42 protein-coding genes are annotated in these 47,401 nt (G+C 66.4%); 26 read left to right on the top strand and 16 right to left on the bottom strand.

Going from position 1 to position 47,401, the window contains the following annotated elements; translation table 11 throughout:
* Window positions 1-62: 62 nt before the first annotated feature.
* From Rhe02_RS38250 to Rhe02_RS38240, 3 genes are read right to left on the bottom strand one after another with little or no spacing between them, the layout of a single operon-like run.
* Complete coding sequence (locus Rhe02_RS38250; RefSeq protein ID WP_203913370.1) at window positions 63-326, bottom strand: hypothetical protein; 264 nt, start codon at window positions 324-326, stop codon at window positions 63-65.
* 23 nt (window positions 327-349) lie between these two features.
* Window positions 350-1,297, bottom strand: coding sequence for a helix-turn-helix transcriptional regulator (locus tag Rhe02_RS38245; RefSeq protein ID WP_203913369.1), 948 nt, complete (start codon window positions 1,295-1,297; stop codon window positions 350-352).
* A 4-nt stretch (window positions 1,298-1,301) separates the two neighbouring features.
* Window positions 1,302-2,282, bottom strand: coding sequence for a helix-turn-helix transcriptional regulator (locus Rhe02_RS38240; RefSeq protein ID WP_203913368.1), 981 nt, complete (start codon window positions 2,280-2,282; stop codon window positions 1,302-1,304).
* 67 nt (window positions 2,283-2,349) lie between these two features.
* On the opposite strand from Rhe02_RS38240, the gene Rhe02_RS38235 reads away from it, so the two are divergent.
* Both Rhe02_RS38235 and Rhe02_RS38230 read left to right on the top strand, forming a co-directional pair.
* Window positions 2,350-3,285, top strand: coding sequence for a cation diffusion facilitator family transporter (locus Rhe02_RS38235; protein ID WP_239124325.1), 936 nt, complete (start codon window positions 2,350-2,352; stop codon window positions 3,283-3,285).
* Window positions 3,282-4,352 carry a DUF3866 family protein gene (locus tag Rhe02_RS38230; RefSeq protein WP_203913366.1) on the top strand — a complete coding sequence of 357 codons (1,071 nt, stop codon included), beginning with the start codon at window positions 3,282-3,284 and terminating at the stop codon, window positions 4,350-4,352. Before Rhe02_RS38235 ends, Rhe02_RS38230 begins: the two co-directional genes overlap by 4 nt.
* Here Rhe02_RS38230 and Rhe02_RS38225 read toward each other — a convergent pair.
* Complete coding sequence (locus Rhe02_RS38225) at window positions 4,340-4,528, bottom strand: hypothetical protein (RefSeq protein ID WP_203913365.1); 189 nt, start codon at window positions 4,526-4,528, stop codon at window positions 4,340-4,342. The two genes, Rhe02_RS38230 and Rhe02_RS38225, sit on opposite strands and share 13 nt — an antisense overlap.
* Before the next feature lie 263 nt (window positions 4,529-4,791).
* Here Rhe02_RS38225 and Rhe02_RS38220 point away from each other — a divergent pair, with 263 nt between their 5' ends.
* The 4 genes from Rhe02_RS38220 (at window position 4,792) to Rhe02_RS38205 (ending at window position 9,424) form a co-directional block, all read left to right on the top strand.
* Complete coding sequence (locus Rhe02_RS38220) at window positions 4,792-5,994, top strand: nucleotide sugar dehydrogenase (protein WP_239124324.1); 1,203 nt, start codon at window positions 4,792-4,794, stop codon at window positions 5,992-5,994.
* The gene (locus Rhe02_RS38215) at window positions 5,991-6,782 is read left to right on the top strand and encodes a glycosyltransferase family 2 protein (protein ID WP_203913364.1); all 792 of its coding nucleotides are present in this window, start codon (window positions 5,991-5,993) and stop codon (window positions 6,780-6,782) included. The genes Rhe02_RS38220 and Rhe02_RS38215 overlap by 4 nt, the downstream gene beginning before the upstream one ends.
* Window positions 6,779-7,804 (top strand): NAD-dependent epimerase/dehydratase family protein, encoded by a 1,026-nt coding sequence (locus Rhe02_RS38210; RefSeq protein ID WP_203913363.1) that lies wholly within the window; start codon window positions 6,779-6,781, stop codon window positions 7,802-7,804. Before Rhe02_RS38215 ends, Rhe02_RS38210 begins: the two co-directional genes overlap by 4 nt.
* A gap of 207 nt (window positions 7,805-8,011) precedes the next feature.
* Window positions 8,012-9,424, top strand: a complete 1,413-nt coding sequence (locus tag Rhe02_RS38205; RefSeq protein WP_203913362.1) for a hypothetical protein — start codon at window positions 8,012-8,014, stop codon at window positions 9,422-9,424.
* A gap of 8 nt (window positions 9,425-9,432) precedes the next feature.
* On the opposite strand, the gene pafA is transcribed toward Rhe02_RS38205, so the two are convergent.
* Genes pafA through rfbA form a run of 3 tightly spaced genes read right to left on the bottom strand, consistent with a single transcriptional unit; the run spans window position 9,433 to window position 12,327 of the window.
* Window positions 9,433-10,791: a Pup--protein ligase gene (gene pafA / locus Rhe02_RS38200; protein WP_203913361.1), complete on the bottom strand. Its 1,359-nt coding sequence runs from the start codon at window positions 10,789-10,791 to the stop codon at window positions 9,433-9,435.
* A 31-nt stretch (window positions 10,792-10,822) separates the two neighbouring features.
* A complete protein-coding gene (rfbC, locus tag Rhe02_RS38195) occupies window positions 10,823-11,428 on the bottom strand; it encodes a dTDP-4-dehydrorhamnose 3,5-epimerase (RefSeq protein WP_203913360.1) in 606 nt (201 codons plus the stop codon).
* Entirely contained in the window at window positions 11,425-12,327 is a 903-nt protein-coding gene (gene rfbA / locus Rhe02_RS38190; RefSeq protein ID WP_203913359.1) for a glucose-1-phosphate thymidylyltransferase RfbA, read from the bottom strand. The genes rfbC and rfbA overlap by 4 nt, the downstream gene beginning before the upstream one ends.
* An 83-nt stretch (window positions 12,328-12,410) precedes the next feature.
* On the opposite strand from rfbA, the gene rfbB reads away from it, so the two are divergent.
* Genes rfbB through Rhe02_RS38175 form a run of 3 tightly spaced genes read left to right on the top strand, consistent with a single transcriptional unit; the run spans window position 12,411 to window position 15,561 of the window.
* The gene (rfbB, locus tag Rhe02_RS38185) at window positions 12,411-13,391 is read left to right on the top strand and encodes a dTDP-glucose 4,6-dehydratase (protein ID WP_203913358.1); all 981 of its coding nucleotides are present in this window, start codon (window positions 12,411-12,413) and stop codon (window positions 13,389-13,391) included.
* On the top strand, window positions 13,388-14,269 hold the full coding sequence (rfbD, locus tag Rhe02_RS38180; protein WP_203913375.1) for a dTDP-4-dehydrorhamnose reductase: 882 nt from the start codon (window positions 13,388-13,390) through the stop codon (window positions 14,267-14,269). The genes rfbB and rfbD overlap by 4 nt, the downstream gene beginning before the upstream one ends.
* On the top strand, window positions 14,266-15,561 hold the full coding sequence (locus Rhe02_RS38175) for a polysaccharide biosynthesis protein (RefSeq protein ID WP_203913357.1): 1,296 nt from the start codon (window positions 14,266-14,268) through the stop codon (window positions 15,559-15,561). The genes rfbD and Rhe02_RS38175 overlap by 4 nt, the downstream gene beginning before the upstream one ends.
* 37 nt (window positions 15,562-15,598) lie before the next feature.
* Here the strand turns inward: Rhe02_RS38175 and Rhe02_RS38170 are convergent, their stop codons facing one another.
* Window positions 15,599-17,428 carry a hypothetical protein gene (locus Rhe02_RS38170; protein WP_203913356.1) on the bottom strand — a complete coding sequence of 610 codons (1,830 nt, stop codon included), beginning with the start codon at window positions 17,426-17,428 and terminating at the stop codon, window positions 15,599-15,601.
* 128 nt (window positions 17,429-17,556) lie between these two features.
* Here Rhe02_RS38170 and Rhe02_RS38165 point away from each other — a divergent pair, with 128 nt between their 5' ends.
* From Rhe02_RS38165 to Rhe02_RS38150, 4 genes are all read left to right on the top strand, one after another.
* Window positions 17,557-18,987: a hypothetical protein gene (locus Rhe02_RS38165; protein WP_203913355.1), complete on the top strand. Its 1,431-nt coding sequence runs from the start codon at window positions 17,557-17,559 to the stop codon at window positions 18,985-18,987.
* Window positions 18,984-20,378, top strand: coding sequence for a hypothetical protein (locus Rhe02_RS38160; protein WP_203913354.1), 1,395 nt, complete (start codon window positions 18,984-18,986; stop codon window positions 20,376-20,378). Before Rhe02_RS38165 ends, Rhe02_RS38160 begins: the two co-directional genes overlap by 4 nt.
* A 186-nt stretch (window positions 20,379-20,564) precedes the next feature.
* Window positions 20,565-21,617, top strand: a complete 1,053-nt coding sequence (locus Rhe02_RS38155; RefSeq protein WP_239124323.1) for a glycosyltransferase family 2 protein — start codon at window positions 20,565-20,567, stop codon at window positions 21,615-21,617.
* Window positions 21,618-21,706: 89 nt separating this feature from the next.
* Window positions 21,707-22,927, top strand: coding sequence for a glycosyltransferase family 2 protein (locus Rhe02_RS38150; protein ID WP_203913352.1), 1,221 nt, complete (start codon window positions 21,707-21,709; stop codon window positions 22,925-22,927).
* Between the two features lie 69 nt (window positions 22,928-22,996).
* Here the strand turns inward: Rhe02_RS38150 and prcA are convergent, their stop codons facing one another.
* The 5 genes from prcA to arc all read right to left on the bottom strand — a co-directional run bounded on the left by prcA (window position 22,997) and on the right by arc (window position 28,480).
* A complete protein-coding gene (gene prcA / locus Rhe02_RS38145; RefSeq protein ID WP_203913351.1) occupies window positions 22,997-23,830 on the bottom strand; it encodes a proteasome subunit alpha in 834 nt (277 codons plus the stop codon).
* Between the two features lie 15 nt (window positions 23,831-23,845).
* Complete coding sequence (prcB, locus tag Rhe02_RS38140; RefSeq protein WP_373320770.1) at window positions 23,846-24,625, bottom strand: proteasome subunit beta; 780 nt, start codon at window positions 24,623-24,625, stop codon at window positions 23,846-23,848.
* Between the two features lie 221 nt (window positions 24,626-24,846).
* A complete protein-coding gene (locus Rhe02_RS38135; RefSeq protein WP_203913349.1) occupies window positions 24,847-25,059 on the bottom strand; it encodes a ubiquitin-like protein Pup in 213 nt (70 codons plus the stop codon).
* Window positions 25,060-25,130: 71 nt separating this feature from the next.
* On the bottom strand, window positions 25,131-26,645 hold the full coding sequence (gene dop / locus Rhe02_RS38130; protein WP_373320769.1) for a depupylase/deamidase Dop: 1,515 nt from the start codon (window positions 26,643-26,645) through the stop codon (window positions 25,131-25,133).
* A gap of 68 nt (window positions 26,646-26,713) precedes the next feature.
* A complete protein-coding gene (gene arc / locus Rhe02_RS38125) occupies window positions 26,714-28,480 on the bottom strand; it encodes a proteasome ATPase (RefSeq protein WP_203913348.1) in 1,767 nt (588 codons plus the stop codon).
* Window positions 28,481-28,629: 149 nt separating this feature from the next.
* Between arc and Rhe02_RS38120 the strand changes: the two genes are divergently transcribed.
* Window positions 28,630-28,935: a ferredoxin gene (locus Rhe02_RS38120; protein ID WP_203913347.1), complete on the top strand. Its 306-nt coding sequence runs from the start codon at window positions 28,630-28,632 to the stop codon at window positions 28,933-28,935.
* On the opposite strand, the gene Rhe02_RS38115 is transcribed toward Rhe02_RS38120, so the two are convergent.
* Genes Rhe02_RS38115 through Rhe02_RS38105 form a run of 3 tightly spaced genes read right to left on the bottom strand, consistent with a single transcriptional unit; the run spans window position 28,932 to window position 31,513 of the window.
* Window positions 28,932-29,486 carry a hypothetical protein gene (locus Rhe02_RS38115; protein ID WP_203913373.1) on the bottom strand — a complete coding sequence of 185 codons (555 nt, stop codon included), beginning with the start codon at window positions 29,484-29,486 and terminating at the stop codon, window positions 28,932-28,934. The two genes, Rhe02_RS38120 and Rhe02_RS38115, sit on opposite strands and share 4 nt — an antisense overlap.
* Entirely contained in the window at window positions 29,486-30,364 is an 879-nt protein-coding gene (locus tag Rhe02_RS38110; RefSeq protein WP_203913346.1) for a tRNA (adenine-N1)-methyltransferase, read from the bottom strand. The genes Rhe02_RS38115 and Rhe02_RS38110 overlap by 1 nt, the downstream gene beginning before the upstream one ends.
* Window positions 30,365-30,367: 3 nt before the next feature.
* Window positions 30,368-31,513 (bottom strand): M50 family metallopeptidase, encoded by a 1,146-nt coding sequence (locus tag Rhe02_RS38105; protein ID WP_203913345.1) that lies wholly within the window; start codon window positions 31,511-31,513, stop codon window positions 30,368-30,370.
* Window positions 31,514-31,578: 65 nt separating this feature from the next.
* Between Rhe02_RS38105 and Rhe02_RS38100 the strand changes: the two genes are divergently transcribed.
* The 12 genes from Rhe02_RS38100 to Rhe02_RS38045 all read left to right on the top strand — a co-directional run.
* Window positions 31,579-32,490: a RecB family exonuclease gene (locus Rhe02_RS38100; protein WP_203913344.1), complete on the top strand. Its 912-nt coding sequence runs from the start codon at window positions 31,579-31,581 to the stop codon at window positions 32,488-32,490.
* Window positions 32,491-32,635: 145 nt separating this feature from the next.
* Window positions 32,636-33,874 (top strand): sensor histidine kinase, encoded by a 1,239-nt coding sequence (locus Rhe02_RS38095; protein WP_239124322.1) that lies wholly within the window; start codon window positions 32,636-32,638, stop codon window positions 33,872-33,874.
* Window positions 33,871-34,542, top strand: coding sequence for a response regulator (locus Rhe02_RS38090; protein WP_203913343.1), 672 nt, complete (start codon window positions 33,871-33,873; stop codon window positions 34,540-34,542). Before Rhe02_RS38095 ends, Rhe02_RS38090 begins: the two co-directional genes overlap by 4 nt.
* Before the next feature lie 86 nt (window positions 34,543-34,628).
* Window positions 34,629-35,384, top strand: a complete 756-nt coding sequence (locus Rhe02_RS38085) for an ABC transporter ATP-binding protein (RefSeq protein ID WP_203913342.1) — start codon at window positions 34,629-34,631, stop codon at window positions 35,382-35,384.
* Window positions 35,381-37,927, top strand: a complete 2,547-nt coding sequence (locus Rhe02_RS38080; protein ID WP_203913341.1) for an ABC transporter permease — start codon at window positions 35,381-35,383, stop codon at window positions 37,925-37,927. The genes Rhe02_RS38085 and Rhe02_RS38080 overlap by 4 nt, the downstream gene beginning before the upstream one ends.
* 54 nt (window positions 37,928-37,981) lie before the next feature.
* A complete protein-coding gene (locus tag Rhe02_RS38075; protein ID WP_203913340.1) occupies window positions 37,982-38,719 on the top strand; it encodes an ABC transporter ATP-binding protein in 738 nt (245 codons plus the stop codon).
* On the top strand, window positions 38,712-41,261 hold the full coding sequence (locus Rhe02_RS38070) for an ABC transporter permease (RefSeq protein ID WP_203913339.1): 2,550 nt from the start codon (window positions 38,712-38,714) through the stop codon (window positions 41,259-41,261). Before Rhe02_RS38075 ends, Rhe02_RS38070 begins: the two co-directional genes overlap by 8 nt.
* Before the next feature lie 165 nt (window positions 41,262-41,426).
* Complete coding sequence (locus Rhe02_RS38065; protein WP_203913338.1) at window positions 41,427-42,188, top strand: ABC transporter ATP-binding protein; 762 nt, start codon at window positions 41,427-41,429, stop codon at window positions 42,186-42,188.
* Complete coding sequence (locus tag Rhe02_RS38060) at window positions 42,188-44,707, top strand: ABC transporter permease (RefSeq protein ID WP_203913337.1); 2,520 nt, start codon at window positions 42,188-42,190, stop codon at window positions 44,705-44,707. Before Rhe02_RS38065 ends, Rhe02_RS38060 begins: the two co-directional genes overlap by 1 nt.
* Window positions 44,708-44,830: 123 nt before the next feature.
* Window positions 44,831-45,373: an ArsR/SmtB family transcription factor gene (locus tag Rhe02_RS38055; protein WP_239124321.1), complete on the top strand. Its 543-nt coding sequence runs from the start codon at window positions 44,831-44,833 to the stop codon at window positions 45,371-45,373.
* Between the two features lies 1 nt (window position 45,374).
* On the top strand, window positions 45,375-46,700 hold the full coding sequence (locus Rhe02_RS38050) for an MFS transporter (protein ID WP_203913336.1): 1,326 nt from the start codon (window positions 45,375-45,377) through the stop codon (window positions 46,698-46,700).
* A gap of 37 nt (window positions 46,701-46,737) precedes the next feature.
* On the top strand, window positions 46,738-47,401 hold a 664-nt coding region (locus Rhe02_RS38045; protein WP_203913335.1), incomplete at its 3' end, for a DUF222 domain-containing protein.

Here is a 47,401-nt window from a genome sequence, read left to right as displayed (position 1 = left end):
CTTGGGCTTCATGATCGTGAGGGAAGACGCCGGCTTTTTGGGCGGCGCTGCCGCGCGTTGCTTTAGCGCGCGCCAGAGTTTTGGGCTCGGGTTCTTTTTATCTGCTCGATCTGTTCGGCGGCGAGGTCGGCGCGCAGCTTCAGCGAATCGGCGTGGGCTTGCAGACCCTGGGCCACCTCGGCCAGCTGCTGAGCCTTCGCGGCGCCGGCGTTGAGGCGCAGCCCTTCGGCCTGCAAGGCCTTCATCCGCAGGGCGAGGGCGCGCAGCGCGAGCAGCAGGATGACCAGGCCCAGCACCACCACGCCGATGACAATCCAGAGCACCACTTCAGCAGTGTATGCGCCGGCCTTCAGCTGTAGTTGTTCAGCGCGGCTATGGCGCTGGCGCGAACCGCGTCGGCGAGGTGTTCCGGCGAGACCACCGACACCTTGGGGCCAAGGCCGAGCACCAGCCGGCGGGCCCAGTCCAGATCGTTGACGCGCATGGAGACCAGCCACTCGTCACCGGGGACCTCGACCACCGACTCGCACGGGTAGTACTCGGTGATCCACCGGCTGCCGCGGCTGACCCGCAGCGTCATCAGGGTGGCCGAAGGGTCGGGCTGGAAGACTCCGTCGCTCAGATCGGCGCCCACCACGCCCGCGGGCGGGCGGGCCTTCTCGTCCAGCTCGACGAGCGCATCGATGCGGTCCACCCGGAACATCCGCACGCCTTGCGCGGAGCGGCACCAAGCCTCCAAATAGGAGCGACCGGAGACGGCGAGCAGCCGCATCGGGTCGATGACGCGATCGCTGGTGACATCGCGCGCCGCCGAGTAATAGCTGATCTGCAGGGCGTTGCCGCGCTCGAGCATGCCGGTCAGGGTCTGCACCCGATCGTTGTCGCCCGGCATGCGCACGGCCACCGGCGGCGCCTGCTCCAGCACGGCGGCCTTCTCGATTTTCGTCAGCGCCCGGTCGATGGCGTCGCGGTCGGAGACCCCCGGCGTCTCCATCAGCATCCGCAGGGCGACCACCAAAGCTGTTGCCTCGTCAGGGGTCAGCCGCAGCGGACGGCCGATGCCGGCGTCATAGGTGACGGTGACCCGGTCACCGTCGAAAGACATGTCGATCAGGTCGCCGGGGCCGTAGCCGGGAAGGCCGCACACCCACAGCAGCTCCAGGTCCTCCCGCAGCTGCTTCTCCGACACCGCCAGATCGGCGGCCGCCTCCCCGATCTCGATCCCGGGGCGCGCCAGCAGATACGGCACCAAATTCAGCAACCGTGCCAGCCGATCCCCCGCCGAGCCGCTACTCATGTGCTCATACCTTGGCCTCGGCCACTTCGGCGATGTCCTCCAGCCTCGCGATGATGGACTTGCGCACATCGTCGGGCTCCAGCACGGTGACGTCGGCGCCGTAGCCGACGAGCCAGGCGGCGAAGCCGTCGGCGTCGGCGTAGCGCATCTCCAGCACATCACCGTCCACTGTGGACGCTACCTCGGTGGCCCAGCGCCGCACGCCTGCCGCGCGGCCGTGGCGTACCAGGACCCGGGCGGTCTGGGTGCGCTCGACCGGGCCGGACCAGTGGGCAACATAGCCGATCAGGTCGACGTCGGCGGGCGGGGCGAAGGCGCCGACCGGCCCGTAGCCGAGAACCTGCCCGACGATGCGGGAAAGCCGGAAACACCGTGGCGCGTCGCGGTCGATATCGAAACCGACCACGTACCACCGGCCACGCCAGCAGACCACTCCCCACGGTTGCAGGTGGCGGGTTTTGGGGGCGTCGTCCTCCGGTACCCGATATTCGAAGGTCACCTGGCGGCGCGCTCTGGCCGCGGCGGTCAACGGCTCGAAGGAGGCATCCACCGCGATAACCGGCTCCACGCCCAGCGTGGCGTGCGGATCCACCTCGACGCCCCCGGCTCTGAGCTTGGCCAGCCCGGAGGAGGCGGCCGCCGCCATCCCGGCATGCCGCCACAGCCTGGCCGCCACCCCGACCGCGGCCGCCTCGTCGGGGGCCAGCGGAATGGGCGGTAACGCATAGTCACGATGGGCTATGCGGTAGCCGGGCTCGCTGTCGAAGGCGCTCGCCGTGCCGGTCTCCAGCGGCACGCCAAGCGCTCTGAGCTCGGATTTGTCTCGCTCGAACTTGCGCTGAAAGGCGTCGTGTTCCTTGGCATCCTCGGGGTCGTGCTCGTATCCGGGCACGGTCGCGGCGATCTGCGCCGCGGTCAGGTAACGGCGTGTGGAGAGCAGACATATCACCAGATTGACCAGGCGTTCAGTACGGCTGCGCGACACAAGCGCCACGCTAGCAGCGCTAGGTCCAGAAGCGGAAACAGGTAACCGTCCCCCTAAAGTGGACGTAGTGACCGAACGACAACAATCAGTAGCTACGGAGAGTGTGACCACCGTCATCGTCGCCGGTGGGGCCAACCTTGCCATCGCCCTCGCGAAGGTCGTGGCGGGCGTGTTGTCCGGTTCCGCGGCGATGCTGAGCGAGGCCGCGCACTCGTTCGCCGACACCACCACCGAGGTTCTGCTCTACGTGGCGCTGCGTCGCGGCGCCCGGCCCGCGGACGAGAGCCACCCCTTCGGCCACGGCCGCTCAGCCTTCGTCTGGGCCCTATTGGCGGCCCTGTTCACCTTCGTGGCGGGGGGCGGCTTCGCGGTCACCCACGGCGTCAACACCATCCTCAACGGCGAGGCGCCGGGTAATCCCACTGTCTCCTATATCGTGCTTGCTATCGCTTTTGTACTGGAATCGGTCTCGCTGACGCAATCGGTGCGCCAGACCCGCCGCGCGGCGCGGCGCTGGAGGACGCCGTCGCTGCGTTTCCTTCGCCTGACCTCGGACACCACCCTCAAAGCCATCGTGCTGGAGGACGTCGCCGCGCTCATCGGCCTGGTCATCGCCGGTGCCGGGATCGGAGCGAGCCACGCCAGCGGCAACTCGTTCTGGGACGGCCTGGCCTCCGTGCTGATCGGCCTGCTGCTTCTGGTGGTCGCCGTCGTGCTGGCTCGCGCCAACATCTCCCTGCTGATCGGGCAGGCCATGCCGCTGGAGGCGCGCGACGGCGTGCTGGCGATTCTGCGGGCCACGCCGCACGTGAACGCGGTTTATGAGCTGTACACCCAGCAACTTGGGATCGGCAACGTTCTGGTCGCGGCTAGAGTCGGGTTTGTGGACACGGTGACGGCCGGGGACGTACAGCGAGCCTGCGAGCTGGGCGAGCAGAGCCTGCGAGCCGCGTTTCCCACCATCAAGCAAGTGTTCCTAGACCCGACCGGAGCGAGCTCATGATCCGATGGCGTGAAGGAAAGGTCATCCAGCGGCTGCGCGAGTGGCGCGGGGCGGTGGAGCTGACGGTCGAGGTCGACGCTCGCCAGGTCAGGGCGCTGGCCTACCCGGCCGTGGTGGGCGAGCCGGTCATCGGCGATCGCGTGCTGCTCAACACCAACGCGCTCGATCTGGGCTTGGGCACCGGCGGCTACGCCATCGTCGTGGCGATCCCCGACCGGCTCCCGCCCGACCCGGTCTTCGAGGGTCATATCGTCAAGTCGCGCTACAGTCCACTTCAGACGGTCGTGCTCTCGGTGGACGAGGAGAACTCGCCCTGCCGGCCCATCATGGAACGCGCCTCACATCTCGCCGGAATGCCTGTGGTGACAGCGGATTTGCACTCCGCCCTGCCCGCGGTGGTGGCCGGTATCCACGCCGACGCGCCACATGCCCGCATCGCGTATGTGATGACCGACGGGGGCGCGTTGCCGGCCGGCTTCTCCCGCAACCTTGACGCGCTTGCAGACCATTTGGTGGGTACCGTGACGACCGGCCAATCCTGGGGAGGCGACCTGGAAGCGGTGACCGTCCACAGTGGACTTCTCGCGGCAAGGCATGTGCTCGCCGCCGACATCGCGGTGGTGACCCAGGGTCCCGGCAACCTCGGCACCGGTACCACATGGGGATTCTCCGGAATCGCGGTCGGCGAGGCGGTCAACGCGGCAGGCGTCCTCGAAGGCCGGCCGGTGGGATCGCTGCGCATCTCTGAAGCCGATCCCCGCGCCCGGCATCGGGGGCTGTCGCACCACAGCCTGACCGCCTACCAGAAGGTGGCTCTCGTGCCGGCCGAGCTGGCCGTGCCGGAAGGGCTCAAACCCCATGTGCTGGAAGGAATCGCGCCGTTGGCCCAGCGGCACACGCTGGTCACCGTCGCCACCGATGGGCTCGACGACGCGCTGCGCAAGTCACCGGTCACCCACAGCACGATGGGCCGCGGCCTCGACGACGACTACCTCTATTTCCTCGCCGCGGCAGCGGCTGGACGCCATGCCGCCAGCCTGATCGCCGAGAACGGTCAGGAGAAGTAGATCAACGCGCCGAACGCGGCGAGAATCGCGACCAGGATGGCCGTGAGCACCCAGGTGGGCACCTTGTACTCACCGCGCCGATTGGCTTGGATCTCAGCGACGATCTTGTCGCGGCGCCGTTGCATGAAGTTGGCCCGCACATCGTGCGGGGTGACCTCAGGCTGTTCATTGTTCATAGTGGGTCCAGCTTACCGGCATAAGCGAGAACTGGAACATCCGCTCACCCCGACGTTACGGCCGCAGTCACGCCGTAGGTCGGGTATCGGACAGAGCGCACGTTGTCCTGTCTCGGCTGCTAGGCAAGGTAGAGGGCCTAATCGTCACTCCCGATAGCCTGGTAACCTGGCGCGCGCCAACCAAGCAGGAAGTGTAGCCTTCTTGAGCTGGTCGGGGTTGATCGGGAGCAGAACAAAAATCGAGAACGATTGAGGGTGATGTCGTGGCCAACTTTGACGAATGGACCCGCGACGTAGTCATTGTCGGCGGGTGTGGCCGGGTCGGGCTGCCGCTCGGCATCGCCTTGGCCGCCAGGGGTCTTTCGGTCACGCTGTACGACATCAACCAGGCTGCGGTCGATGTCGTCAACAGCGGCACCCTCCCCTTCGACGAGGACGGCGCGGCGGAGCCGCTGCGCGAGGCCGCCACCACAGGGCGGCTCAAGGCCACCACCGATCCGGCCAGTGTCGGGACGGCGGAGAACATCATCGTCATCGTGGGCACGCCGGTCGATGAGCACCTCAATCCCAACATCGGCGCTGTCCCGCAAGCCATCGAGCGCTGTGCCGATCACCTGCGCCACGGTCAGCTCATCATCCTGCGCAGCACGGTCCACCCCGGGGTCACCGCGCTGACCGAGCGCATGCTCTCGCGCCGCGGCCTGCGCATCGATGTGGCCTTCTGCCCCGAGCGCATCGCCGAGGGCAAGGCGATGACCGAGCTGTTCGACCTGCCGCAGATCGTGGCCGCGCGCGACGACACCGCGGCCGATCGGGCCGAGAAGGTCTTCCGCAACCTGACCGGCAGCATCGTGCGCCTGCAGCCGGAGGAGGCGGAGCTCGCCAAGCTGTTCACCAACACCTGGCGGTACATCAAGTTCGCCGCGGCCAACCAGTTCTGGATGATGGCCAACGACGCCGGGCTCGACTTCGAGCGCATCCGCCACGCCATTTCCTTCGACTACCCACGGGCCGCCGACATCCCCGGCCCCGGTTTCGCCGCTGGGCCATGCCTTTTCAAGGACACCATGCAGCTGGCCGCGTTCAACAAGAACAACTTTGTGCTCGGCCACTCGGCGATGCTCATCAACGAGGGCCTGCCGCTGTATCTGGTGTCGCGGCTTGAGAGCGCTTACGACCTGCAGAACCTCACGGTCGGCATCCTGGGCATGTCGTTCAAGGGTGGCAGCGACGACCCGCGGGAAAGCCTCTCCTACAAGCTTCGCAAGATCCTCATGTTGAAGGCCAAGGAAACCCTCTGCAACGACCCTTACATTGCCGACGATCGTTTCCTCCCCCTCGACGAAGTGCTTGAGCGCGCTGACCTTCTGGTGATCGCCACCCCGCACCCCGAGTACCGCGACCTCGCCACCGACAAACAGGTTGCCGACCTTTGGGGCATCACCGGGCGAGGCATGCGCGTATGACGCCCGAGGTCTCGGTGGTCATCCCCGTATACAACGAGGGAGAAGGCATTATCGCGTGCCTTGAGCGCATCCTGCGCGAAGTCACGCTTCCGGCCGAGGTGCTCGTGGTGCATGACACGATGGACGACTCCACGATCCCCTTCGCGGCCAAGGTCGCCGCCACCGATGACCGCGTGCGCACCGTGCACAACACCTACGGTCGCGGGCCGGCCAACGCCATCCGGTTCGGCATCCACGCCGCCCGGGGCAAGGTGGCCGTGGTGACCATGGCTGACGGTTCCGACGACCCGCGCCAGATCGACGAGCTGGCGCGTCTGGTCGACCGCGGGGTGGTGGTGGCCGCCGCCTCGCGCTACATGCCAGGCGGGCAACAGGTTGGCGGGCCTCGGTTCAAGGGCATGCTGTCGCGCTGGGCCGGCCGCTCGCTGCGGATCCTGGCCCGGGTGGGCACCCGCGACGCCACCAACAGCTTCAAGGCCTACTCGACGGAGTTCGCCCGCAACGTGGGCATCGAGAGCCGTACAGGTTTCTCGATCGGCCTCGAGCTCACGGCCAAGGCACACCGGCTTCGGCTGCCCGTGGCCGAGATCCCCACCATCTGGCTCGATCGCACGCTGGGCGAGTCCCGCTTCGATCTCGCGGGCTTCCTGCCCGCTTACCTCAGGTGGTACAGGTTCGCCTTCGGACCTCGTCTCACCATGGAACAACTCAAGAACAGGCGACCCCCAGAGGCAATAGTTCGCCAGCCCGGTTCTAAGGAAAATTTGAAGGAGAAGGTCGGAAAGTGACAAAGGTTCTCATCACTGGCTCGGCGGGTTTCATCGGCGGCTACGTCGTGGAAGACATGCTGAAGCGGGGCTATCAGGTTGTTGGTGTCGACAACTATTCCAAGTACGGCCCCGTCACGAAAAGCTACGACAACCACCCCGACTACCGGTTCATCGAAGGTGATGCCCGCGACGTCGACCTGATCTCCGGCCTGCTCGCCGACTGCGACCACTTCATCGCCGGTGCCGCGATGATCGGTGGCATCTCGTACTTCCACGCCTACGCCTATGACCTGCTCGCCACCAACGAGCGCATCATGGCTTCCTCCTGCGACGCGGCGATCCGTGCCTTCCAGGCCGGCACCCTCAAGAAGATGACCTACGTGTCGTCGTCGATGGTGTTCGAGTCGACCGAGCACTGGCCGAGCAAGGAAGGCGACGAGCGCCGCATCCCGCCGCCGCTGTCGTCCTACGGCTTCCAGAAGCTCGCCGTGGAGTACTACGCGAAGGCCGCGTGGGACCAGTACAAGCTGCCGTACACCATCGTGCGCCCGTTCAACTGCGTCGGCATCGGTGAGGGCCGCGCCCTCGGTGACGCGGAAGTGTTGTCCGGCAACGTCAAGCTGGCCATGTCGCACGTCGTGCCCGACCTGGTCCAGAAGGTCATCAAGGGTCAGGACCCGCTGCACATCCTGGGCGACGGCGAGCAGGTGCGCCACTACACCTACGGCGGCGACCTCGCCCGCGGCATCGTCGACACCCTGGAGCACCCGGCGGCGTTCAACGAGGACTTCAACCTCTCCACCGCCGAGTCGACCACCGTCAAGGCGCTCGCCGAGGTGATCTGGCACAAGATCAAGGGCCCGGACGCGCCTTTGCAGCTCGTGTCCGACACGCCTTTCGAATACGACGTGCAAAAGCGCGTGCCGGACGTCAGTAAGGCCCGTGACGTTCTCGGTTATGAGGCCACCACCTCGCTGACCGAAATGCTCGACGAGGTCATTCCGTGGGTCACCCAAGCGGTGGCGGACGGCCGACTCTAGGCTTTCTATTTCCGCTGTTCATGTGGGGCGTGCCACCGTCGAGTCGACGGTGGCACGCTTCTTTAACCAAGTCTTGCCATTTGGTGTCCGCTGGTCGATGATTGCCCATCACCAGCCCCCGCCAAGAGGTAGAAGATGACCACTTCCGAATTGTCTGCGCCCTCACGGGAGCAGGCTGAAAGTCCGGCTTTACCACGCCTCTTGGTATTGCGGCAGCAACTGTCAAAGCTCTTTCCCGAGACCGAGGCGCGGCCCCGGCCCAAACGGGCGCTGCTGTGGTCGGCGCTGGCCGTCTTCGCCGGCACCATCGTGAGCCTGGCCCGCACCACCGGAGCGGGGCCTTTTCAGACGATCTGGGAGGAGGACGCCCGCGACCTGCTGACCGACGCCCTGATGAGCCCCACCGCTTACAACCTGGTCAAGCCCTACGTGGGCTACTTCCAGGTGGGCCCGCGCATCATGGGCGAGGTGGCCGCGCTCTTCCCCATCTCCTGGGCCGCCGCCATCCTGTCGATCCAGGCCGCAATGTTGTGTGCCGTGCTCGCCCTGGGCGTCTACATCGCCAGCGGCACCCACTTGCGCCACCCCTTGGCCCGGTTCCTTGTCTCTGCCCCGATGTTGTTCTCCCCCACCGCCGAGAACTGGGCTTCCGAGATCTACAACCGTCCAGCCACCATCCAGTTCTTCTTGGTGTACGCGATGTTCTGGTTCGTGCTGTGGGTGCCCGGCGGCCGGGCCGGGCGCATTGTCCAGGTGGCTGCCATTGGCATGTCGGCGATTTCCACGTTCCTGGTGGTCATCCTGATCCCGCTGGCCGTCGTCCGGCTCTGGGTGCGCCGCGACCGCCTCAGCCTGATGATGGCCGGCCTGCTCACCTCCGGTCTGGTCATTCAGATGGCCGGGCTGTACTTCGGGCTGACCGACCGCAACTTCGCCTCGCCGCGGCAAGACCCGTTCTGGGCCCTGCAAAGCTTTGTCCTGTGGGCGATGCCGCACTCCATGCTCGGCTGGAATCAGGCCTGGATGCTCAGCGAGCACCCGGTGAGCCTGGACCACGTGCTGCGGGCGGTGGTGGCGTGGCTGATCGTGCTCGCGGCGGTGGCCGTGGCGTTCTACCGCCTTACCCGGCCCCGCTGGCTGCTGGCCGCGGTGGCCTTCGCCCACGCTGTCGCCTTGGCCTGTATGACGATTATGGCCAACGGCATGATCACTCAACGCTATCTGCTTCCGGTGGAGATGCTCATCTTCACCGCGCTCGCCGCGCTGCTGATCCCGGCCAGCCGTCCGATGGCCGATCGCCGGGCTTTCGCCCTCGCGCATGCCCCACTGGCCGTGCTGACCTGTTTTCTCCTGTTGGTCAGCGCCGTCAACTATCGACACAACGACACCTATCGCCACAAGGGTCCGCTGTGGACGCAGCAGGTGAAGCTGGGCGCGGAGTCGTGCAGTGAGTGGAGCGCAAGGCGCGAGGTGACCCTGCGCTCAGGGCCGGCGCCCTACTACTCGCTGGTGGTCGTGCCGTGTCACGTGTTCCGGACCTACCGCTGGTGCGAATGGCCCTACTGCGTGCAGATCGACGACGGCGTGCCGGACTCGGCGACGCCTCGCAAAGAGGACTGAAGCCTCGGTCACATCGACGCGATAAGCCTTTCCACCCGCTCGTCGTGGGCGCGGAAGGGATCCTTGCACAGCACGGTGCGCTGCGCCTGGTCGTTGAGCTTCAGGTGGACCCAGTCCACGGTGAAGTCACGGCGCTTCTCCTGCGCGTGGCGGATGAACTCGCCGCGAAGGCGCGCCCGCGTGGTCTGGGGCGGCGTTTCCTTGGCCTCAAAGGTGCGTAGGTCGGTGACCACCCGGTCGACCTTGCCGCGCTTTTCCAGCAATGGGTAGAGACCGCGGCCGCGGCGCAGGTCGTGATATGCCAGATCCATCTGCGCGATCCGCGGGCTCGACAGCGGCAGATCGTGCTTCTTCTGGTAGGCCTCGATGAGACGGAGCTTGGTCACCCAGTCGATCTCGCGGCCGACGCTCGCCAGATCTCCGTCCTCCACCGCGGTCAGCACCCTGCCCCAGAGGTCGACCACGCGTTGCGACACCGGGTCGGCGCCGCGGCGGCCCATGAACTCGACCGCCTTCTCGTGGTAGATGCGCTGGATCTCCAGCGCGCTGGCCTCCTTGCCGTTGGCGAGCCTGACCTTGCGCCGTCCGGTGATGTCGTGGGAGACCTCGCGGATGGCTCGAATCGGGTTCTCCAGCGCCAGATCCGGCATGGCGACGCCGGTTTCAATCATGCGCAGCACCAGATCCGCGCTGCCGACCTTGAGCAGCGTGGTGATCTCGTTCATGTTCGAGTCGCCCACGATGACGTGAAGCCGGCGGTAGCGCTCGGCATCGGCATGCGGCTCGTCGCGGGTGTTGATGATCGGCCGGCTGCGGGTGGTGGCGCTCGAAACGCCTTCCCAGATGTGCTCCGCGCGCTGGGACAGGCAGTAAACCGCGCCCCGCGGGGTCTGCAGCACCTTTCCCGCGCCACAGATCAGCTGGCGGGTGACCAGGAACGGGATGAGCACATCGGCGAGCCGGCCGAACTCGCCGTGCCGGCTGACCAGATAGTTCTCGTGACAGCCGTACGAGTTGCCGGCCGAATCGGTGTTGTTCTTGAAAAGGTAGATCTCCCCGGCGATTCCTTCGTCGTGAAGCCTTCGCTCGGCGTCGACGAGCAGCCCCTCCAGGATCCGCTCGCCGGCCCGGTCGTGCGCGACCAGATCGGCCACCGAGTCACACTCGGGCGTGGCGTATTCGGGATGGGAGCCGACGTCGAGATAGAGCCGGGCGCCATTGCGCAGGAAGACGTTGCTCGATCTGCCCCAGGAGACCACCCGCCGGAACAGATACCGGGCGACCTCATCGGGAGAAAGCCGCCGCTGCCCGCGATAGGTGCAAGTAACGCCGTACTCGGTTTCGAGCCCGAAGATTCGCCGATCCATGCTCAGACAGTAGCGGGCAAAGCGCCCAAGGTCACATGCCGCCATGCCTCAAACTTGCCGTGTAGTCACGACAGTCTGAGAATTGCGGCAAAATGCCCTTTTGTTCCGCCTCGGCGAGGGTCGGTGCGGTCTCGTCGCGCGCCGACAGGATCGGCTGAGCCACCGGCCATTCGATCCCGAGCGCCGGATCCAGCGGATGCACCACGAACTCGGCGGCGGGGTTGTACACGGCCGAACACATATAGGCGATCATCGTGTTGTCGGTAAGCGCGCAGAAGCCGTGCCCGAGGCCCTCCGCGAGATAGACCGAGCGCCGATTGGTCTCGTTGAGGCGCACCGCCTCCCACTTGCCGAAGGTTGGCGAGCCGACCCGCAGATCGACGACCACGTCCAGAAGCGCACCCTGCATGCAGGTGATGTACTTCGCCTGGCCGACCGGCACCGACGCGAAATGGATGCCGCGCACCACCCCGGCGGCCGAGATGGAAATGTTGGCCTGTGCCAGTTTCAGCGGATGCCCCACCGCCTCGGCCAGCGCGTCCCACCGGTACCACTCCATGAACTGGCCACGGGAGTCGCCGCGCAGCTCAGGCTCGACCTCGAAGGCGCCCTCGATCCCGAGAGGATGAATTTTCACACCTGACTCCCCGGCGGCGGGCTCTGCGTCGCGCTCGTCGCTTCCAGCAGGCCCAGCAGATAGTTGCCGTAACCACTCTTGAGCAACGGCTCGGCCAGGTCACGCAGCTGGCCGTCGCTGAGGAAACCCGCGCGCCAGGCGACCTCTTCGACACAGCCGATCTTCATGCCCTGCCGCTCCTCGATCACCCGCACATACTCGGCGGCCTGGACCAGGGAGGCGAAGGTGCCGGTGTCCAGCCACGCTGTTCCCCGGTCGAGCACGCTGACCATCAGCTGGCCGCGGCGCAGGTACTCGGCGTTGACCGCCGTGATTTCCAGCTCGCCCCGGGCCGACGGGCGCAGATCGTGGGTGATCTTCGCGACCTGGTTGTCGTAAAAGTAAAGGCCGGGAACGACATAGCGGGAACGGGGCTGCTGCGGCTTTTCCTCGATCGACAAGACCCGGCCCGACTCGTCGAACTCGACGACGCCGTATTCCTGCGGGTTGGCCACCGGGTAGGCGAAGATGCGGCTGCCCTGCAGCGGCGCTCTCCCGCCCAGTTGCCGGCCCAGACCCGTACCGTGAAAAATGTTGTCGCCCAAGATAAGCGCCACATCGTCGTCGCCGATGAACTCCTCGCCGATAAGGAAAGCCTGGGCTATCCCCTCGGGGCGGGCCTGCACCGCGTACTCAAGCCGCACACCCCACTGCGAGCCGTCCGCCAGCAGCCGCTCAAATTGTGGCCGGTCCTGCGGTGTGGTGATGATGAGCACATCGCGAATACCGGCCATGATGAGGGTGGACAGCGGGTAATAAACCATAGGCTTGTCAAAAACCGGCATCAGCTGCTTTGAGACCGCTTTCGTGATCGGCCAAAGCCGCGATCCGGTGCCGCCGGCAAGGAGAATTCCACGCATCCGGCGAGCCTACCGCGCACCGGGCGCGTGCTATCAAGGGCTGGTCACGGCTTTGCGCGGTGGTCGCGTAGACTGCCCGAGCTATGAGGATCCTTGTCACCGGCGGGGCCGGCTTCATCGGCTCGAACTATGTCCGCATGCTTCTGGGCGACAGCATCGGCCACGATGAAGTGCACGTCACCGTGCTGGACAAGCTGACTTACTCCGGGAACATGGCCAATCTGGCGCCTGTGGCCGACCATCCCAATCTGGTGTTCGTGCAAGGCAGCATCTGTGACGAAGATGTTGTCGATGGCGTGATGCAGCGCCAGGATGCCGTCGTTCACTTCGCCGCCGAATCCCACGTCGACCGTTCCATCACCGGGGCGATGGAATTTGTGCGCACCAATGTCGAAGGCACCCAGACCCTGCTGGACGCGGCGCGCCGGCACGCGGTGGGCCGCTTCGTGCATGTCTCCACCGACGAGGTTTACGGCTCGATCGCCGAGGGCTCCTGGACAGAGGAGTGGCCGCTGGCGCCGCGATCGCCCTACGCCGCCTCGAAAGCGGGATCAGATCTGATCGCGCTCGCCTGCCATCGCACGCACGGGCTGGACGTGGTGGTCACCCGATGCTCGAACAACTACGGCCCTTACCAGTTCCCGGAAAAGGTCATCCCGCTGTTTGTGACCAACCTGTTGGACGGCAAGAAGGTGCCGCTCTACGGAGACGGCCTCAACATCCGTGACTGGCTGCACGTCGATGACCACTGCGCGGGAATCCAGCTGGCGTTGACCAAGGGCCGTTCCGGCGAGGTCTACCACATCGGCGGCGGAACCGAGCTGACCAACCGCGAGCTCACCGAGCGGCTGCTGGAAGCGTGTGGCGCCGACTGGTCGATGGTTGTGCCGGTGGAGGACCGCAAGGGCCACGACCGGCGGTACTCGCTGGACATCACGAAGATCCGCAACGAGCTCGGCTACGAGCCAGGAGTCAGCCTGGCCCAGGGCCTGGCCGACACCGTCTCCTGGTACAAGGAGTCGCGCGCGTGGTGGGAGCCGCTGAAGGCAGCGCCGGCTCAATGACCCGGTGGCTGATCACGGGCGCAGGCGGGATGTTGGGGCATGACCTCGCGGAGCTGTTGCGTGCCGATGCCACCCAGGAGATCACCGCGCTGAACCGGGCCGGTCTTGACATCAGCGATCCTCAGCAGGTGCGCGATGCGGTGCTGGGGCACGACGTGGTCGTCAACGCGGCCGCGTGGACCGATGTCGACGGCAGCGAAACACAGGAAGCCGCCGCGACCGCGATCAACGGTGGTGCCGTGCAAGGGCTTGCCGACGCGTGCCGGCAGACCGGAGCCATCCTCATCCACCTGTCCACCGATTACGTCTTCGACGGGCAGGCCACGTCGCCGTACCGGGAGGACGCGCCCACCAAGCCCGTGAACGCTTACGGCCGCAGCAAACTGGCAGGCGAGCAAGCCGTGCTGGCCACCCTGCCCGAGACCGGTTATGTCGTGCGCACCTCCTGGCTTTACGGCGCCAACGGGCGCAACTTCGTGCAGACCATGCTCGATCTGGCGTCGAAACGGGAAACCCTGTCCGTTGTCAACGACCAGCACGGCCAGCCCACCTGGACCAAAGCCTTGGCCGCCCAGATCGCCGAGCTGGCCGCTTCGGCGCGGCAGCGCCAGGCGCCGGCCGGGGTCTACCACGGCACGGCCGGCGGCCAGACCACCTGGTTCGAGCTTGCCGTGCAAGCTTTCCGGCACGCAGGCCTCGACCCGGCCCGGCTCACTCCGGTGTCCAGCAACGAATTTGTGCGTCCCGCTGCCCGGCCCGCCTACAGCGTGCTCGGGCACGATCGCTGGCGTCAGGCCGGATTGGCCGCCCAGCCCGGGTGGGACATTCAGCTCAAGGCGGCCTTCGAAGCAGAGGTGTTCAGAAAGGTGAACCCGTGAAGCGGCTTGCGGCGCTGCTGCCCAAAGGCACCCTGCTGGTCGGCCTCGGGGTCGGCACGCTCGGCGCGGCCGCCTACGCCCAGCTCGCGGTAGCCGGCCACACCCTGCCTGCGCAGGAGATGGCAGCGCTGGCCGTGATGTGGTCGATCGTCGCCGCGGTCGCGCCCGGGCTGTTTTTGCCCCTGGAGCAGGAGGTGACCCGTCTGGTCGCCAGCCGCAGAGCGGTCGGCGACCCGATCGGGCCGGTGCTGTCCAAGGGCCTCATCGCGGTCTGCCTGGCCTGCTGCGTGTTGCTGGTCGGCGCCTGGGCCACCCAGGATTGGGTCGCTTCGCTTTTCTTCCACGGCAACCGGACCATGGTCTGGCTCACCTTCGCCGCTATCGGGGTGACCGCGGCGGCCCACGCGACCCGGGGCGCTCTTGCCGGCTTGGGCCGCTTCGGCTGGTACGGGTCACAGCTGGCCATCGACGGGTCCATCCGCCTCGTCGGCACGGCCGTGGTCGCGAGCAGTGCCATGTCCGGCAACGTTTCCGCCTACGCGATGCTGATCGCGCTCGCCCCGCTGGTCTCCGTGCTCTGCACGCTGCCCCCGATCGTGCGCTCCAACACCGCGGGTGTGGCGCTGCCGTGGGCCGATCTGTCTGGCAAGCTCGGTCAGCTCACCGCCTCAGCATTCCTCAACCAGCTCATGATCAACGTGGCGGTCATCAACGCGCAGCTGCTGGCCGGCCCAGACGACGGCCCCGAGCTGGCCACGGCACTGCTCGCCGCGATGATCCTGGTGCGGATTCCGGTCTTCCTGTTCGGCGCCATGCACGGGGCGTTGCTGGCCGGCGCCACCACCGCGGTCGCCGAGTCGGACAGGGAAGGATTGCGGCGTCTCATCCGCCGCGCTCTGATCGCGGTCACCGCGATGGCAGGCGCCGCGGCCGTGGTGCTGGTGCCGTTGGGGTCGTTCCTGGCCGCCCGCCTCTTCAACGCACCCAGCGTGCTGACCTGGCTCGATTTTCTGCTGCTGTGCCTTGGCGTGGTGGCCTATCTGTGGGCTTTCGTCTTCGGCCAGACCTCGGTGGCGCTCGAGCAGCACGGCCGGCAGGCGCTGTGCTGGATGGCGGGAACGGTCGTGCTTTTCGCCGTATGCCTTCTCCCGCTTCAGGTTTCGCTGCGGGTCGAGCTGGGCCTGGTGCTCGGGGCGTTCACGACGGCCGCACTGCTGGGCATGGGCCTGCGCCGCAGCATTCAGTCGGCCCCCACGCTCACCGTCTTGGTTCCCGAGGCCGCCGCCAGATAGCGACGGCCTCGGGTCTAGCGCGGGTCTAGCTCAGCTTTCAGCGCGCCTGGGTCGCTTTCACATCCGCGCGGCTGGACATCGGGGTGACCCCGGTGCGCCGCCACAACGCCCACTGGCGGTCTTTGTTCTCGTAGGTGTAGACCCGGGTCCAGCCCAGCGCGGTGCCGTCCCAGTGCACCGAGTGGCAGTCCTTGGTTTCCTCTTCCTCACAGACCTCGTTGGCCTTCTCCGGGTACCAGGGCGCGATGACCACGGTCGCGGAGGGGCCTGGCTGCCCCGTCAGAGCGTCGAACTCTGTGACCGGTGACCAGGTGACCTCACGCTGGTGGTTGAGGCGGGAGCCGAGGTCCACCTGGACCGCGGACTGCACCACGTCGTCGCTGGTGACCCCGAGGTCGTGGACGAGCCGGGATCCGGGCACATATTCCAGGGCCACCATCGGCTGGATCGAGTTCACGTTCACCGACACCATCGCCACTGTCCAGACGATGGCTGCCACGCCCATCGGAATGAACCAGCGCCGCAGCAGCCACAGGGCCAGCATCGCCATCGCCAGCAGCGCCGCCTTGAACGGGCGGAACGCCTCCCAGGCGTTGGCCAGGAACGACACCTCCGGGGTGTCGAAGGGAGAGAACCACTCGCCCACCGCCATGCGCGCCAGGACCACGAACATGGTGACCGCCAGAACCACGCCGGCGTCGCGCATCAGCCTGAGCTTGGCCCGCTGCTCCGCCCCCACCAGGGCCGCGATGCCGACCATGAGCCAGATCGGGGCCAGCCAGGCAATGTAACGGAAGTAGACGTGGTTGCTGACCCGGCCGTCGGGCGGCAGGGCGGCCGCGCTGGCCAGCGCGATCAGGACGGTGCTGGCCAGGGCCGTGCCGAAGACCGCCCGGCGGGCGAAGTCGCCCGGCTCGCGCATGGCCCGGTAGCCGACGACGACGCCGACCAGCGCCAGGCCACCGGTGGCCACACCGAGGTACCAGATCTGCCCGGTGGCATCGGTGACCATGCGCACGAATCCCAGCGCGTCGGTGACCGCCTCCAGCATCTTGCTGTCAGGCTCCACCCCGCCATGCTCCAGGCTGCTGCCGACGACCGTCTTGAGCAGCCAGTCCAGCCGGGTGACAAGCAGCGCCGTTACCGCGGAGGCGATGCCTAAGGCGTACCTACTGCGCTTGGACAACAGGACGACCGCCACTAGGCCAAGATGAATAGCCAGCATGATGATGCCGCGCACATGAACGACGTAGGCATAGCCGACCACGATGCCGGCGAAGACCGCTGCGGTGACCCGGCCAACGTTGGTGCGCCCGCCCAGCCATCCGTGAATCAGCAACAGCCAGGCCAAGCCGAGCGGCGCGAACAGAACATCGGTAAGTGTGAATTCGCTGTAGTAAACAACCGCAGGCAACGCTGCGCCGACGAAGGCCATCGCCAGCGACAGGGCACGGCCGGTGGCGAGCAACCGGCGGGCGAACAGATAGGCCAGCGGGAAGGTGAACGCGCTGATCACCGCGCCGATCAGCTGCGCGTAGTGGTAGACCTTGAACGGATCCTGTACGTACCAATAAATAGGGGCCAGCAGAATCGGGTAACCGAGGCGCCGGAAGGCCACCGTGTCATTACCGAAGCCGCCCGGCCCGCCGGTCAGCGCCCGCGCGGAAAGCAGATAGCGGTCCTCGTCTGCGTGCGCCACAACGGTGGGCACATAGCGGATGAGCCAGATGCGCCATGCGAGGTGGGCCGCGAACCCGAGCAGAAGGAGCAGCGGCAGAAAAATTCGCCACTTGTTAAGTGAAGGTCGTGTGGTAGGCCCGGCCTCCACGGCTGCCTCCCGAGTCTGACTGTCAAGCAGGCTCGTCACGCGCAGATCCCCAATCGCGGTAGAAAGTACGCAGCCACCTTACATGTGACGCTATTCGCCGGTGGTGAGACACTGCCCCAGCTGCCCAGTCACCCTGACCGATCAAAAGCTGGCTAGGATGCAACATCGTGAAGGCATGGGCCACGGTGCGACGGCACTGGGCGATTCTGATCCTGCTGGCACTGGCGGTCGTCCTGCGAGTGCTGATTATGGCTGCCTACCAGCCGGCGTTCTGGTTCTACGGGGACAGCGGCGCCTTCATTGAAAGCAGTATCCGCTCCGGCCTGGATCCGTATGACGTGGGTGGTCTCGGTTACAGCGTCGTGCTCAAGGTGCTCAAGGTCACCGGCTCGTTCGCGGTGGTCGTCGCACTGCAACATCTGCTCGGTCTGCTGACAGCTCTCGCCATCTATACCTTTCTTTACCGCCGTGGGGTACGAATTTGGCTTGCCTGCCTGGCGACAGCGCCTCTTTTGTTTGACTCGCTGCAGGTGACCCTGGAGCACTATGTGCTCGGCGAGACCATGTTCGTCGCGCTGTCGGTGACCGCGATTCTGCTGCTTCTCTGGCCGAAGAAGCCGGGCTTGGTGGCGTGCGCGCTTTCCGGCTTCGTCATCATGTTGGCTTGGTTCACCCGGCCCAGCACCATCCCCATGGTGATCATCATGCTGGGCTTCCTCGCGATCCGGCGCGTGGGATGGCGGCCGCTGCTGGCGTTCGCCATCGCATTCGCCATCCCCTATGTCGCGGTGCAGAGCTGGATCGGCGACCGGCCGTCCGCCTTCGGCACCAGTTACGCCAACCGTGCCCTCTACGCCCGGGTGTCCAGCTTCGTCGACTGTGACCGGCTCACCCTCACCGAGGCTGAGCGGCGGCTGTGCCCGCTGGAGCCGCTGGGTCAGCGCCACGACCGCACCGACTACTACGGCTGGAACGGGCCAGCGGTGCAAGTCCCGAAGAACGACAACGAAATTCTGCGCACCTTTGCCCGCAAGGCCATCGCCGCGCAGCCAGCCGACTATGCGCAGGTGGTGCTGCGCGACCTGGCGCCCCATTTCATTCCGGGCCGCCATATCGGCCCGGAAAGTGATTGCCTGCGCGAAAAATGGAGCCTGCCCGCCACCATCAAGGGCACGCCCGTCCCCCTTGCCTGCACTCCCGCGCTGACGCAGAACACGTGGGACAACGAATTCGCCGACGACAAGGACGCCCCTGCCGCGACCGGGCTGAGCACCTTCCTCGCCGGCTACGGCAAGGTGATGCGCACAGTGCCCATCGTCACGTCGCTTGCCCTACTGCTTGCGCTGGTCGCCGCGATCCGCTTCCGCCGTGGCAGCCGCGACGCTGCAGACACCATCACGCTCGCTCTCATCACCGTCAGCCTGGTCATCCCGCCCGTGCTGGTGGCCATGTATGAGGCGCGCTACGGGCTGCCCGCGCTGGTGTTCGCGAGTATGTCCGCGGGGCTGTCATGGCGCCATCTCAGCAAGGCCGGCTCCTCCCACCCGGCAGGCGACCAGCCGCAGGTGCCGGCTACCGAGCCCGCGGGCATCGCATGATAACCAGCACGACGCCTGCGCGGCGATTTGACTGGGCGGTAGTTGTCCTTTTTGGACTCTTCTTGGCCGGCCGGGTGGCCATCGTCTTACAAGGTAAGGTCTTCACCTCGTTCGACACCTTCTCCTACGCGTACCGCAACGACCCTGCCTGGGACAGGGGGGCGCTGGTTTCGTTCACGGGGCAGGCACCGCGGCCCTGGGGGGTGCCGCTGTTCTTCGCGATGTTCTCCGACGATGGCAGCCGCGCAGTCGGGCAGTGGGCGCTGGGCACCCTCGCCTGGGCCCTGCTCGCCCTATCCGTGGCCATGTTCCTGCGCCACCGGTCCGCCCGGATCGCCGCGATGGCGGCCATCGTCCTTTTAGGACTGACGCGCTCGGTCGCCAGTTGGGACTTCGCCATCCTCTCCGAGTCGCTGTCGATCAGCCTCGGCGTGGCCACCCTCGCGCTCTTCCTGTGGTGGCTGCGCACCCGTGCGCTGTGGCCGTTGGTGACGATGGTGGTCGTCGCCGTGTGGTGGATGTTCACCCGACTCGACATGTTCGTCTTGGCCGCGCCATTAGGGGTGGCTCTGGTGTGGTTCGTTTGGCGGCAGCGCGCTTCCGGGCAGCCCAGCTCCGGGCGATGGCGGGCCGCCGGCGCGGCGGCCGGTGTGCTGGTGCTGCTGCTCGCAGCGGGCTGGAGCTATGCCATCGGGCCGAAAAGCGTGCAGACCCAGGTGAGATGGACGGCCGATCCCACGCTGTCGCACGAACGCGGGCTGATGATGTACCGCCTGCGCCTGAGCGTCTTCAGCGATCCGCAAGTCTTGGCGGCTTTCCAGAGCGAGCTCGGCATGCCCGGGTGCGCTGCCGTCGACCAGATGGTCCGCACCCGGCAGGACTGGGCCATCGAGGAATTCGCCCGCGCTGTGGACACCTGCCCCGAGTTGCGGACGTGGACTGACGCGCACCTGACCGATCTGTGGAGCCGTTACGCCACCACGATGCCGGCACTTTTCGCACGCCAGGTGATGGGGTCAACCGGTGACTCGCTGACCGGTGCGGCGTATGCCGATGTTCCGGCGCTTGTCCCGGTACCCGTCGAAAAAATGTTGTTCTCCAAGCGATTCCCGTTGCCGATCACGATAGCGATGCTTGGCCTGAGCCTGTTCTTGGCGCTCTTCGCGGGGTCGAGGCGGCTGCAGCCGCAACTGATGATGACCGGAATCGCCATGGCCGCCACGGCTTTGGCAAGCGTGGTGCTGACCGTCATTGTGAGCTCTGGGGAGGTGTGGCGCTTCGGGATTCAGGAGACCATCGCGGTGCGCATCGCCATAATCATCCTGCTCGCAAGCGCCCTCGACTCATGGCTGACCTCGAGGCATTCAGCCGCGCCGGGCAAGCCGAGCTGACCGCATTACTTCCGGCGCATCGCTCAATCTCTTCCCTGCGCGGACTTCGTTTGATCATAACTGTGTATGTGTTTTGCTCCGAAGTAACGCCGCTGTATGGTAACCGGGGTTAGTTCGCGCACAGGGCTCCTGCCTGGCAAATCAGGCGTCACGCGAGCTGTTTTATGATCACTTGAAGGGAGTGACATGTCCAGCGAAGGTTGGTCAGCGGACCTGCCAAGAGTGACAGCCATCGTAGTCGCTTACAACACGCCGGAGCCGTGGCTTCGCCACGCTGTCACCGCATTGACGACCTCGGAGAAGGTTGACGTCGATGTGGTGCTGGTGGACAACGGCGGTGTCGACGACGCCGCCACCGAGCTGTCCCGTGACCCCCGCGTAAAACTGGTGCGCCCCGGCCGAAACACCGGCTTCGCGGGCGGCTGTAACGCTGGAGCTGAATTCGCTACGGGCGATTACATAGCGTTCATCGGCGATGACGCGGTGGTGGAACCCAGCACGTTGGCCCGCCTGATCGAAGAATTGCAGACACCGGATATCGGTATCGCTGCGGCAAGCATGCGGCTTTCTGAAAATCCGGAGTTGCTTAACTCACGTGGCAACCAGATCCACGTTCTCGGGCTGAGCTGGGTGGGCGGTCTGGGTGAGCCGGAGACGCGCACGAGCCCTTCCAACACCGCCGGCGCCATGGGCGCTGGCATCGTGATGAGCCGGGCGCATTGGGAACGCTTGGGCGGCTTCTTCGATCACTACTTCGCGGGCTACGAGGACGCCGATCTGGCGCTTCGAACCTGGCGGATCGGATTGCGCGTCGTCAGTGTGCCCGATGCCCCGATCGTTCATAGGTACGTCTTCCAAGCCCATCCGGGCAAATACTTCCGGACCGAACGCAACCGCATCATCTTCGTCACCACTCTCTGGAGCCCACGCGCACTGTTCCTCCTCGCCCCCGGCTTGATCGGGCTGGAGCTCTGCATGATCGCCCTGTCGGTCAAGCAGGGCTGGTTCGGCGACAAGGTCAACGCCTGGAAGGACGTCTGGCAGAACCGCCAGTCGATCATCGCGCGGCGCCGGGTCGTGAGGCGGGAGCAGACCGTGCCTGACCGGGTGTGGATGCGCATGCTTACCGCCAGATTGGACACGCCACTGCTCAAGGAGATCCGCGTGCCCCAGCCGGTGGTCGGCACACTCAACGCGATTGCCGGGGCATACTGGTCGCTCGTCCGCCGATTGGTCTAAGCCCGATGGCTAGACCTCCTGGTGGCCCCGCATCTTGCACGTAGGGTAAGGTCGGGCCCGAGTCATGCTGATTTTGAAGGGGCCAGCCTGTGGCAGACAACAACATTGAGGTCACGGTCGTTCTGCCGTGCCTGAACGAAGCCGAGACACTTGCTGTCTGCGTCACCAAGGCCCTCAAGTCACTCGCCGAGCTCGGCGTCGTGGGTGAGGTTCTGGTCAGCGACAACGGCTCGACCGACGGTTCGCAGAGCATCGCCATCGAGAACGGCGCCCGGGTGGTGAACGCGCCGATCCGCGGCTACGGTGGCGCGCTCATGGCCGGCATCGACGCAGCCCGCGGCCGCTATGTGATCATGGGTGACGCCGACGACTCCTACGACCTTTCCAACCTCGGCCCCTTCATCGAGAAGCTGCGCGAAGGTCACGACGTCGTCATGGGTAACCGCTTCAAGGGCGGAATCGCCCCCGGCGCCATGCCCCCGCTGCACCGATACCTGGGCAACCCGGTGCTGTCCTGGATCGGCCGTCACCTGTTCCGCCTGCGCAACGTCGGCGACTTCCACTGCGGTCTGCGCGGCTTCTCCCGCCAGCGAATCCTCGACCTCGGGCTGTGCATGCCGGGCATGGAGTTCGCCTCCGAGCTGGTGGTCCGCTCCTCGCTGGCCGGTTACTCCATCGTCGAGGTTCCCACCACGCTTCAGCCCGACGGCCGCAGCCGCGCGCCGCACCTGCGCACCTGGCGCGACGGCTGGCGTCACCTGCGCTTCCTGCTCGTGTTCGCGCCGCGCCGCACCCTGGTCCAGCCCGGCATCGCGCTGGCCACCATCGGCATGGTCGCCACGGTCGCCCTGGCCCTCGGCCCGGTCACGATCGGCAACGTCACCTTCGACATCAACGCGCTGGCGTACAGCTGCCTGGCCCTGCTGGTCGGTTCGCAGCTGGTCCTGTTCGGCGCATTCGCCGAAGTCTATGGACGGTTCGAAGGCATAGTTCACGAATCGCGGCTCATCAGCTGGACCAAGTGGCTCCGGCTGGAGGTCTGCGCGGCCATCGGCCTGGCGCTGGTCCTGCTCGGCCTCATCGGCACCATCGGCGCGCTGAGCGCCTGGGGCTCGGCCGACTTCGGCACGCTCGACCCGCACGGCACGATCCGCCTGGTGCTTCCTAGCGCCACCTCGATCGCCGTCGGCGTGGTCATCCTCTGCGCCGGGCTGTTCACCAGCCTGCTGACCCTGCGCAAGAGCGCCCGACTGATCAGCCACGACACCCAGACTCCCGAGGAAAGCGACTCGGCCCTCCTGGGCGTCTGACCCCCCGGGTCTGCAAGCAACTCAAAAGGCGGTGGGCTTCATGCCCACCGCCTTTACTTTGCCTGTGTGCTACTTGGCTGGGCCGTTGCCCTTGCCGTTGGTCTTCGGCGGAGTCGTGCCGGGGTCGCCGTTGGCGGCGGCACCATTGGCGGCCTCCTCGCTTGCCCCGGCCGGCTTGGCTGGCTCCGCAGGAGCGGCCGCCGCCTTGGCCGGCAACAACGTGGCCAACGCCGGCCCCAACACCCGCCGGAACGTGCGGCCCTTCCGCGCGCGGTCAAGCACCGCCACCTCGAGCTGCTCCGCGGCGATGTTGCGCGAATTGCCACCCTCGCCGCCCACACTCGCCAGCGCCTTCACCGCGAGCTTCAACGCATCCTCGAACGAGTGCGACTCGCTGTGCTCGGCACGCAGCACGTTACCGATCGCCTCGGCCTGGCCACCCATCGCCATGAAACCCGGCTCGTCCTGTACCGAGCCGTCGTAGGTCAACCGGTAGAGCTCGTCCTTGGCCGCGGTGGCACCCACCTCGGCCACACAGATCTCCACCTCGTAGGGCTTGCCCTGCTCGCTGAAAATCGAGCCGAGCGTCTGCGCATAGGCGCTGGCCAGCGCCCGCCCCGTCACATCGCGGCGATCGTAGGAGTAACCCCGCAGATCGGCCATGCGAACCCCGGCCGATCGAAGATTCTCGAACTCGTTGTAGCGGCCCACCGCGGCGAACCCTATCCGGTCGTAGATCTCGCTCACCTTGTGCAGCGTGGTGGAGATGTTCTCCGCCACGAACAGCACACCCCCGGCGTAGGTCAGCACCACCACACTGCGGCCGCGAGCGATGCCCTTGCGGGCATACTCCGAGCGGTCCCGCATGATCTGCTCAGGGGAGGCGTAGAACTGCATAGCCACGGCGGTAGGTCTCCTTTAGACAGTGGGCTCGTTGCGGCGCTCTGCGAGAACGGCTTCAGCCATCGCGCCCGTTTCCGCGTCGCTGAGCCGGTTGGTTCCCTCCGCGGTGGCTGTCATCACCACCGGGAAAATCTTGCGGATCACGTCCGGGCCACCGGTCGCGGTGTCGTCATCGGCCGCGTCGTACAGCGCCGCCACCGCCAGGTTCGCCGCCGCCTGCGCGTCAAGGCCGGGCCGGTACGTCTTCTTCAGCGCCGACTTGGCAAACAGCGAACCCGAACCGATCGCGTCGTAGCCGTGCTCCTCGTACAGCCCGCCCGCCACATCGAAACTGAAGATGCGCCCAGCCTTCGCCGGGTCGGACGCGTCGAGATCGAACCCGGCGAACAGCGGGATCACCGCGAGCCCCTGCATCGCGGCACCCAGGTTGTTGCGAATCATTGTCGCGAGCCTGTTCGCCTTGCCGTCCAGCGACAGCATGGCGCCTTCGATCTTCTCGTAGTGCTGCAGCTCCACTTGGAACAGTCGCATCAGCTCCAGCCCCACCCCGGCCGTGCCCGCGATGCCCACCAGCGAATAGGGATCGGCCGGATGCACCTTCTCGATGTCACGGCTGGCGATCAGATTGCCCATCGTGGCGCGCCTGTCGCCGGCCATCACCACGCCACCGCTGAACGTCAGCGAGACGATGGTGGTCGCATGTGGAGCAATGTCGTGGGTGCCGGCCGGCAACGTCCGCCTGCCCGGCAACAGCTCTGGTGCGGCTTGGCTCAAGAACTCCGTGAAGGAAGACATGCCCGGCGTGGTGAAAGCAGCCGGTAGACGCCCGGATGAATTAAAACCCGCTGACACGAGGTCTCCTTCAGGTAGGTGATCGCATTACTGGTTCCACGAACATTACCGAATGGGTGGTCATGTTCAACGCGCTCGGGTCCCGGTGCGCCGCAGTTCCGCTCGAGTCAGCGTCGAACGCCGCTTGAGCTGGCTATCGCGTCGCAAAAATCGGACAAATATACTTATTGCCCGCCTTTCTGGACATACCCCCGGACAAATTCTTCGGCGTTTTCCTCGAGTACGGCGTCGATCTCGTCGAGGAGGTCATCGACGTCTTCGCCGATCTGCTCGACCCGCTCGGCGACCTCGGGATTGACCTCGGGCGCTACCTCATCGACCTCATCTTCACGCCGCGATTTGCCTGACTGCGACTGCCCACCGTCTTGTGTGGCCATCGGGTGCCTCCTACTTTCGAATGCGTTAAACGTAGCGCGCTGGTGTCATGAAAGCGATCACCGCTAGAGGATCAGCTGGTGATGATTTCCAGAAGGTCCTTAGCGCTCGGGCAGCGATCGAACAGCGCGCCAACATGTTTCTTGGTGCCCTTTTCCGGTTCCATCATGGGTACCCGAACCAGTGCCTCGCGACCCACATCGAAGATGACCGAATCCCAGCTGGCCGCAACCACCTCGGAGGCATACTTGGCCAGGCAGCGCCCGCGGAAGTAGGCGCGCGTGTCGTCGGGCGGCTCGACCATGGCGAGCTCGACCCGCTGCGGGTCGAGCATGGTCTTCATCGCGCCGCGGGCCACGAGCCGGTGGTAGAGCCCCTTTTCCTCGCGCACATCGGCGTATTGCAGGTCGACGAGCTGGAGTTTGGAGGAGGCCCAGCCGAGGTTTTCGCGCTCGCGGTAGCCCTCGAGAAGGCGAAGCTTGGCCACCCAGTCGAGCTCCTGCGAGCACAGCATCGGGTCGCGGCCCAGCCGCTCCAACACGCTTTCCCAGCGCTGCAACACGTCGCGGGTCATCTCGTCGGTGTCGGACCCGGTGCGATCGTCCACAAAGGACTTGACCCGCTCGTAATAGGCCCACTGCACGTCCAGCGCGGTGAGGCGGCGCCCGTCGCGAAGGCGCATCAGGTGTTTCAGCGACGGGTCGTGGCTGACCGAGCGCAGCTCGGCGACCGGGTCGGCGATGCCGAGGTCGGTGCCGAGCGCCTTCTCCTCAATCATGGTGAGGATCAACGCGGTTGTGCCAAGTTTCAGATAGGTCGAGATCTCGGAAAGGTTGGCATCTCCGATGATGACGTGCAGCCGCCGGTATTTGTCGGCGTCGGAATGGGGCTCGTCACGCGTGTTGATGATGGGCCGCTTCAGCGTGGTCTCCAGGCCCACCTCGACCTCGAAGAAGTCGGCGCGCTGGGAGATCTGATAGCCGGCCTGGCTGCCGTCCTGTCCAATCCCGACTCGTCCCGCGCCGCAAACGATCTGGCGGGTCACGAAGAACGGGGTGAGGTAGGTGACGATATCGGCGAACGGCGTCTGCCGGCGCATGAGGTAGTTCTCGTGGGCGCCGAACGAGGAGCCTTTGTTGTCGGTGTTGTGCTTGTAGAGGTGGATCGGGTGGCTGCCCGGGATGGTGGCGGCGCGCCGGGCGCCCTCGGCCATCACCCGCTCCCCCGCCTTGTCCCACAGCACAAGGTCCAAGGGATTGGTCACCTCGGGCGTGGAGTATTCGGGGTGGGCGTGATCGACGTAGAGCCGGGCGCCGTTGGTCAGTATCACGTTGGCCAGGCCCAGATCCTCGTCGGCCAGCGCCTCCGCCGGGTCGTAGGCGGTGCCGGTGTAGGTGAAGCCGCGCGCGTCGCGCAGCGGCGACTCCTCTTCGTAGTCCCATCGCGCCCGGCCGCCGCGGGTCAGTTCGGGACGGGCCCCGTAAGCGTTGACCACCTGTGATGAGGTCACCATAGGGTTGGCCCCGGGCTGGCCGGGCACGGAGATGCCGTACTCGACCTCTGTTCCCATAATGCGCCGAACACTCATGCCATCAGCCTATCCGCATAGAGAGCGGGGCGGCGCCTTGCGGCACCGCCCCGCCTGGACGCCTGCTTTTACAGGTATTGCCCGGTATTGGTAACCGTATCTATAGAGCGACCTGATTCCGTCCCCTTGCCGCCTGAGACCAGGGTGCGGATGTAGACGATGCGCTCGCCCTTCTTGCCGGAGATGCGGGCCCAGTCGTCGGGGTTGGTGGTGTTGGGCAGGTCCTCGTTCTCCCGGAACTCGTCGAGGCACGCGTCCAGCAGGTGCTGCAGGCGCAAACCCTTCTTGCCCGAGGAGAGGAATTCCTTGATGGCCATCTTCTTGCCGCGGTCGACGATGTTCTGAATCATCGCGCCCGAGTTGAAGTCCTTGAAGTACAGCACTTCCTTGTCACCATTGGCGTAGGTGACTTCGAGGAACCTGTTCTCCTCGGTCTCGGAGTACATCCGCAGCACCACCGCGTTGATCATCGCGTGAACGCAGGCCTCCGCGGAGCCTCCGTGCTCGGCGATGTCGTCGGCGCTGAGCGGCAGATTGGTGAGGATGTATTTGCTGAAGATGTCCTTGGCGGCTTCAGCATCGGGCCGCTCAATCTTGATTTTGACGTCGAGGCGACCCGGGCGCAGGATGGCCGGGTCAATCATGTCTTCACGGTTGGAGGCACCGATGACGATGACGTTCTCGAGACCTTCCACACCATCGATCTCGCTGAGCAGCTGGGGAACGATCGTGTTCTCCACATCGGACGAGACGCCGGAGCCGCGGGTGCGGAAGACCGAGTCCATCTCGTCAAAGAACACGATGACCGGCGTGCCCTCGGAGGCCTTCTCCCGGGCGCGCTGGAAGATGAGCCGGATGTGCCGCTCGGTCTCGCCGACGTATTTGTTGAGCAGCTCAGGGCCCTTGATGTTCAGGAAGAAGCTGGTGTGCTTGTCCTGGCCACGGCTCTCGGCGATCTTCTTGGCCAGCGAGTTGGCCACCGCCTTCGCGATCATGGTCTTTCCGCAGCCGGGAGGCCCGTAGAGCAGAACGCCCTTGGGCGGCCGCAGGTGGTGCTCGCGGAACAGGTCTGCGTGCAGGAAGGGCAACTCCACCGCATCGCGGATCTGCTCGATCTGGTTGGTCAGGCCGCCGATGTCGTGGTAACCGACGTCGGGAACCTCCTCCAGCACCAGCTCCTCGACCTCGCTCTTGGGGATGCGCTCATACGCATAGGACGAACGCGGCTCGATCATGAGCGAGTCACCGGACCGCAGCTGCGATTCGATGAGCGAGTCGGCGAGGAACACGATGCGCTCCTCGTCTGCGTGCGAGATAACCAGCGCGCGGTCGCCGCCTTCAAGGATCTCCTTGAGGCCGACCACTTCGCCAACCCGCTCGAACCCGAACGCGTTGACGACGTTGAGTGCGTCGTTGAGCAGAACCTCCTGCCCACGCTGCAACCGCTCGACCTCGATCGAGGGCGACACGGCCACCCTGAGCTTGCGCCCGCCGGTGAAGACATCCACCGTGCCGTCATCGTGACGGGCGAGGAAGACACCGTAACCGCTTGGCGGCTGTGCCAGGCGGTCGATCTCCTCCTTGAGGGTGACGATCTGGGCGCGCGCTTCTTTGAGCGTGGCGACCAGTCTCTCGTTGTTGTCGGTCAGCCGCGCCAGCTGTGCCTGAGTCGCGGCGAGCCGCTCCTCCAGCTGACGAACATGCCGCGGACTCTCACTGAGCTTGCGCCGCAACAGGGCGAGCTCCTCCTGCAGGAACGCGACCTGCGTGGAGAGATCGTTGGCTTCTTTCTCCCACCGTGCTGCGCGCGCATCCGCGTCATCGCTGCGTGCCACGTCCCACCTCCCCGGGGGCTTTTCCTGCGCTGAGTCCTGCCTTGTTGGACCCCGCGTCAGGCTGCTCTTAACACTAGCTGCTCTTGGCCCTCAGGTAACCCTCCCGACACCCCGTGAGTGCAACAACCTGGCCACGGTACTGTCGTGGAGTGACCGAACTTCGTGTCCGCGTGGATCAGGACCTGTGCACTGGTGACGGGCTGTGCGTGCAATACGCCCCCGAGGTTTTCGAGTTCGACGTGGACGGGCTTGCCTACGTGAAGAACGAAACCGGCGAAATGCAGCTCGCGGCGGGTGCATTGGTCGAGGTGCCTGCCCATTTGCGGCTCGAAGTCATCGACGCGGCCGTCGAGTGCCCCGGGGAGTGCATCCACCTCCACCGCGAGCAGGACTCTCATCAGCTCAGTGAAGAAGAGCGCGCTCAAGTCCGGGTGGAGATATCGACGCGCGCTTAAAGTAACGGGCGTCCGGCTAGCGAGGCGACCAGCGAAGCGAATTCTTCGAGCCGGCTGATCTGGCCGGGGCCGCCGTCTTCCAGGGTTTTGCCGAAGCGCAGCGCGTCCTGGCGGATGTGGGCGCGGTGGTCGTCGCCGGGATGACCGTTGCCGGATTCGTCAAGGGAACTGAGCAGCAGGTACACGTCGACACTGTCTACTCGCAACTGATTGCTGGCGGTGCGGGTGAGCCTTCGGCGGCAACCCACCTCGATGACCACCGAAAGTGGCACAACGCGCAGCGAGGACACCATCGAACCGGAAGGCCCGTCGCCGGGGCCCACATCCTCGCCGTGCCAAAGCAACAGACGGGATCCATCGCAGACGACAACCTCCTGCCACACCCCGTTGTGCTCGTTGACGAAGCGCTCCAGGGTGAAGCCCAGCACCTGCGAGCCCGCCAGCACGCCACTCAGAACGTCCAGCGCCACCTCGGGATCGCGCAAATAGGCTCGGGCGGCCGATTCCAGGTCGGGATAGGGCGACCAGTCCGGAAAGACCGAGGGAATCATCACGACTGCTCCCCTCCGGCAGCCGCCAACTTGCGCGCCTGGTAAGCCTCCGCTCCCTTGCTCGGCTTACGGCGCCGGGGCGGGGCGGTCACGCCCGGCGCGAGCCGGCGTGACCGCACGAGGAACGCCGTGTGGGCGATCATCCGGTGGTCGGGCCGCACGGCCAGGCCGTCGGCGTGCCAATCTCGTACCAGCGACTCCCATGCGTAGGGCTCGGTGAAACAGCCGCGCTCACGCAGCGCCTCGACCAGATCGGAGAGCTGGGTGGTGGTCGCCACATACCCGATGAACACGCCACCGGGCAACAGAGCGCGCTCAACCAGGTCAAGCGCGGCATATGGGGTGAGCATGTCGAGAATGATGCGGTCGAAGCCGGTCTCGGCGCAGTCGGAGACGTCGCCCACCTTGAGATTCCACGCCGCGGGCGCCCCGCCGAACCAGGCTTCCACGTTCTTGCGCGCCACCGCGGCGAAGTCTTCGCGAAGCTCATAGGACCACAGCTCGCCGCCGTCGCCCACCGCGTTGAGCAGCGAGCACGACAGCGCCCCGGAACCCGCGCCGGCCTCGAGAACCTTCGCGCCGGGGAACACGTCACCCATCGCCACGATCTGCGCCGCGTCCTTGGGATAGATGACCTGGGCGCCGCGCGGCATCGACAGCACATAGTCGGCCAGCAGCGGCCGCAGGGCCATGTAGGCCGTGCCGTTGGCCGAGGTGACCACGCTGCCGTCGGGCAGCCCGATCAGATCGTCGTGCGCCAGCGCGCCGCGATGGGTGTGGTAAGCCTTGCCAGGCTCCAGAACGATGGTGTGCATCCGCCCCTTGGGGTCGGTGAGCTGCACCCTGTCCCCCACCTCGAAAGGCCCTCGCCGCCCCATGTGCTACCGCCTGTTCTGCTCCGGGTCCAGCACCCTGACCACGTCCATGATGGTCACCACTCCGACGACATCATCCCCGGCCATCACAAGGTAAGGCCTGTCCGGGTCCCCCCGCAGCAGCTTGATCACGTCTGCGCCGCGTGCCGAGGCCGGGATGGTGGCCACCGCGTCGATGCCGCGGGCCAGGGTCTCCACGGTCACCCAGGGCCGGCGCTGGTCGGGCACGGCGGCGGCCGCGGCGGGCACCACCAGGGCGATGAGGCGGCCATCGGGGTCGGTGACACCGAGCGCCGCCTGGGTCACGCCCGCCTCCTCCGCCCGGCGCAGCGCCTCGGCCAGCGAGGTCCCGGAGGGTACCGAGAAAATCGGACGGGCCAGCTGAACCGGGTCGACCATCGGATAGCGCGCTCGCACCTTCGCGGTGAGCACCGCCGTCGTCGCGCCGCGCCAGATGGTGAAGGCTATCCAGGCGCCGATCAGCAGCGAGAACACGGAGTCGTACCAGCCCTGAAGGAACAGGGCCACCGACGCCGCGCCGGTGAGCACCGCGACCACCCGGCCCGACCAGCCCGCCACCTTCAGGCCGCGATCGCGGTCGCCGTTGACCGCCCACACCGCCGCGCGCAGGGCGCGGCCGCCGTCGAGCGGCCAGCCGGGCAGGGCGTTGTAAACGGCGACGATCAGGTTGGCCACCGCGAGCTGAGCAGCGATCTTGTCGCCGATCGTGCCCTCGGGCAGGGTGATCGCCGCGATCGTGCAGCCTATTCCCAGCACGGCCGAGACCCCGGGCCCGGCCAGCGCGGTGGCCAGCTCCACCCCCGGACGCGGCGAGTCCTGGTCGAATTCGGTGTAGCCGCCGAGCAGGTCGAGGGTGATGCCCCGCACGCCCACCCCGAAACGGCGGGCGGTCAGCGCGTGACCGAGCTCGTGTAGGAGAACCGACAGCAGCAGCCCGGCCACGAAACCCATCCCGGCCAGGTAACGGACCGCGCCGTGCAGACCCAGCGTGTCACCGAGGATGTCGCTGTAGAACAACACGATGAACAGGGCCAGGAAGACCCAGGAGCTGGTGAGCCGCAAGGGAAACCCGAGCACCCGCCCGACCTGGAACCCCGCCGGCCGGTAATCGTCCCCGGACGCGTTGCTCATGAAAGTGGCTCCATACGCGACCATGCTACGGCCCCGATGTCGTAGGGCTGTCCTAGCCTGTTGCCATGACCGAAGCTGCGGCCGCCACTGTGGCCGGTATCGTCCCCGACGAAACGGCGGAAGTGCGACGCCTGCCCTCCCTGTCCCCCTCGCGAGCGGCCGACTTCAAGACCTGCCCGCTGCTGTTCCGTTTCCGCAGCATCGATCGCCTCCCCGAGCAGCCCAGCGCCGACCAGGCGCGGGGCACGCTGGTCCATGCCGTGCTGGAGAAGCTGTTCGACCACGCCTCGGCGGAACGCACCGAGGCCACCGCGGCCGCGCTGATCGCCCCGCAGTGGGAGCGGCTGGCCGTCGAGCAGCCCGAGCTGGCCGGGCTTTTCGCCGATGGCGAAAGCGATCAGCTCGCCGGGTTTCTGGCGTCGGCACGCGAGCTGCTGGGCGGCTACTTCAGCGTGGAGGATCCGCGGCGGCTCGACCCTGCCGAGCGGGAGGCGCTCATCGAAGCGACCATCGACGATCAATTGCTCATCCGGGGGTACGTGGACCGCCTCGACATCTCCCCCGCCGGCGATCTGCGGGTGGTCGATTACAAGACCGGCGGTGCGCCAAGGGAGGCCTTCGAAGCGCGGGCCCTGTTCCAGCTGAAGTTCTATGCGCTGGTGCTGTGGCGCACCCGCGGTGTGGTGCCCCGGGTGCTCAGATTGCTCTACCTCAAAGACGCCCAGGTCTGCGACTATTCGCCCGACGCCGAGGAGCTGGTCAGCTTCGAGCGCACGCTGATAGCGCTGTGGCGGGCCATCGAGGCGGCGACCGCCGCACAGGATTTCCGCCCCAAGCCCAGCAAGCTGTGCGCCTGGTGCAGCCATCAGGTGCGCTGCCCGGCGTTCGGTGGCGAGGTGCCGCCCTTCCCGCAGCAGCTGACCGTCGCCACCGCCGACAGCCGCCAACTCCGCCTCGACGGCGTCCAGCAGCCCTAAGCACCCGCATCCGCATTGCCGCGCCGGTGTCTGGACTGAGCGATCATGAAGCCGCTCTCTTTGGCTTCATGATCGTGAGGGAAGACAGCGGCTTCCAGGCGGCAATGCCGCGCGTTGCTTCGCACGCGCCATATACCCTGCCTACGTGGCTATCCCCTCTTGGCTTTCGCCGATGCTGCGCACGACGTGGTGGACGACGTGGCGTGCTGACGCTGCGCTGGCCGCCGGCGTGCTGGCGGTCGAGCTGATGATGTGGGTGGCCGGCCCCGACGACTGGTACGGCGGTCCCGGCCCGTGGCTGCCGTTCTGGATAGCGCTGACCTTGACCCCGATCGTCATCCGCCGCCGATGGCTGTGGGCCGCGGTGGCGGCGACCGGGGTCTTCATCCTCCTGGGCGTGCTGGAGCAGGACCTGTGGGCGGCCCAGGGCGTCGCGCTCTACGTGCTGGCTTACACGCTGGCCGCCTACGAAACCTGGTGGCGGGCGGTGGTCGGCAGCGCGCTGTTGTGGCTGGCCAACGATCTGGCCTTCCTGGCGGCGGTGCGCAACGGCGCTCTCAACGGTCACGACGGCCAGCCACTGATCTCCACCTCGGCTGGGATGCTCGTCAATCTGGTGATGATGGTGGTGCTGTTCCTCATTGGACGGACCATTCAGGCCAGACGCCTTGCCGCGCAAGCGCTTCGGGAGCGGGCGTCCGCCGCCGAGGACGGCCGGCAGGCCCACGCCGAGCAGGCCGTGGCCGAGGAGCGCCGCCGGATCGCGCGCGAGCTGCACGACGTGGTGGCCCATCATGTGAGCGTCATCGGGGTGATGGCCACCGGCGCCCGGCGCGTGCTCAAGCACGACTACGACGCGGCCGAGCAGGCGCTGAGCACCATCGAGCAGACCAGCCGCACCACGCTTCGGGAGCTGCGCCGGCTGCTGTTCCTGTTGCGGGTGGAGTCGGAGGAATCGCAGCTGACCCCGCAGCCAGGGCTGGGCGGAGTGCGGGCGCTGGTCGAGCAGGTCCGCGAAGCGGGTCTGGCGGCGACGCTTCGCGTCGAAGGGGAGCCCGCCGAGCTCGATCCGGGTGTCGCGCTGACCGCCTACCGCATCGTGCAGGAGGCGCTGACCAACGCGCTCAAGCACGCCGGGCACGCCACCGCCGAGGTGCGCATGGCGATCCAGCCGGACCTGCTGACGATCGAGGTGTTCGACACCGGCCATGGCCCGCGCGAAGGCATGATGCCCGGCCACGGCCTGCTCGGCATGCGAGAAAGGGTGGCCGTTTACGGCGGAACGCTGCGAACCGGGCCCCGGCCCGGCGGCGGCTTTCGGGTGTACGCCAAAATTCCCTTGGAACCTCTGACAACCGAGGTAGAAGTGGGGGCGGTGGTGTGAGGCCGATCCGGGTGCTGCTCGCCGACGACCAGCAGTTGCTACGCACCGGCTTCAAGCTGGTGCTGGGCACCGAGGCCGATCTGGACATCGTCGGCGAGGCGACCGACGGCGTCGAGGCCGTCGAGATGGCCCGGCGGCTGCTGCCCGATGTGGTGCTGATGGATGTGCGGATGCCGCGCCGCGACGGGGTCGCCGCGACCCGCGAAATCGTGAACCTCAAACTTCCGGTAAGGGTCCTCATCCTCACCACCTTCGATCTGGACGATTACGTCGTCGGCGCCTTGCGGGCGGGCGCGAGCGGGTTTCTGGCCAAGGACGTTCCGGCCGAGGAGCTGGTCACCGCGATCCGCACCGTCGCCGCGGGCGAGGCCGTGGTGGGCCCGCGCATTCTGCGCCGCCTGCTCGACCGCTTCGCCACTCTGCTTCCCGACCCCACCGCTGTCCTGCCCAACCAGCTCTCGTCGCTGACCGAACGCGAGACCGAGGTGCTGATTCAGGTCGCCAAGGGACTGTCCAATGCGGAGATAGCCCAGGCGCTGACAGTCAGCGAGACGACAGTCAAGACCCATGTGGGACACATGCTGACAAAGCTGGGCTTGCGCGACCGGGTCCAAGCGGTGGTACTTGCCTACGAAACAGGCTTGGTCAAGCCGGGGGCTCCTTCTTAAGGAGGAGCGCTTCCCCCACAGGGCCTAGGCCAGAACCGTGCTGCGGTCTGAGGGTCAGCTGAAAAGCCGCTGTCACGCTGAGTGGCATGAATTCGCCTATGAGCGCCGCCGCACGTGCGGTGGATGTGTGGAAGGTATATGGCGTCGGGGAGGCGCAGGTCATCGCGCTGCGCGGGGTGAGCCTTGAGGTCGAGCGGGGAAAGTTCACGGCCATCATGGGTCCTTCCGGCTCGGGCAAGTCGACGCTCATGCACTGCCTGGCCGGGCTGGACTCGGTCACCCGGGGCCAGGTGATGATCGGCGAGGCCATGGTGACCGGGCTGTCCGATGCCGGGCTGACCAAACTGCGCCGGGAAAAGGTGGGCTTCATTTTCCAGCAGTTCAACCTGTTGCCGACGCTGACCGCCGAGGAGAACATCCTGCTGCCGCTGGCGATTGCCGGGCGCAAGCCGGACCAGGAGTGGTACCAGACTGTGATCAACACGGTGGGTCTGGCCGATCGGCTCAGCCACCGCCCGAGTCAGCTGTCCGGTGGACAGCAGCAGCGGGTGGCGTGCGCGCGGGCGCTCGCCTCGCGGCCCGAGGTGATTTTCGCCGATGAGCCGACCGGCAACCTCGACTCGCGTTCCGGCGCGGACATCCTGTCGTTCCTTCGCCGCAGCGTCTCCGAGTACGGCCAGACCATCGTCATGGTGACCCACGACGCCAACGCGGCCTCGTATGCCGATCGGGTGGTGTTCCTCGGCGACGGGCGGATCGTGGACGAACTGCATTCGCCGACCGCGGAAGCCGTACTCGATAAAATTAAGAGTCTCGATCTGACGGTCGGAGCGCCGGAATGATAAAAGCTAGCCTGCGCGGGCTTTTGCAGCGCAAGCTGCGCCTGGCTCTTGCGGTCATCGCCATCGTGCTGTCGGTCGGTTTCCTTTCCGGCAGCATGGTTCTGAGCGACACGCTCAACGCGCGCTTCGCCGGATTGTTCGCCACCATCAACGAGAACGTCGCGGTGCAGGTCCAGCCGACCAAGGAGTCGGACAACGGCGAAAGGGTGCTGCTGTCCGCCGCCGAGCTGGAGAAAATGTCCAAAGTGGACGGTGTGGACAAGGCCAGCGGCGAGGTGAGCGGGCAGGGCGTGGTGCCCTTCCAGTCCGACACCGGCGACGAGGTGACCACCCAGACCACGATCGCCGCGGGCACCGACGGACGCGACCCCCTCGGCCTGGTCGAGCTGCGCGAAGGCGACTGGCCGCACTCCGCGGACGAGGTGGCCATCTCCGCCAACACCGCCAAGCTGGCCAAGGTGAAGCGCGGCGAGCAGCTCAAGATCTTCGTGCCGCAGCTCGGCGAGCCCAAGAACTATCGCGTCAGCGGCATCGTCGGCTACTCCGGCGGCCGCGATTCGCTGGCGGGAGAGGCGCTCATCCTCTTCGAGCTCGGCCACGCCCAGGAAATGTTCTACGGCAAACGCGATGTCTTCGCCAACGCGTCGTTCAGCGCCAAGGACGGGGTGACCCACGAGGAGCTGAAGAAGCGCATCGAAGCGCAGCTGCCGGCCGGGTTCAAGGCGCTCACCGGCGAGGAGGTGACCGAACAACAGTCCAATGTGCTCGGTGACCAGTTCAGCGTCTTCCAGATCATCCTCACCGCCTTCGCCATCATCGCGGCGTTCGTCGGCATCTTCCTCATCTACAACACCTTCAACATCATTGTGGCGCAACGCTCCCGAGAGCTGGCCCTGCTTCGTGCCATGGGCGCGGGCTGGGGTCAGGTGGTGGGCTCGGTCATGCTCGAGGCGCTCATCGTCGGCGGGGTCGGGGCGACGCTCGGTCTTGCCCTCGGCGCGGGCGTCGGGGCTCTGGTCGAGCGCATGCTCACCAGCGGCATCGGCCTGGGCATCGAAAGCGCCGGGATCGTGTTGTCGCCGTGGGCGGTGCTGTGGTCCTACGCGATGGGCATTCTGGTCACCGTCATCGCGGCCTTCGTACCGGCTATCAAAGCCTCGAGCGTGCCGCCGGTCGCGGCCATGCGCGAGGTGGTCCGGCCGGACAAGTCGCTGGTGGGTCTGACCATTACCGGCAGCTGTTTCCTGGTACCAGGATTGGCGCTAGTGGCATTGCCATTGCTGGCCAGTGTGCCGCAGAGCACGCTCATCCTGGCCGCCGGCCTGGGGCTGGTCTTCATCGGCGTCATGCTGCTCTCCCCCATGCTGGCCAAGCCGGTGGTCCGGTTGCTGGGCTACCTCGTGGGATGGGGCCAGGCGGGCAAGCTCGGCGTGCGCAACTCACTGCGCAACCCGCGCCGCACCGCGGTCACCGCCATCTCCCTGATGATCGGTGTCACGCTGATCAGCGCGGCGGCCACGGTCACCGAGTCGTTCAAGACGAGTCTGGAGAACGACATCGGCCGCTATGACGTGGCCATCATCGTGCTGGGCCCCAACACCGCCCCGCCCGATGGGCGCACCGGGTACAACCCAACCGCCATGGACAAGGTGAGCCAGCTGCCGGGGGTCACCGATGTCGCCTCGTGGCACATCACGCTCAACGGCGCGCTGGGCGGCCAGCCCTACCCGGGCCTGGCGGCCACGGATGTGGCTGTGGCGCAACGCATGTGGAAGATGGAAACGATCGAGGGACGGCTGGGCAAGCTGTCGCCCAACGAGTTCGTCATCGACGACAATCTCGCGAAAGACCGCGGCTGGAAGGTCGGCGAGAAGGTCAAGGTGCGCATCGAGGCGGTGGAGCGCGACTACACGCTGGTCGGCATCTACAAGGCGACGCCGACGGTCTCGGGTCCGCTGCTGGCCGAGGCGGCCGTCGACGACTTCGCCGGGGGCCTTGCCTACCAAGGGTTCGTGTCGGTGTCGCAGGGCACGGACGTGGCCGCGACCGTGGCCTCAGTCGACAAGATCATGTCCGATTATCCGGGTGTGACCGTGGGCGACATGTCGGCGTTCCTCAAGCAGTTCAACCAGATTTTCGACTTCCTGCTCCGGGCGATCACCTTCCTGCTGGGGGTGGCGCTGATCATCGCGCTGCTGGGCATTCTCAACACGCTGCTGCTGAGCATTGTCGAGCGCACCCGCGAGCTGGGGCTGGTTCGCGCGATCGGGTTGAGCCGCGGTGCGGTGGTGCGCATGGTCGGGGTCGAGTCGATCCTGATCGCCGTCTTCGGCTGCCTGCTCGGGCTCGTGGTCGGGGTCGGGTCGGGGGCGGCGTTGTCGCAGGCGCTCATCGAGGCCGACTTCATGACCACCATCGTGCTGCCGTGGACCAACCTGATCGCCTATGTGGTCACGGCCATCCTCTTCGGGGTGTTCGCCGCGGTGGTACCGGCGTTGCGAGCGGCGTTCCTGAACGTTCTCGACGCTATCGCCTACGAATAACCGTTTTTGCCCGAATAAGCCCTCATCACGGCTTATTCGGGCAAAATCACCCCCATGACGATGACGCCTGCCGCCCGAGCGGTCGAGGTCTGGAAGGTCTACGGCACGGGCGAAGCCCAGGTCCAAGCGCTGCGGGGGGTCTCCGCCGAGTTCGAGCGGGGCAAGTACACCGCCATCATGGGCCCATCGGGTTCGGGCAAGTCCACGCTCATGCACTGCCTGGCCGGGCTCGACACCGTCAACGCCGGCACGGTCTACATCGGCGAAACCCAGGTGACCGGGCTTGGCGACGCCGGGCTGACCAAGCTGCGGCGCGAAAAAGTGGGCTTCATCTTCCAGCAGTTCAACCTGCTTCCCACGCTGACCGCGGCGGAGAACATCACGCTCCCGCTCGCGATCGCCGGGCGTCAGCCCGACAAGGCCTGGTACGACACGGTGATCCTCACGGTCGGGCTGGGTGACCGGCTGCATCACCGGCCCAGCGAGCTGTCCGGCGGCCAGCAGCAGCGCGTCGCGTGCGCCCGCGCGCTGGTCTCCCGGCCCGAGGTCATCTTCGCCGACGAGCCGACCGGCAACCTCGACTCGCGTTCCGGGACAGACGTGCTGAACTTCCTTCGCGACTCGGTGCGCCAGCACGGTCAGACCATCGTCATGGTGACCCACGACCCGAACGCGGCCTCCTACGCCGACCGCGTGGTCTTCCTCGCCGACGGGGAAATCGTCGACGAGATCCTCTCCCCCACCGCGGACAGCGTGCTGGACCGCATGAAGAAGCTGGATCGCAATGCTTAAGGCGATGCTGCGCGGTCTGTTCGCGCACAAGCTGCGGCTCATCCTCTCCGCGCTGGCGATCATCCTCGGCACCGCGTTCATGTCGGCCGCTTTCGTCAGCGGCGACACCATCTCCAAGGGCTTCACCGACCTGTTCTCCACCATCAACGAGGACATCGACGCTCAGGTCACCGCGAAGAGCGACGTGCCGTCGCTGGAGGGCGGCGGCGGCGAAGCGCTGGTCACCAAGGTCGTGCCGCAGGATGTCGCGGACAAGCTCAAGGGCCTCGACGGCGCGGAAAGCGTGACGCCGCAAGTGGTTTCCGACGGCGCTCGGGTCATCGGCAAGGACGGCAAGGTGGTTGCCTCCAACGGCCCGCCTCGCCTGGGCGGCGCCTGGCCGGCCAATATCAACGAAGATCCAAACCTTGAGCTTCGTCTGGGTACCGGGCCAACCGCCCCGGATCAGGTGGTGCTCAGCGCCAACCTGGCGAAGTCGGCCGGGGTGACGGTCGGCGACAAAGTCGAGATCATCACGCTGCAGCCGCGGCGCACCTTCACCGTCTCGGGCATCTCCGGATACAAAGGCGGCCGCGATTCGCTCGGCGGAGAAACCTTCGTCTACTTCACCCTGCCGGTGGCCCAGGAGCTGATGCTGGGCACGACCGGCGTCTACTCCAATGTGGACATCAAGGCCGCCCCGGGCGTGAGCCAGGAAACCCTCAAACAGCGCGCCCAAGCCGTGGTCGGCGACGGCTACACCGTGCGCACCGGCGAGGAAACCTCCCAGGAACAGGCCAGCGGGATCCAGAGCTTCCTGTCCATCTTCTCCACCGGCTTGGCGGTCTTCGGGTTTCTGGCCCTGTTCACCGGCGCGTTCCTCATCTTCAACACCTTCTCCATGCTGATCGCCCAGCGCACCCGGGAGCTGGCGCTCTACCGGTCGTTCGGGGCCAACCGGGGTCAGGTGCTGCGTTCGGTGTTGCTGGAGTCGCTTCTGCTCGGCCTGGCCGCATCGATCGTCGGCCTGCTCATCGGATTCGGGCTGGGCTGGCTGCTCACCCGTTTGCTGCGCTCCACCGGATTTCCGGGCGGGGCCTTGGTCATCTCGCCGTGGGTCGTCATCGGCACCCTGTTCGCCGGCACCATCATCACGGTGCTCTCCGCGCTCGCTCCGGCGCTGCGCGCCTCCCGCGTCGCGCCCATCGAGGCGATGCGCGACGCGGCGAAGCCCGACAAACCGTTGCGCCGCTTGACCACATTTGGCCTCATCCTGATGGCGGTCGGGATCGCGCTGCTCATCCTCAAGGGCACCAAGACACTCGAGGACAACGTCCTCACCCTCGGCGGCGGATGCCTGTTCATCTTCATCGGCGCGGTGATGGTCGCGCCCGCGCTCAGCCGCCCGATCACTGGCACCATCGGCAAACTGGTCGACTGGGCCACGCCGGGCCGGCTCGGGGTGCGCAACACCGGCCGCAATCCGCGCCGCACCGCGCTCACCGCCGCCGCGTTGATGATCGGTGTCACGCTCGCCACGGGCGCCGGGGTGTTCGCGTCGTCGGTCAAGGCGGGCCTGAGCGACATCTTCGCCAGCGAACTGAACGCCGACCTCATCCTGCAGACCGACTTCACGGCCGGCCCGACCGCCGGATTCCAGCCCGCCCTGATGGACCAGGTGCGCCAGATCCCGGGCGTGAGCACGGCCGCCGCGCTGCAGACCGATGGCGTGAAGCTGGCCAACCGGGACGAGTTCGTGGTGGCCACCGACGCCAAGGCCGCGCAGACCCTGTTCACTCTCGAGCCACGCGAAGGCGAGATCCGTGAGCTGAACTCGGGCGAGATCATCCTCAACGACGGCTTCGCCACCAAGACCGGGCTCAAAGTCGGCGACACCGCCACCATGCAGACCGCGCGCGGCGAGGCCAAGGACCTCAAGGTGATCGGCATCCTGGCCTCGAGCCAGGTGGTGACCAACCCGCTGATCAGCCCGGCCGACGCCAGCGGTTTCCGCTCGCCACTGGCCCAGCAGGCCTACATCAAGGTCACCGATCCGGCTCAGATCGAGCCGGTCCGAACCCAGCTCAAGACCCTGGTGGCCGACAATCCCGAGGTCAGCGTCTCCGACCCGTCGGCGCAGATCAAGCAGGCCACCACGTTCCTGGACCTGATGCTCAACGTGCTCAACGTGCTGCTCGGCCTGACCATCCTGGTCGCTGTGCTCGGGGTCATCAACACACTGCTGCTGTCGGTCTTCGAACGCACCCGCGAGCTGGGCCTGCTGCGCGCCATCGGCATGAACCGCAGCCGGATGGGCTGGATGATCACCGTGGAGGCGGTGCTCATCTCCGTCTTCGGCGCTCTGCTCGGGATGGTGCTGGGCACCGCGCTCGGGATCACCCTGGTGAAGATCTTCGGCGGGAACTTCCTCAAACTCACCATCCCGTGGGGGTACCTCATCGCCACGCTCGTGCTGGCCGTCATCGCGGGTCTCATCGCCGCGCTGCTTCCCGCCTGGCGCGCGGCGCGGCTCAACGTCCTGCAGGCCATCGCCTATGAATAAGGGTTGACCCTGAGGCTCGGGTGAGGGTCACCCCGCGCTTAAAGAACCGGGTCCGCTCGCCCGCTGGACCGACGTTTTCCTCCTTGCCCGCATTGAAGATGGGTTCACTGGCCTGCTCTGCGACGAACGGGCCAGTCCATTTCGGTACCCGGCAAAGGATTGATCATGACTATTGCGGCACCAGCCCGGCAGATCACCGCAGCGGCCGCACGCGCTGACGGCGTCTGGAAGGTCTACGGCACTGGCGAGGCCCAGGTGGTCGCGTTGCGTGAAGTGAGCGTGGAACTGCAGCGCGGCAGATTCACCGCCATCATGGGACCCTCCGGCTCGGGCAAGTCCACCTTGATGCATTGCCTGGCGGGCCTGGATTCGGTGACCCGAGGGCAGGTCTACGTTGGCGACACCCAGCTGACCGGCCTTAACGATGCGGGCCTGACCAAGCTTCGGCGCGAGAAGGTGGGTTTCATCTTCCAGCAGTTCAATCTGCTGCCGACGCTGACCGCCGAGGAGAACATCCTGCTGCCGTTGGCGATCGCGGGCCGCAAGCCCGACCGCGCCTGGTTCCAAACGGTGATTGACACGGTGGGTCTCGGAGACCGGTTGAGCCACCGGCCTTCCCAGCTCTCCGGCGGGCAGCAGCAGCGGGTGGCCTGCGCGCGGGCACTGGTCTCGCGTCCGGAAGTCATCTTCGCCGACGAGCCGACCGGAAACCTGGACTCACGTTCGGGCGGCGAGGTGCTCAACTTCCTGCGCCAGTCGGTCATCGACCACGGCCAGACCATCGTCATGGTGACCCACGACGCGACCGCCGCCTCGTTCGCCGACCGTGTCATCTTCCTGGCCGACGGCAGCGTCGTGGACTCCCTCGACGACCCGACCGCCGAGCGTGTGCTGGACACCATCAAGCGCATCGGAGCTGATCACTGATGCTCCGCGCCACGCTGAAAAGCCTTCTGGCACGCAAGCTCCGGCTGATTCTCTCCGGGCTCGCCGTGCTGCTCGGCGTCATGTTCGTTTCCGGCTCGTTCGTGCTGACCGACTCGCTCGGGCGCTCATTTGACAACATGTTCGCCAACTCTCTTTCCGGTACCGATGTCATCGTCACCGCCGACCCGGCCATCAATGTGTCCGAAATGGAGGGTGAACCGGTCCCGGGCATGCTCACCTCCGCCGACCTCGCCGCCGTGCGCGAGACAACCGGTGTCGCCCAGGCCATCGGCGATGTGCAGGCCGACGGCGCCCGTGTCATCGGCGCCAACGGCAAGGTCGTGGCCACCTTCGGCCCGCCGCGTTTCGGCGGCAACTGGACGGGGGAGGTCGGCGGCCGTGAGCTGCGCGAGGGCGTTGCGCCCAGCGCCGCCAACGAGATCGTGGTCAACGCGGCCCTGGCCAAGAAGGCCGGCATCAAGGTCGGCGACCAGGTCGGCGTGCTCACCACCCAGCCGAAGCAGACCTTCAAATTGGTCGGCATCTTCGGGTACGAGGGCAGGCTCGACAGCCGGGGACCGGTCACCGAGGTCCTGTTCACCGAACCGGTCGCGCAGAAACTCATGCTCGGCAAGGAAGGCAAGTTCACCAGCATCTCGGTGACCACGGCCGGCGGATCCGACCCGGTCGCGGTTCGTGACGCGCTGAAGACCAAGCTGGGCAAGGGTTACGTCGTGCAGACCGGCTCTGAGGCCGCGGCCGCGATCGCGAGCGGATTCAAGGAAGCCTTGGACGTCTTCAACAAGATTCTCCTCGGCTTCGCCGGTGTGGCCCTGTTCGTGGGCATCTTCCTCATCCTCAACACCTTCTCCATCATCGTCGCTCAGCGCACCAAGGAACTCGCCCTTTCCCGGGCCCTGGGCGCCAGCCGCGGGCAGATGATCGGCTCGGTACTGGTAGAGGCAGTCGTGATTGGACTGATCGCGTCGGTGCTCGGCCTGGCCGCCGGCTACGGCGTGGGAGCTCTGCTCTCCCAGCTGTTCGCCAGCTTCAGCGAGGTCCAGCTGGCCGGGGTGGGCCTGCCCCTCGCGGCCGTCATCAGCGCCTTCGCCGTGGGCCTCATCGTCACCATCATCGCCGCGATCATGCCGGCCATCCGCGCTTCGCGGGTGCCCCCGGTCGCTGCGCTGCAGGAGGTGGCCACTCCCGACCGTCCGCTGACCAAGCTCACGGTTTCGGGTGCGATCATCACCGCCATCGGCTCGGGCCTGATCGCCTTCGGCATCGCGGAAAACGTGTGGCTCATGTTCGCCGGCGTGCTCACCGCCTTCATCGGGGTGGCTCTGCTCAGCGCGTTCCTGGCCCGGCCCGCGGTTTCCGTGCTCGGCCGGGTCTTCTCCTGGTCCGTTCCGGGCAAGCTGGGCCGGCTCAACTCCGGCCGCAACCCGCGCCGCACTGCCATCACGGCCGCCGCGCTGATGGTCGGCATCGCCCTCGTCACCGGGGTCAACACCATCGTCACCTCGGCCGAAAAGAGCCTGCGCGGCTCGGTGGCCGAGGAGTTCCACGCCGAGCTGATCGTCTCCGGGCAGGGCAGCCCCGGCCTGCAACCCACCTTCGATGGCACTCTACTGCCGCGAATGAAGCAGGTCCCCGGGGTCACCGCCGTCTCCGCCGAATACGGTGACCAGGCGATGATCGATGGCAAGCCCGGCTGGGTCAGCGTGAACACCGACTTCCCCGCCGCGGTGAAGATGTTCTCCCTTTCCCCTGTCGCCGGCTCGCTGGCCCAGCCCGGACCGGACGAGGTCATCGTCGACGACGACTCCGGCCATCACCTCAGCGACGTGATTTCCGTCCAGCACGCCAACGGTTTGCAGAAGACCTACACCGTCACTGGTGTCTACAAGCAAGGCGAGATCTACGGTGGCATGGTCTTCGGCTCGGGCGCGATCGAAGGCATGCGCCAGCAGTTGCCCTCGATGGCCTTTGTCGACCTGTCCGACAACGCCAACGAGGCCGCCGCCCGCAAGTCGCTGGAGGCGCTGCTTGTGGACAGCCCCGAGATGCTCGTGCAGAACGCCGACGAGTACCTCGACGCCCAGTCGGCCGAGACGGCTCAGTTCCTGCTGATGATCCAGGTGCTGCTGGGCCTGGCCATCCTCATCGCCGTGCTGGGCGTGGTCAACACGCTGGCTCTGTCCGTCCTGGAACGCACCCGCGAGCTGGGTCTGCTCCGCGCGATCGGCCTCGGCCGCATGGCCACCATGCGGATGATCACGGTCGAGGCGATGGTCATCACCGTGTTCGGCGCCGCGTTGGGCCTCGCCGTCGGCGTCGGCCTCGGCACGGCCGTCGTCCGCGGGCTGGCCGATGAAGGCCTCAAGGAAGTGGTCCTGCCCTGGGAACAGATGGGAATCTATCTGGTCCTCGGTGCCGTCGTCGGAGTCATCGCGGCGATCCTGCCCGCGATCCGCGCCGCCCGCACCAACGTCCTGGCGGCTATCTCCTACGAATAAGCCCATTGTGGGGGAAGAGCGATCCGCGGAGCCCGCCTGCTCCGCGGATCGCCTTTTTCATGTCTCAGAATTCAGTGCACAGGAATGTTTGCACTCAATGCCTCTGCGCGCTAGTTTCAAAGCATGAGCAGTCGTCCATCGACACAGATCACCTTGGATGCGCGCAACCTGCGGGGCATCGCCCATCCCGTGCGGGTGCGCATTCTCACCGCTCTGCGCACCGATGGGCCGGCGACCGCTTCGGATCTGGCCCGTAGCTTGAATCTGAACACCGGAGCCACCAGCTATCACCTGCGCCAGCTGGCGCAACACGGCTTCGTCGTCGACGAACCTGTTCGGGGCATACGCCGCCAGCGTTGGTGGCGGGCCGCGCACGACAACACCTCTGTGCCCGCGAATGAGGTGGGCACAACATTTCTGCGGACTCTGGCGCAGGTATGGTGCGACTCCATGTTCCGTGCCATCGACGCCACGCCGAAGCTTCCGGCGCGCAGACGCGATGCTCAGGATTTCAGTGACTACGCGCTTCGGCTGACACCGGCGCAGGCGCGACGGCTCATCGAGCAGATTCATGGCATCCTGCGGGGCGTTGCCGATGAGCCCGGAGGTGTCCCGTACACAGTGCAGCTTCAAGTCTTTCCGACGCCCCCGGCTCCTGAGGGTTGAGATGTCGGCTCAGCCACCACCGCGATCCTTCCGCGGGCTTGTCGGCGTGCTCAGCGCCTACGCCACTTCCCTTTCCGCCAACCGCCTGCTGTCCATCGCGGTCCCCTGGTTCGTCTACACCACCACCGGCAGCGCGGCAAAGACCGGCCTGATTGCGTTCTGCCAGATCACGCCCTTCGTCATCACCCAGGCGCTGTCCGGCCCCATCATCGACCGCATCGGCCCGCGGCGCATCAGCATCGCCGGCGATGTCGTCTCGATGCTTGCCATGGTCGCAGCCACTCTGCTCTATGCGGTCGACACGCTGCCCCTGTGGGGGTTGATGGTGCTGCTGGCTTTCGCGGGAGCCGCAGACGGCCCAGCGGTCGCGGCCAAAGCGGTTTTCGTTCCCTCAGTGACACGGGCCGCCCGCGCACCCCTCGAACGCGGCACCGGCCTCGTGACGACGGTGGAACGGTCTGCGACCGTGATCGGCCCACTTATCGCGGGCTTCGTGGTGGCGGCCTTCGGCGGTGTTCGGGCACTGCTTTTCGCCGGGGCACTGTTCGGCCTCGCCGCTCTCGTCACCGCAGTCACCTTGACCGACCCCAAGCCCGATCCCGGCGAACCTGCCCACGCGCCGGTGGGCGGATACGTGGCCCAGTTCAAGCAGGGGGCCACCTTCCTGCACCGCGAGGGCTTGCTGCGCACCATCGTCGTCATGCTCATAGCCACCAACTTCCTCGACCAGGCCTTCATGGCGGTGTTGCTCCCGGCGTGGGTGCAGCGTTCCGGCCACGATGCGGACACCTTCGGGTTCCTGGTGAGCACCTTTGGCGCGACGTCCATCATCGCGTCGCTCCTGGCCGCCGCGTACGGTGACCGGCTCCCCCGCCGGGCCGTATACCTGATCGGTTTCACCATCGGCGGCATCCCACGTTTCGCTGCAATGGCGCTCGGGCTTCCGCTATGGGCGGTGGTGCTGACGTTCGCCATCGGCGGCCTCGGTTCCGGATTCATCAACCCGATCCTCGGGGCGGTCAACTACGAACGCATTCCCGCACCGCTGCTCGGACGCGTGCGTACCCTCACGAGCGCTCTGTCATGGTCAGGCATCCCGTTCGGCGGGCTGTTCGCCGCCGCTATGATCACCGCGTCGGGCGTCACTGGGGCTCTATGGATCGTGGGTGCGGCCTATTTCGTCGCCATCGTCATCCCGGGCCTGAGGCCAGAGTGGTCGCAGATGCGACTGTCCACAACAGACATACCTGCGCAACGGCCGGGACCGCCTTCCGATCACGGCTCACCGGGTCACCTCACAAATGATCATTTCGGCGGAACTTCCTAGCCTCTTTTTTGTCTTACCCCTCTTCTATTTTGTTTCCATGAACGCGGGGGCGATCGATGAGCTGATTGCACAGAACCGGGTGGTGGCCCGAGAAAACGCCCGGCTGCTTTCTCTGGTGCGGCAGGTCTTCGACTCCGCACCAGATCCGCGCTTCGGCGTGGACGAGGTCGCCTTCGCCCTGACCTGGACCAAAGCCGCCGCCGACGCCCAGCAAAGCTTGGCCCACTACCTCATCACCGGCCTGCCCGACGTGTTCACCGCCCTGCACTGTGGCGACATCGATGTTCCCAAGGCCCGCGTCTTCGCCGACACCTTGCACGCCCTCGACCCGGCGGTGGCCCAACACGTCGCCAGCCTGGTGCTGCCCGTCGCGCCGCAGAAAAACACTGTCCAGTTACGCGCCATGCTGCACCGCCGCGCCCTAGCCGCCGACCCTGACCACGCCCGCAAACAACGCACCCAAGGCGTCCGTGAACGCCGCGTCATCGTCGAACCCGCCCCCGACGGCACCGCCCGGTTGACCGCGTTGGGGCTACCACCAGAGCGCGCCCAAGCCGCGTTCGAGCGCATCACCGCCATCGCGAAGGCCCACAAACTGTCCGGGGCGACCGCCACCATGGACCAGCTACGCACCGACGCCCTGCTCGACCTCCTCGAAGGCCGACACATCGATGTCACACCAGGCCCACGGCGCGGCGTGG

Source organism: Rhizocola hellebori (genome assembly GCF_016862955.1).
Lineage (GTDB): Bacteria > Actinomycetota > Actinomycetes > Mycobacteriales > Micromonosporaceae > Rhizocola > Rhizocola hellebori.
Note: the sequence above shows the minus strand (reverse complement) of the source record. Positions and strands in the feature narration are given on the sequence as shown.

Coding starts and splice junctions, on each gene's coding strand:
- Rhe02_RS38245 (WP_203913369.1), bottom strand. CDS start 1,297: ATGAGTAGCGGCTCGGCGGGGGATCGGCTGGCACGGTTGCTGAATTTG.
- Rhe02_RS38230 (WP_203913366.1), top strand. CDS start 3,282: ATGATCCGATGGCGTGAAGGAAAGGTCATCCAGCGGCTGCGCGAGTGG.
- Rhe02_RS38225 (WP_203913365.1), bottom strand. CDS start 4,528: ATGAACAATGAACAGCCTGAGGTCACCCCGCACGATGTGCGGGCCAAC.
- Rhe02_RS38215 (WP_203913364.1), top strand. CDS start 5,991: ATGACGCCCGAGGTCTCGGTGGTCATCCCCGTATACAACGAGGGAGAA.
- pafA (WP_203913361.1), bottom strand. CDS start 10,791: ATGGATCGGCGAATCTTCGGGCTCGAAACCGAGTACGGCGTTACTTGC.
- rfbA (WP_203913359.1), bottom strand. CDS start 12,327: ATGCGTGGAATTCTCCTTGCCGGCGGCACCGGATCGCGGCTTTGGCCG.
- rfbB (WP_203913358.1), top strand. CDS start 12,411: ATGAGGATCCTTGTCACCGGCGGGGCCGGCTTCATCGGCTCGAACTAT.
- rfbD (WP_203913375.1), top strand. CDS start 13,388: ATGACCCGGTGGCTGATCACGGGCGCAGGCGGGATGTTGGGGCATGAC.
- Rhe02_RS38160 (WP_203913354.1), top strand. CDS start 18,984: ATGATAACCAGCACGACGCCTGCGCGGCGATTTGACTGGGCGGTAGTT.
- Rhe02_RS38155 (WP_239124323.1), top strand. CDS start 20,565: ATGTCCAGCGAAGGTTGGTCAGCGGACCTGCCAAGAGTGACAGCCATC.
- prcB (WP_373320770.1), bottom strand. CDS start 24,625: ATGTCTTCCTTCACGGAGTTCTTGAGCCAAGCCGCACCAGAGCTGTTG.
- Rhe02_RS38135 (WP_203913349.1), bottom strand. CDS start 25,059: ATGGCCACACAAGACGGTGGGCAGTCGCAGTCAGGCAAATCGCGGCGT.
- dop (WP_373320769.1), bottom strand. CDS start 26,645: ATGAGTGTTCGGCGCATTATGGGAACAGAGGTCGAGTACGGCATCTCC.
- Rhe02_RS38115 (WP_203913373.1), bottom strand. CDS start 29,486: ATGATTCCCTCGGTCTTTCCGGACTGGTCGCCCTATCCCGACCTGGAA.
- Rhe02_RS38110 (WP_203913346.1), bottom strand. CDS start 30,364: ATGGGGCGGCGAGGGCCTTTCGAGGTGGGGGACAGGGTGCAGCTCACC.
- Rhe02_RS38105 (WP_203913345.1), bottom strand. CDS start 31,513: ATGAGCAACGCGTCCGGGGACGATTACCGGCCGGCGGGGTTCCAGGTC.
- Rhe02_RS38100 (WP_203913344.1), top strand. CDS start 31,579: ATGACCGAAGCTGCGGCCGCCACTGTGGCCGGTATCGTCCCCGACGAA.
- Rhe02_RS38085 (WP_203913342.1), top strand. CDS start 34,629: ATGAATTCGCCTATGAGCGCCGCCGCACGTGCGGTGGATGTGTGGAAG.
- Rhe02_RS38080 (WP_203913341.1), top strand. CDS start 35,381: ATGATAAAAGCTAGCCTGCGCGGGCTTTTGCAGCGCAAGCTGCGCCTG.
- Rhe02_RS38075 (WP_203913340.1), top strand. CDS start 37,982: ATGACGATGACGCCTGCCGCCCGAGCGGTCGAGGTCTGGAAGGTCTAC.
- Rhe02_RS38070 (WP_203913339.1), top strand. CDS start 38,712: ATGCTTAAGGCGATGCTGCGCGGTCTGTTCGCGCACAAGCTGCGGCTC.
- Rhe02_RS38065 (WP_203913338.1), top strand. CDS start 41,427: ATGACTATTGCGGCACCAGCCCGGCAGATCACCGCAGCGGCCGCACGC.
- Rhe02_RS38060 (WP_203913337.1), top strand. CDS start 42,188: ATGCTCCGCGCCACGCTGAAAAGCCTTCTGGCACGCAAGCTCCGGCTG.
- Rhe02_RS38055 (WP_239124321.1), top strand. CDS start 44,831: ATGAGCAGTCGTCCATCGACACAGATCACCTTGGATGCGCGCAACCTG.
- Rhe02_RS38050 (WP_203913336.1), top strand. CDS start 45,375: ATGTCGGCTCAGCCACCACCGCGATCCTTCCGCGGGCTTGTCGGCGTG.